This window comes from Streptomyces beigongshangae, assembly GCF_019710745.1.
Classification (GTDB): Bacteria; Actinomycetota; Actinomycetes; order Streptomycetales; family Streptomycetaceae; genus Streptomyces; species Streptomyces beigongshangae.
On record NZ_JAHKJW010000032.1, the window covers coordinates 1 to 56,357 of the forward strand.

At 73.6% G+C, this 56,357-nt stretch carries 53 protein-coding genes, 1 pseudogene and 1 riboswitch (1 of these 55 running past the window's edge); of the genes and pseudogenes, 25 read left to right on the forward strand and 29 right to left on the reverse strand.

The features are described from left to right. Positions 1-93: 93 nt before the first annotated feature. Together ftsL and rsmH are read right to left on the reverse strand one after the other, a co-directional pair. Entirely contained in the window at positions 94-708 is a 615-nt protein-coding gene (gene ftsL, locus KM933_RS23820) for a cell division protein FtsL (RefSeq protein WP_221355468.1), read from the reverse strand. A 105-nt stretch (positions 709-813) separates the two neighbouring features. After that, complete coding sequence (gene rsmH / locus KM933_RS23825) at positions 814-1,776, reverse strand: 16S rRNA (cytosine(1402)-N(4))-methyltransferase RsmH (protein WP_221355469.1); 963 nt, start codon at positions 1,774-1,776, stop codon at positions 814-816. A gap of 447 nt (positions 1,777-2,223) precedes the next feature. Between rsmH and KM933_RS23830 the strand changes: the two genes are divergently transcribed. From KM933_RS23830 to KM933_RS23845, 4 genes are all read left to right on the forward strand, one after another. Then, a complete protein-coding gene (locus KM933_RS23830; RefSeq protein ID WP_221355471.1) occupies positions 2,224-2,772 on the forward strand; it encodes a beta-class carbonic anhydrase in 549 nt (182 codons plus the stop codon). Positions 2,773-2,976: 204 nt separating this feature from the next. Then, positions 2,977-4,014, forward strand: a complete 1,038-nt coding sequence (locus tag KM933_RS23835; protein WP_221355473.1) for an AAA family ATPase — start codon at positions 2,977-2,979, stop codon at positions 4,012-4,014. Next, positions 4,014-5,363 (forward strand): DUF58 domain-containing protein, encoded by a 1,350-nt coding sequence (locus KM933_RS23840; RefSeq protein ID WP_221355475.1) that lies wholly within the window; start codon positions 4,014-4,016, stop codon positions 5,361-5,363. Before KM933_RS23835 ends, KM933_RS23840 begins: the two co-directional genes overlap by 1 nt. Beyond that, positions 5,360-7,867, forward strand: a complete 2,508-nt coding sequence (locus KM933_RS23845; protein WP_221355477.1) for a transglutaminase TgpA family protein — start codon at positions 5,360-5,362, stop codon at positions 7,865-7,867. The genes KM933_RS23840 and KM933_RS23845 overlap by 4 nt, the downstream gene beginning before the upstream one ends. Positions 7,868-8,122: 255 nt before the next feature. On the opposite strand, the gene KM933_RS23850 is transcribed toward KM933_RS23845, so the two are convergent. From KM933_RS23850 to KM933_RS23860, 3 genes are all read right to left on the reverse strand, one after another. After that, complete coding sequence (locus tag KM933_RS23850; RefSeq protein ID WP_221355479.1) at positions 8,123-8,527, reverse strand: DUF3040 domain-containing protein; 405 nt, start codon at positions 8,525-8,527, stop codon at positions 8,123-8,125. A gap of 278 nt (positions 8,528-8,805) precedes the next feature. After that, positions 8,806-9,633, reverse strand: a complete 828-nt coding sequence (locus KM933_RS23855) for a class I SAM-dependent methyltransferase (protein WP_221355481.1) — start codon at positions 9,631-9,633, stop codon at positions 8,806-8,808. Positions 9,634-9,879: 246 nt separating this feature from the next. Then, positions 9,880-10,506 (reverse strand): SAV_6107 family HEPN domain-containing protein, encoded by a 627-nt coding sequence (locus KM933_RS23860; protein ID WP_221355482.1) that lies wholly within the window; start codon positions 10,504-10,506, stop codon positions 9,880-9,882. Between the two features lie 253 nt (positions 10,507-10,759). On the opposite strand from KM933_RS23860, the gene KM933_RS23865 reads away from it, so the two are divergent. Together KM933_RS23865 and KM933_RS23870 are read left to right on the forward strand one after the other, a co-directional pair. After that, positions 10,760-11,398 (forward strand): TetR/AcrR family transcriptional regulator, encoded by a 639-nt coding sequence (locus KM933_RS23865; RefSeq protein ID WP_221355484.1) that lies wholly within the window; start codon positions 10,760-10,762, stop codon positions 11,396-11,398. Between the two features lie 417 nt (positions 11,399-11,815). After that, positions 11,816-13,333, forward strand: a complete 1,518-nt coding sequence (locus KM933_RS23870) for a phytoene desaturase family protein (RefSeq protein ID WP_221355486.1) — start codon at positions 11,816-11,818, stop codon at positions 13,331-13,333. Between the two features lie 46 nt (positions 13,334-13,379). Here the strand turns inward: KM933_RS23870 and KM933_RS23875 are convergent, their stop codons facing one another. From KM933_RS23875 to KM933_RS23895, 5 genes are all read right to left on the reverse strand, one after another. Next, positions 13,380-14,363 carry an SCO2102 family sporulation regulator gene (locus tag KM933_RS23875; protein ID WP_221355488.1) on the reverse strand — a complete coding sequence of 328 codons (984 nt, stop codon included), beginning with the start codon at positions 14,361-14,363 and terminating at the stop codon, positions 13,380-13,382. Between the two features lie 57 nt (positions 14,364-14,420). Further along, the gene (metF, locus tag KM933_RS23880; RefSeq protein WP_221355490.1) at positions 14,421-15,344 is read right to left on the reverse strand and encodes a methylenetetrahydrofolate reductase [NAD(P)H]; all 924 of its coding nucleotides are present in this window, start codon (positions 15,342-15,344) and stop codon (positions 14,421-14,423) included. Positions 15,345-15,458: 114 nt separating this feature from the next. After that, a complete protein-coding gene (thiE, locus tag KM933_RS23885) occupies positions 15,459-16,109 on the reverse strand; it encodes a thiamine phosphate synthase (RefSeq protein WP_221355492.1) in 651 nt (216 codons plus the stop codon). A gap of 135 nt (positions 16,110-16,244) precedes the next feature. Further along, on the reverse strand, positions 16,245-16,616 hold the full coding sequence (locus KM933_RS23890; RefSeq protein ID WP_221355494.1) for an Rv2175c family DNA-binding protein: 372 nt from the start codon (positions 16,614-16,616) through the stop codon (positions 16,245-16,247). Positions 16,617-16,800: 184 nt separating this feature from the next. Continuing rightward, complete coding sequence (locus KM933_RS23895; protein ID WP_221355496.1) at positions 16,801-18,030, reverse strand: NAD(P)/FAD-dependent oxidoreductase; 1,230 nt, start codon at positions 18,028-18,030, stop codon at positions 16,801-16,803. A 122-nt stretch (positions 18,031-18,152) separates the two neighbouring features. Continuing rightward, positions 18,153-18,265, forward strand: a riboswitch (TPP riboswitch). On the opposite strand from KM933_RS23895, the gene thiO reads away from it, so the two are divergent. From thiO to KM933_RS23920, 5 genes and pseudogenes are all read left to right on the forward strand, one after another. Next, positions 18,263-19,561, forward strand: a complete 1,299-nt coding sequence (gene thiO / locus KM933_RS23900) for a glycine oxidase ThiO (RefSeq protein WP_221355498.1) — start codon at positions 18,263-18,265, stop codon at positions 19,559-19,561. It overlaps the preceding riboswitch by 3 nt. A 2-nt stretch (positions 19,562-19,563) precedes the next feature. Next, the gene (gene thiS, locus KM933_RS23905; RefSeq protein ID WP_221355615.1) at positions 19,564-19,764 is read left to right on the forward strand and encodes a sulfur carrier protein ThiS; all 201 of its coding nucleotides are present in this window, start codon (positions 19,564-19,566) and stop codon (positions 19,762-19,764) included. A gap of 3 nt (positions 19,765-19,767) precedes the next feature. After that, complete coding sequence (locus KM933_RS23910) at positions 19,768-20,562, forward strand: thiazole synthase (protein WP_221355500.1); 795 nt, start codon at positions 19,768-19,770, stop codon at positions 20,560-20,562. Between the two features lie 110 nt (positions 20,563-20,672). Then, positions 20,673-22,643 (forward strand): Stk1 family PASTA domain-containing Ser/Thr kinase, encoded by a 1,971-nt coding sequence (gene pknB / locus KM933_RS23915; RefSeq protein WP_308013525.1) that lies wholly within the window; start codon positions 20,673-20,675, stop codon positions 22,641-22,643. A gap of 105 nt (positions 22,644-22,748) precedes the next feature. Then, positions 22,749-23,615, forward strand: a pseudogene (locus KM933_RS23920) (deoxyribonuclease IV); the annotation flags it as partial. 65 nt (positions 23,616-23,680) lie between these two features. Here KM933_RS23920 and KM933_RS23925 read toward each other — a convergent pair. Continuing rightward, positions 23,681-24,313, reverse strand: coding sequence for a sulfite oxidase-like oxidoreductase (locus KM933_RS23925; RefSeq protein WP_221355504.1), 633 nt, complete (start codon positions 24,311-24,313; stop codon positions 23,681-23,683). Between the two features lie 183 nt (positions 24,314-24,496). On the opposite strand from KM933_RS23925, the gene bfr reads away from it, so the two are divergent. After that, positions 24,497-24,976, forward strand: coding sequence for a bacterioferritin (gene bfr / locus KM933_RS23930; protein WP_221355506.1), 480 nt, complete (start codon positions 24,497-24,499; stop codon positions 24,974-24,976). 47 nt (positions 24,977-25,023) lie between these two features. On the opposite strand, the gene KM933_RS23935 is transcribed toward bfr, so the two are convergent. Further along, positions 25,024-25,281 carry a (2Fe-2S)-binding protein gene (locus KM933_RS23935; RefSeq protein ID WP_221355508.1) on the reverse strand — a complete coding sequence of 86 codons (258 nt, stop codon included), beginning with the start codon at positions 25,279-25,281 and terminating at the stop codon, positions 25,024-25,026. 161 nt (positions 25,282-25,442) lie between these two features. Further along, positions 25,443-26,795, reverse strand: a complete 1,353-nt coding sequence (locus KM933_RS23940; protein WP_221355510.1) for a class II 3-deoxy-7-phosphoheptulonate synthase — start codon at positions 26,793-26,795, stop codon at positions 25,443-25,445. Positions 26,796-26,930: 135 nt separating this feature from the next. On the opposite strand from KM933_RS23940, the gene KM933_RS40670 reads away from it, so the two are divergent. Both KM933_RS40670 and KM933_RS23950 read left to right on the forward strand, forming a co-directional pair. Continuing rightward, entirely contained in the window at positions 26,931-26,987 is a 57-nt protein-coding gene (locus KM933_RS40670; protein WP_221355617.1) for a trp operon leader peptide, read from the forward strand. Between the two features lie 154 nt (positions 26,988-27,141). Beyond that, on the forward strand, positions 27,142-29,082 hold the full coding sequence (locus KM933_RS23950; protein ID WP_221355512.1) for an anthranilate synthase family protein: 1,941 nt from the start codon (positions 27,142-27,144) through the stop codon (positions 29,080-29,082). A 112-nt stretch (positions 29,083-29,194) separates the two neighbouring features. On the opposite strand, the gene KM933_RS23955 is transcribed toward KM933_RS23950, so the two are convergent. The 4 genes from KM933_RS23955 to KM933_RS23970 all read right to left on the reverse strand — a co-directional run bounded on the left by KM933_RS23955 (position 29,195) and on the right by KM933_RS23970 (position 33,257). Then, positions 29,195-30,223 carry a 6-phosphofructokinase gene (locus tag KM933_RS23955; RefSeq protein WP_221355515.1) on the reverse strand — a complete coding sequence of 343 codons (1,029 nt, stop codon included), beginning with the start codon at positions 30,221-30,223 and terminating at the stop codon, positions 29,195-29,197. 143 nt (positions 30,224-30,366) lie between these two features. Continuing rightward, positions 30,367-31,044, reverse strand: a complete 678-nt coding sequence (locus KM933_RS23960) for a response regulator (RefSeq protein WP_221355517.1) — start codon at positions 31,042-31,044, stop codon at positions 30,367-30,369. Next, positions 31,041-32,336, reverse strand: coding sequence for a MacS family sensor histidine kinase (macS, locus tag KM933_RS23965; protein ID WP_221355518.1), 1,296 nt, complete (start codon positions 32,334-32,336; stop codon positions 31,041-31,043). Before macS ends, KM933_RS23960 begins: the two co-directional genes overlap by 4 nt. A gap of 33 nt (positions 32,337-32,369) precedes the next feature. Continuing rightward, on the reverse strand, positions 32,370-33,257 hold the full coding sequence (locus KM933_RS23970) for a lysophospholipid acyltransferase family protein (protein ID WP_260334079.1): 888 nt from the start codon (positions 33,255-33,257) through the stop codon (positions 32,370-32,372). A gap of 160 nt (positions 33,258-33,417) precedes the next feature. Here KM933_RS23970 and KM933_RS23975 point away from each other — a divergent pair, with 160 nt between their 5' ends. Beyond that, entirely contained in the window at positions 33,418-34,227 is an 810-nt protein-coding gene (locus KM933_RS23975; RefSeq protein ID WP_221355520.1) for an alpha/beta hydrolase, read from the forward strand. Continuing rightward, positions 34,220-34,978, forward strand: coding sequence for a hypothetical protein (locus tag KM933_RS23980; RefSeq protein WP_221355522.1), 759 nt, complete (start codon positions 34,220-34,222; stop codon positions 34,976-34,978). Before KM933_RS23975 ends, KM933_RS23980 begins: the two co-directional genes overlap by 8 nt. Positions 34,979-35,023: 45 nt before the next feature. Here the strand turns inward: KM933_RS23980 and KM933_RS23985 are convergent, their stop codons facing one another. The 6 genes from KM933_RS23985 to KM933_RS24010 form a co-directional block, all read right to left on the reverse strand. After that, on the reverse strand, positions 35,024-35,788 hold the full coding sequence (locus KM933_RS23985) for an endonuclease/exonuclease/phosphatase family protein (RefSeq protein WP_221355524.1): 765 nt from the start codon (positions 35,786-35,788) through the stop codon (positions 35,024-35,026). Between the two features lie 162 nt (positions 35,789-35,950). After that, on the reverse strand, positions 35,951-36,904 hold the full coding sequence (locus KM933_RS23990) for an ROK family glucokinase (RefSeq protein WP_221355526.1): 954 nt from the start codon (positions 36,902-36,904) through the stop codon (positions 35,951-35,953). Between the two features lie 53 nt (positions 36,905-36,957). After that, positions 36,958-37,452, reverse strand: a complete 495-nt coding sequence (locus KM933_RS23995; protein WP_221355528.1) for a DUF5304 domain-containing protein — start codon at positions 37,450-37,452, stop codon at positions 36,958-36,960. Positions 37,453-37,511: 59 nt separating this feature from the next. Then, positions 37,512-38,711 carry an ArsA family ATPase gene (locus KM933_RS24000; protein WP_221355530.1) on the reverse strand — a complete coding sequence of 400 codons (1,200 nt, stop codon included), beginning with the start codon at positions 38,709-38,711 and terminating at the stop codon, positions 37,512-37,514. A 139-nt stretch (positions 38,712-38,850) separates the two neighbouring features. Then, positions 38,851-39,294 (reverse strand): SRPBCC family protein, encoded by a 444-nt coding sequence (locus KM933_RS24005; protein ID WP_221355532.1) that lies wholly within the window; start codon positions 39,292-39,294, stop codon positions 38,851-38,853. Positions 39,295-39,452: 158 nt separating this feature from the next. Next, positions 39,453-40,265, reverse strand: a complete 813-nt coding sequence (locus KM933_RS24010; protein WP_221355534.1) for a metallophosphoesterase family protein — start codon at positions 40,263-40,265, stop codon at positions 39,453-39,455. Positions 40,266-40,559: 294 nt separating this feature from the next. Between KM933_RS24010 and KM933_RS24015 the strand changes: the two genes are divergently transcribed. Next, complete coding sequence (locus tag KM933_RS24015) at positions 40,560-42,356, forward strand: AMP-dependent synthetase/ligase (RefSeq protein ID WP_221355536.1); 1,797 nt, start codon at positions 40,560-40,562, stop codon at positions 42,354-42,356. Between the two features lie 156 nt (positions 42,357-42,512). On the opposite strand, the gene KM933_RS24020 is transcribed toward KM933_RS24015, so the two are convergent. Next, positions 42,513-43,655, reverse strand: a complete 1,143-nt coding sequence (locus KM933_RS24020) for a glycosyltransferase family 4 protein (protein ID WP_221355619.1) — start codon at positions 43,653-43,655, stop codon at positions 42,513-42,515. 85 nt (positions 43,656-43,740) lie between these two features. Between KM933_RS24020 and KM933_RS24025 the strand changes: the two genes are divergently transcribed. Then, complete coding sequence (locus KM933_RS24025; RefSeq protein ID WP_221355538.1) at positions 43,741-44,976, forward strand: glycosyltransferase 87 family protein; 1,236 nt, start codon at positions 43,741-43,743, stop codon at positions 44,974-44,976. A gap of 59 nt (positions 44,977-45,035) precedes the next feature. Here the strand turns inward: KM933_RS24025 and KM933_RS24030 are convergent, their stop codons facing one another. The 5 genes from KM933_RS24030 to KM933_RS24050 all read right to left on the reverse strand — a co-directional run bounded on the left by KM933_RS24030 (position 45,036) and on the right by KM933_RS24050 (position 50,601). After that, positions 45,036-46,256, reverse strand: coding sequence for a hypothetical protein (locus KM933_RS24030; protein ID WP_308013526.1), 1,221 nt, complete (start codon positions 46,254-46,256; stop codon positions 45,036-45,038). A gap of 65 nt (positions 46,257-46,321) precedes the next feature. After that, positions 46,322-47,332: a C40 family peptidase gene (locus tag KM933_RS24035; RefSeq protein ID WP_308013527.1), complete on the reverse strand. Its 1,011-nt coding sequence runs from the start codon at positions 47,330-47,332 to the stop codon at positions 46,322-46,324. Positions 47,333-47,594: 262 nt separating this feature from the next. Further along, positions 47,595-48,626 carry a C40 family peptidase gene (locus KM933_RS24040; protein ID WP_308013528.1) on the reverse strand — a complete coding sequence of 344 codons (1,032 nt, stop codon included), beginning with the start codon at positions 48,624-48,626 and terminating at the stop codon, positions 47,595-47,597. A 352-nt stretch (positions 48,627-48,978) separates the two neighbouring features. Continuing rightward, entirely contained in the window at positions 48,979-50,328 is a 1,350-nt protein-coding gene (locus tag KM933_RS24045) for an NYN domain-containing protein (RefSeq protein ID WP_221355541.1), read from the reverse strand. 33 nt (positions 50,329-50,361) lie between these two features. Further along, positions 50,362-50,601: a hypothetical protein gene (locus KM933_RS24050; protein ID WP_221355543.1), complete on the reverse strand. Its 240-nt coding sequence runs from the start codon at positions 50,599-50,601 to the stop codon at positions 50,362-50,364. A gap of 156 nt (positions 50,602-50,757) precedes the next feature. On the opposite strand from KM933_RS24050, the gene KM933_RS24055 reads away from it, so the two are divergent. From KM933_RS24055 to KM933_RS24085, 7 genes are all read left to right on the forward strand, one after another. After that, positions 50,758-51,489, forward strand: a complete 732-nt coding sequence (locus tag KM933_RS24055) for a rhomboid family intramembrane serine protease (protein WP_221355545.1) — start codon at positions 50,758-50,760, stop codon at positions 51,487-51,489. Next, positions 51,486-51,767: an Lrp/AsnC family transcriptional regulator gene (locus KM933_RS24060; RefSeq protein ID WP_221355547.1), complete on the forward strand. Its 282-nt coding sequence runs from the start codon at positions 51,486-51,488 to the stop codon at positions 51,765-51,767. The genes KM933_RS24055 and KM933_RS24060 overlap by 4 nt, the downstream gene beginning before the upstream one ends. Before the next feature lie 171 nt (positions 51,768-51,938). After that, positions 51,939-52,259, forward strand: coding sequence for a small secreted hydrophilic protein (locus tag KM933_RS24065; RefSeq protein ID WP_221355549.1), 321 nt, complete (start codon positions 51,939-51,941; stop codon positions 52,257-52,259). A gap of 88 nt (positions 52,260-52,347) precedes the next feature. Then, a complete protein-coding gene (locus KM933_RS24070; RefSeq protein WP_260334088.1) occupies positions 52,348-53,871 on the forward strand; it encodes a sensor histidine kinase in 1,524 nt (507 codons plus the stop codon). Between the two features lie 13 nt (positions 53,872-53,884). Beyond that, entirely contained in the window at positions 53,885-54,547 is a 663-nt protein-coding gene (locus KM933_RS24075; protein WP_221355552.1) for a response regulator transcription factor, read from the forward strand. A gap of 72 nt (positions 54,548-54,619) precedes the next feature. Continuing rightward, entirely contained in the window at positions 54,620-56,038 is a 1,419-nt protein-coding gene (locus tag KM933_RS24080) for an SLC13 family permease (protein WP_221355554.1), read from the forward strand. Positions 56,039-56,112: 74 nt separating this feature from the next. After that, positions 56,113-56,357, forward strand: partial view of a glycerate kinase family protein gene (locus KM933_RS24085; RefSeq protein WP_221355556.1) — the 5' end (the start) only. It continues 1,000 nt past the right edge of the window; 245 of the gene's 1,245 nt are visible here — the first part of the coding sequence; its start codon is at positions 56,113-56,115; its stop codon lies off the right edge, out of view.

A 56,357-nucleotide genomic window follows, 5' to 3' on the forward strand; every position in this document is an offset into this window, starting at 1 on the left:
CGGCTCCGCCCGGTCCGGCGGAGCCGCCGGATTTCACGGACCGGGCGGGCGCGGGCACCCTGCGGCGCGGGGGTTCCCTGTCGGACACTTCCGTCACCTGCCGGGGGTCGTGGAGGTCGGCGTGGACTGCGGGGCGGGCCCGGTGGTGGGCACGGCGGCGGGATCCGTGACCGGATCCGGGGCGCCGTCCGGTGCCGGGGGCCCGCCGAGCGCGGAGGGCTCGACGGGCGCGGCGGGTGCGGCGGGTGCGGTGGGCGCGGTGGGCACGGAAAGTGCGGTGGGCGCCGGGCCGGGGACGGGCGTCCCGGGCGGGCGGACCCCGGGGGCGGACAGGGACGACTGCTCGGCGGCCGCGCCGGGGACGCCGAGGACCGTGCCGTCGGGGTTGAGGAAGGCCGGGTCGCCGCCGGGCACCATGCCCAGCTCGTGGGCGCGGCGCTGGAGGGCGTCCGGGGCGGAGTAGGCGTCCACGTCCCGCTGGAGCGCCTGCTCCTCGTCGGTGAGGCTCCTGGTGTCCTTCTGGAGGTCGTCGAGCTGGAACGACCCGGCGCTGAGCGCGGAGTTCAGCATCAGGAGCCCGATGAGACCGCCCCCGAGCAGCACCACGACCAGCAGGACGAAGGGCGTACGGGCGGCCTGTCCCGAGCCGGTCGGGAAGAGCCGTGCGAGCCGGGCCGCCCGCCCGCGCAGCTCGGGTTTCCTAGTCACTCGTCGTCACTCGTCCTCCCGCGGACTCGGGTGTCCGGCCGACGGGCCCTCGTTCCGGGCCCGTGCGTCCGGCGGGTCCGGTGGTCCGCTGCACGCGTCCCCGCGTCACTCGGCGTCCTCCCGGATGCGCTGTGCCCCGCGCAGCCGGGCCGGGGCGGCCCGCCGGTTCTGCGCGATCTCCTCCTCGGTGGGAAGTTCGGCACCACGGGTGAGCAGCTTGAGCCGGGGCTGGTAGCGCTCGGGGACGACCGGCAGTCCGGGCGGCGCGGTGGTGGCGGCGCCTGCCGCGAACACCTGCTTCACCAGCCGGTCCTCCAGGGAGTGGTACGACAGCACGGCGATCCGGCCCCCGACCGCGAGAGCCTTCACGGCGGCGGGGACCGCCCGCTCCAGGACGGCGAGTTCGCCGTTGACCTCGATGCGCAGCGCCTGGAACGTCCGCTTGGCGGGGTTGCCGCCGGTGCGCTTGGCCGCCTGCGGCAGGGAGTCGCGGATCAGCTCGACGAGCCGCGCGCTGTGGGTGAAGGGCTCCTTGGCGCGTTCGCGCACGACCGCGGACACGATCCGCTTGGCCTGCTTCTCCTCGCCGTAGGCCCGCAGGATCCGGACGAGTTCGCCGGGCGGGTAGGTGTTGAGCACCTCGGCCGCGCTGATGCCGGCGGTCTGGTCCATGCGCATGTCGAGGGGCGCGTCCTGGGCGTAGGCGAAGCCGCGGTCCGCCTCGTCGAGCTGCATGGAGGAGACGCCGAGGTCGAAGAGGACGCCCTGGACGTGCGGCAGGTCCAGGCGGTCGAGCACGTCGGGGAGCTCGTCGTAGACCGCGTGCACCGGCGTGGCCCGGTCGCCGAAGGGCGCGAGCCGCTCCCCGGAGAGGCGCAGGGCCTCCTTGTCGCGGTCCAGGGCGACCAGCCGCGCCCCGGGGAAACGGGTGAGCAGGGCCTCGCTGTGGCCGCCGAGGCCGAGCGTGCAGTCGACGACCACGGCTCCCGGCCGCTCCAGCGCGGGAGCCAGCAGGTCCAGGCACCGCTGGAGCATCACCGGGACATGTCGGCTGTGGCTCGAGCTCAAGGGGCCCTCTCAGGTCCGGCGCGGCCGGTACGCACCGCCGGGTCCCCGCCCTCCCGCGGCCGACACGGGGAGTCCCCGGGTGGAGGGAGGGCCCGCCGGCGCCGGAGAGCGTCAGCCGACCGGGAGCGGGAGGAGGCCGAGCCGTACGTACGCGCCGCGCACGCGGGGAGGTCCCGGCACGGGCGCCGGTCCTCCGGGATAGCAGTCCAGCGGGGAGGACGTCTCGCCTCCCGCTTCGCGTCACCTTAGTCCACGGTGTCACACGGTCAATGAACCGGCCTGCGCGTCGCGACTCCGAGGGGGATCACGCCGCAAACCAGGTGTTTCCACCCGTACGGATGGACTCGCTCCACCCCTGTGGGTTACCTCACACACCAATGTTCCCTGATGTTCTTTGTCCCCTCCCACAGCAGGCCCGAACGTGCCGCGCCCCTTACCGTCATGGGTATGACGACTTCCGCATCCGTTCCCGCCGAACCCGAAGACGCCATATCCCGCCCCGGCACCGTCACGGACCGCCTGGTCGAGGCCAACGGGCGGTACGCCGCCGCGTTCGCCGATCCCGGCATGGACGCGCGGCCCGTACTGGGCGTCGCGGTCGTGGCCTGCATGGACGCCCGCCTCGACCTGCACGACGCACTGGGCCTGGAGCTCGGCGACTGCCACACGATCCGCAACGCGGGCGGCGTCGTCACCGACGACGTGATCCGCTCCCTCACCATCAGCCAGCGCGCGCTCGGCACCCGCAGCGTCGTGCTCATCCACCACACCGGCTGCGGCCTGGAGTCCCTCACCGAGGAGTTCCGCCACGACCTGGAGATGGAGGTGGGCCAGCGCCCCGCCTGGGCGGTGGAGGCGTTCCGGGACGTCGACCAGGACGTACGGCAGTCCATGCAGCGGGTGCGGACCTCCCCCTTCCTCCTGCACACCGGGGACGTACGTGGTTTCGTGTTCGACGTGAAGACGGGCCTGCTGCGTGAGATAGACCCCACCTGACGCCGGTTTCACCCGGTCAAAAACCGCAAGACCTGACATATCGCGGCCAGTTGTCCACAGGCGAGTGACACGAACCGGTAACGGCAACAAGAATGCGTCTGTGGCGTCGCGCGGAACTTTTCCCGCGTGGTGTCCGTGTTCGGGGTGGGCCGGTCCGCATCGCAGAGCGTCGGCCCGGAGAATGAACGGGCCGAGGAGGGCCGGGTGACGACCTATGACGATCGAGCGAGCCTCACAGATCTGACCGCCACTGTGGAGAGAGTCCGCAGTTCGGTGGAGGAAGTGATCGAGGGCAAGCCTGAGGTCGTACGGCTTTCGCTGACCGTGCTGCTCGCCGAGGGGCATCTTCTGATCGAGGATGTCCCCGGCGTCGGCAAGACCATGCTCGCCAAGGCGCTGGCGCGGTCCATCGACTGCTCGGTGCGGCGTATCCAGTTCACGCCCGACCTGCTGCCCTCGGACATCACGGGGGTGTCCATCTGGGACCAGCAGAGCAGGGACTTCGAGTTCAAGCCCGGCGCGATCTTCGCGCAGATCGTGATCGGCGACGAGATCAACCGCGCGTCGCCCAAGACGCAGTCGGCGCTCCTGGAGTCCATGGAGGAGCGCCAGGTCACCATCGACGGGCAGACCTACGAACTGCCCGGTCCGTTCATGGTGGTGGCCACGCAGAACCCGGTCGAGATGGAGGGCACCTACCCGCTGCCGGAAGCGCAGCGCGACCGTTTCATGGCCCGGGTCTCCATCGGCTACCCCAGCGCGGAGGCCGAGCTGCGGATGCTCGACGTCCACGGCGGCGTCTCCCCGCTGGACGACCTCCAGCCGGTGGCGCACGCGCACGAGATCGTCAAGCTCATCGACGCGGTGCGCACGGTCCACGTCGCCGAACCGGTGCGCAGGTACGCGGTCGACCTGGTGGGCGCCACCCGCAGCCACCCGGACCTGAGACTGGGCGCCTCGCCGCGCGCCACCCTGCACCTGCTGCGCGCCGCGAAGGCGTCCGCCGCCCTGAGCGGCCGGGACTACGCCCTGCCGGACGACATCCAGGCGCTCGCCGTGGCGGTCCTGGCCCACCGGCTGCTGCCCACCGCCCAGGCCCAGCTGAACCGCCGCACGGCCGAGCAGGTCGTCCTGGAGATCCTCCAGCGCACGCCCGTGCCCGCGGCGCCCCGGGCGCCGGGCGGCCCGGGGACGGTCCGGGGCGCGTCCGACTTCGGCCAGCAGCCGCCCCGGAGGCTGTGATGACCGCCGGGGGGATGCCGGCAGCGACGGCCGAGGAGGACAAGGGCGGGCTGCGGACGGCTCTCGCCGGACTCACCACGCGCGGGCGGTCCTTCCTGGCCGCCGGCATCGCGGCCGCGGTCTGCGCGTACGTCCTGGGGCAGAGCGATCTGCTCCGGGTCGGGCTGCTGCTCGCCGTGCTGCCGCTGGTCTGCGCGGCCGTGCTCTACCGCACGCGCTACCGCGTCGCCGGCAGCCGCCGCCTCTCCCCCGGCCGGGTGCCGGCGGGCTCCGAGGCACGGGTCCACCTGCGGATGGACAACGTCTCGCGGCTGCCCACGGGCCTGCTGATGCTCCAGGACCGGGTGCCCTACGTGCTGGGGCCGCGGCCCCGCTTCGTACTGGACCGGGTCGAGGCGGGCGGCCGGCGCGAGGTGTCGTACCGCGTGCGCTCGGACCTGCGCGGCCGCTATCCGCTGGGCCCGCTGCAACTGCGGCTCAGCGACCCCTTCGGGATGTGCGAACTGACCCGCTCCTTCTCCACCCACGACACCCTCACCGTCGTCCCCCGTGTGGAGCCCCTGCCGCCGGTGCGGCTGACCGGCGAGGCGAAGGGGTACGGCGACGGGCGGCAGCGCTCGCTCGCCCTGGCCGGCGAGGACGACGTGATCCCGCGCGGCTACCGCTACGGCGACGACCTGCGCCGGGTCCACTGGCGCCTGACCGCCCGGTACGGCGAGCTGATGGTGCGCCGCGAGGAGCAGCCCCAGCGGTCCCGCTGCACGGTGCTCCTCGACACCCGGGGCGTCGCCTTCGACGGCGCGGGCCCGGACTCGGCCTTCGAGTGGGCCGTCTCGGGCACGGCCTCGACGCTGGTGCACATGCTGGAACGGGGCTTCTCGGTACGGCTGCTGACCGACACCGGGGCCTCGGTGCCGGGTGAGGGCGCCGACGGCTTCGCGGGGGCGAGCCAGGAGTCGGCGGACGCGGCGGGGCTGATGATGGACGCCCTCGCGGTGATCGACCACTCCGACGGCACGGGCCTGTCGCGGGCGTACGACGTGCTGCGCGGCGGCAACGAAGGACTGCTGGTCGCCTTCCTCGGCGACCTGGACGAGGAACAGGCGGCGGTGCTCGGCAGGATGCGCCAGCGCAGCGGTGGGGCGGTCGCCTTCCTGCTGGACGGCGGGGCATGGACGCGGGGCGCCGCCGACGGACGATGCGAGGAGCGGCTGCGGATGCTGCGTGAGGCGGGCTGGACCGCCCTGGCCGTCCCGCCGGGGGCCGGTCTGGAGGGCCTGTGGCGGGAGGCGGACCGACAGCGCAACGGGATCGCCTCCACGGGCGGCGCGGCGGGGGGCGGCTCATGAGCGGGCGCGCGCGACTGGCCCTGTGCGCCGCGGCGGCGACGCTGACGGCGTCCTGCGCGCTGCTGCCGCTGGTCGAGCCGGCGACCTGGTTCCTCCAGGCCGCGTTCCTGCTCGCGATACAGACCGGGGTGGGCGCGGCGGCCCGGCGGGTGCCCCTCGCCCGGCCGCTGACGGTCGCGGTGCAGGCGCTGGTCACCCTGCTGCTGCTGACCCTGTCCTTCGCCCGGGAGCAGGCCGTCGCCGGACTGCTGCCGGGCCCCGAGGTGTTCCGCCACCTCGGCGAGCTGCTGCAGGCCGGCACGGACGACGTCGGGCGGTACTCGATACCGGCGCCGCTCTCCGACGGCATCCGGCTGATGATGGTCGGCGGCGTCGTGGTCATCGGGCTGGCGGTGGACGCGCTCGCGGTGACGTTCCGCAGCGCGGCCCCCGCCGGGCTGCCCCTGCTCGCGCTGTACTCCGTCGCCGCGGGTCTCGCGGACGGCGCCGCGGGCTGGATCTGGTTCCTGCTGGCGGCCGCCGGCTACCTGGTGCTGCTGCTGGCCGAGGGACGTGACCGGCTGTCGCAGTGGGGCCGGGTCTTCGGCGGCGGCCCCCGCGCACCGGGGGCGCCGCCCTCCGGGAGCGCGCTGGCACCGGTGCGCACGGGACGGCGGATCGGCGCCGTCGCCCTCGGCATCTCCCTGGCCGTACCGCTCGCCCTGCCCTCGCTCGACGGCGGACTGCTGGACACGGCGGGGGGCGGTGTCGGCGCGGGCTCCGGGGGCGGCGGCACGATCTCCGCGGTGAACCCCCTGGTCTCGCTCCGCGACAGCCTGAACGTGGACGAGGACCGCGAGGTCATGTCCTACCGCACCGACTCCGAGGAGACCCGGGACCTCTATCTGCGGATCGTCGCGCTCGACGAGTTCGACGGCACGGCGTGGAAGCCCGCCAAGCGGCATGTCGAGGACGTACCGGGGACGCTCCCGACGCCGCCCGGCCTCGGTGACGGCGTCCGGCGCACCGAGATCCGGACGAGGATCTCGGCGGCCGACTGGTACGCGCAGGACTGGCTGCCCATGCCGTACCCGGCCAGCCAGGTGGGGATCGACGGCAGGTGGCGGTACGAGCCCGTGGGCCGCACGCTCGTGGGCGACCACGGCCAGACCACCCGCGGCAAGGACTACACGGTCGAGAGCCTGGTCGTGCGGCCGACCGCCGAGCAGCTCTCGGGCGCGCCCGAGGCGCCGGAGGTGCTGAAGCGCGAGTTCACCCGGGTACCCGGCTCGCTGCCGCCGGTGGTCGCCCAGCGGGCACGCGAGGTCACGGCGGACGCGGACAACGACTACGAGCGCGCGGTGAAGCTGCAGGACTGGTTCGCCCTGGAGGGCGGCTTCACCTACGACACGGACGTGCAGGTCGGCAGCGGGTCCCAGGCGATAGCGCGCTTCCTCAGGGACAAGGAGGGCTTCTGCGTCCACTTCTCCTTCGCGATGGCCTCCATGGCCCGCACGCTGGGCATACCGGCCCGGGTCGCGGTGGGCTTCACCCCCGGTTCGCCCCAGGCGGACGGCACGTCCTCGGTGGGGCTGCGGGACGCGCACGCCTGGCCCGAGCTGTACTTCGAGGGCGTGGGCTGGACCCGCTTCGAGCCGACGCCGAACCGCGGCAACGTCCCGGAGTACACGCGGCCGGACACGCCCGGCACGACGCTCCCCGAAGCGGACGTGCCGTCGAGGTCCTCGTCCACGGCGCCCTCCGCGGCACCGTCGAGCAGCGAGGGCTGCACGGCGGCCGAGAAGCGGCTGGAGCAGCCCTGCGGCAGCGAGTCCCCGCAGGCGGCGTTCGGCGCGACGAACGACGATCCGCCGTGGTGGCTGTCCCTGCTCCTCTGGCTCGCGGGCGGGCTCGCCGTGGGCACCCTGCCGCTGCTGCCGATGCTGTGGCGGCTGCGGGCCCGATCGGTCCGGCTCGGTTCGCCCGGCCGGGCCGGGGCGCACGGCCCGGCGGCCGGCCGGAAGGCCGGCGGCGAAGCATGGGACATCCGGCTCGACGCGCACGGCCGGACCGAGGCGGCCGCCGTCGCCGCGGCGGCCGCTGCCGCGGCCGAGGCCGCCGCGCTGGAGGCGTGGCAGGAGGTCAGCGACACGGCGTGGGACTTCGGCATCACGCCCGACGAGTCGCAGACGCCGCGCAAGGCGGCGGCGCGGATCGTCCGCGTCGGGCACCTCGAACCGGAGGCGGCCGCCTCCGTCCACCGGGTCGCCGACGCGGTGGAGCAGGCCCTGTACGCGCCGAGCCCCCGGCCGGCCCCGGGGCTGGGCGACGACGTCCGCCGGATGACCCTGGGCCTGCGGGCCGCGGCCGACCGCGGTACGCGCCTGCGCGCGCTGCTCGCGCCGCGCTCCGCCGTCCGGGTGGTGTGGGCGGCCTCCGAGCGGTGGATCACGCTGAGGTCCCGTGCCGCGGCGCGCTGGACGGCCCTGGTACGGCGGCCGTCGGGACAAGGCGGCGGAGGCTGATCCGGCCGCCGGGCCGGAGACGGTGAGGGTGAAAGGGGGGTGCTTGCCCGCTCGGGCGAGCACCCCCCTTCTGCCTGCTCTTCCTGCTCTTCCTGCTCTTCCTGCTCTTCCTGCCGGATCCTCCTCGCGGCGGCCCGCACGGCTCCCGTGTGGACGAGGACACGGGGCCGGGCGCGGGCCGGGCACGCCGAAGGGGCGGCCACCTCGGTGGTGGCCGCCCCTTCGGCGTGTGTCCGTCGGACGGGACCCGGTGGGCTAGTGGCCGCCCTGCTCGTCCCGGCGCCGCTGCCAGCGCTGTTCGATGCGGTCCATCATGGAGCGCCGCTGCCGACCCTGAACGCGAGTCTGAGCAGCGCCCGGCGCGCCCGTCGCGGGCTGTTCACCCGGCTTGGGAGCCTTGCGCCAACCGGTCACGGCGAGCACGGCGCAGCCCAGCATGACGAGAAAACCCACCACACTGACCCAGATCTGCTGTGCGACCATTCCGGCCATGAGGAGCGCGATACCTACGAGGAAGCCCGCGACCGCCTGGTAGACCCGTCGCCGGGTGTACGTACGCAGCCCGCTTCCCTCAAGCGCTGTCGCGAACTTGGGATCTTCGGCGTACAGCGCTCGCTCCATCTGCTCGAGCATTCGCTGCTCGTGCTCCGAGAGCGGCACGGCGTCCTCCTCATCGTGCAGTCGTCGGGGCGACGACCGGGGGTCCCCTTCAGGATAGGCAGGGAATCGCCCCCGTGAAACCCGCCCCTCTGCGCCAATTGGCCAACCGGGAACCGCCAAGGCGCTCCGATCCGCTGAGGCGTAGATTCCCCAACGACCGGCGCGTCATGCCGGACGGTCTCCCCCGATCATACGGCGCCGAGCGTCCGATCGGGGGGCCTGTGGCGTACTCCATCTGCCGCCGCGCCCCTGATCAGCGGTGTATCACGGGAGGCACCTCACCCCCCGGCGGACTCCGTCGTCTCACCCAGCACATGGAGCTGCGTGGCGACGGAGTGGAAGGCGGCGAGCTCGGCGGCCGCGGCCTCCAGTTCGAGCAGGGCGTCCAGGGCGCCCGGTTCGGTGTCCACGAGGACCCCGGGGACCAGGTCCGCGAAGATCCGCACCCCGTGCACGGCACCGACGCGCAGACCCGCGCCCTCGACCAGCGCGGTGAGCTGGTCGGCCGTGAAGCGGTGGGGAACGGGGTCGCCCTCGCCCCAGCGGCCGTCCGGGTCGACCAGCGCGTGACGGGCCTCCGTGAAGTGCCCGGCGAGGGCGCGGGCCAGCACGGCGCCGCCCAGTCCGGCGGCGAGCAGGCTGAGGACGCCCTCCGGGCGCAGCGCGGCGACCGCGTTGCGCAGCCCCTCGGCGGGGTCGTCCACGTACTCGAGCACGCCGTGGCACAGGACCGCGTCGTAGCCGCCGCGCTCGACCACGTCGAAGAGGCCGTGCGCGTCGCCCTGGACGCCCCGGACGCGGTCGGCGACATCGGCCTCGGCGGCCCGGCGCTCCAGCGCGAACAGCGCGTTCGGACTGGGATCCACGACGGTGACGCGGTGGCCGAGGCGTGCCACGGGCACCGCGAAGTTACCGCTGCCGCCTCCGGTGTCGAGCACGTCCAGCGACTCCCGGCCCGTGGCCTTGGCCCGGCGGTCGAGGGCCTCCCGCAGAACGTCCCAGACCACGGCGGTACGGAGAGAGGCACGGGGGCGGGAGGGGTCGGAGCGCAGCGACGCCGGTCGAGGGCGACGGGGGGAGGCGGGCGGGCGCATCGGGTCCGACACGGCAGTTGACTCCTCGGCGCGGCACCGCCTGGCGTACGGCGGAGCGATGGGGACACCTCCCCGCCGTGTGCGGCGCCGGGGAGATGCAGGCGTCCCCAACCCTATTGCCTCGCGCCCGCCACCCGGCTCCCCGTCTCGCGCGCCGGACGGGTCGTCCCGGAACGGCCCGTACACCGGCTCACGTGGGTGGACCCCGGCCGTCCCCGCGCCGCCGTCGCGTTCGCCGGAGCGGGGGCCCGGCCGCCGTCATCCCGCGTCCGGTACGTCCGGCGCGTCCGGCATGTCCGCGGCGCCGCGGGGGTGCCGTGGCCCGTGGTCGTGCTCGGGCTCATGCTCGTAGTTGTGGTTGTGGTTGTGGTTGTGGTCCTGCCGCGGCTGGGGCAGGACCGGCTGGAGCACCAGCATGCGCTCGACCAGGCGGAGGAACATCGCCACGTCGCGCAGCAGGTCGTCGGCGTCGCGGACGGTGGCCGCGCCCCGGATGCCGGCCTCCGCACGGGCCCGGCGGGCGGCCCCGGAGGCGAACAGCGCGCTCCACTCGGCCAGTTCGGGCGCTATCTCGGGCAGTACCTCCCAGGCGCTGCGGATCCTGGCCCGGCGCCTGGCGGTGGTCTCCGGGCGTCCCCGGGCGGCGAGCACGGCCGCGGCGGTGCGCAGGGCGGCCAGGTGGGCCGTCGCGTAGCGCTCGTTGGGAGTTTCCAGCACGGACGCCTCGTCGAGTCCGGCGTGGGCCTGGGCGAGCAGGTCGAGGGCGGCGGGCGGGGCCGTGGCACGGCGGAGCACGGGGTGCACGTCGCTCGCCGGACCGGTCAGTGAGGGGGCAGGGCCGGTGGCGCGGCGCCGACGGGCGGCGGCTGCGGAAGAACTGGCCATGACGAACCTCCTGTCGTCTGTGTGCCGGCACGCCCCGACGGGGAGTGCCGTATGTGCCTATCGTGCGGTATGCCACTGACAATCCGTTCCGACCTGCGCTTTTGCTTCGATCACAGGTTCGGTCGCAGGGTCGGGCGCAAGGTCGGGCGCAAGGTCGGGTACAGGTTCCGGAAGGCTCTTGCGCCGACCGGTCGGTACGAGGGATCCGCCGTGCGCGTCCGGGGCCGGGGCCGGGCCTGTGACAATCGGGGCCATGGAAAGCAGCAGGACGGTGGAGCGCGGCGACGGCCGCAGGCGGGCGACCCGGCACAAGCTCTACGAGGCGGCGGTGACCCTCATCGCCGAGCAGGGTTTCTCCGCCACCACCGTGGACGAGATCGCCGAGCGTGCCGGAGTGGCGAAGGGCACGGTCTACTACAACTTCGCGAGCAAGTCCGTCCTCTTCGAGGAGTTGCTCCGGCACGGCGTGGGACTGCTCACCGGCTCGTTGCGGGAGGCGGTCGGGAGGACCGACGCGGAGGGCGGCAGCAGGGTCGACGCGCTGGACGCGATGGTCCGGGCCGGTCTCGTCTTCATCGACCGCTACCCGGCCTTCACCCGGTTGTACGTGGCGGAGCTGTGGCGCACCAACCGGGCCTGGCAGTCCACGCTGACGGTCGTCCGGCAGGAGGCCGTCGCGGTCGTCGAGGGCGTCCTGCGCGAGGGGATCGCGAACGGTGAGCTGAGCGACGAGATCGACGCCCCGCTGACGGCGGCGGCGCTGGTCGGCATGGTGCTGGTCGCGGCCCTGGACTGGCTGGCGTTCCAGCCGCAGCGGTCCCTGGACGACGTCCACGCGGCGCTGTCCCTGCTGCTCCAGGGGAGGATCGGCGGGCGCCCCGGACACGGGTGAGCGCCGGTCCGCAGTGGCCGCGTCCCCCGCGGGCCACGCCGGACCGGCGCTCTTCCTCGTACCCCCCGTGCGTCCCCCGGTTCCCCGGTTCCCCGCTCCCCGGCGGTTCCCCGGTCCGGTCCGCCCGGGCCCCCTGTCTCACTCCCGCCGGGTGACCGGCGGAAGGAGCGGTAGAGGGCGCCGCACCGTTCCGCCGCCCCGTGCCGGCGGTACCGGAGCCGCGCCCCTTTCCGTGCCTCCACTCTTCCGTTCACGCAGGTCGGTGCCCATCCGCGTACGTACTCAACTCACGTTCTGGGTACGCGTACTCAGATCTGCGCACCCAGGCCCAGGACGCGCCGCCGCCGGACGGCGTTCCCCCGCCGGGTGCCCGGGGTCGCGGCCCGGCTGTCGGTGGTGGCCGATACAGTCCCTGGCATGGCACGGATTGCGGTGATCGGCGCCGGGATGGGCGCGATGGCGGCCGCCGCCCGGCTGGCCGTCGCGGGCCACCGGGTGGCGGTGTACGAGCGCACGGCGACGTACGGCGGCGCGGTGGGCCGCTTCGAGCGCGACGGCTTCGCCTTCGACACCGGCCCCGGGCTGCTCCGGGTCCCGGCGGTCTACCGCGATCTGTTCGTCAAGACCGGCAAGGAGCCCCTGGAAGCCTGCGTCGACCTGGTCCAGGTCGACCCGGCGGCCCGGCACGTCTTCGCCGACGGCACGGCGGTCCCCCTGCCCGACGCCTCGCGCGCGGGGGTCGTCTCGGCCCTGGACGAGGCCCTGGGAGCGGGCGCGGGCGAGCGCTGGGGCGACTTCCTGGTGCGGGCGCGCGAAGCCTGGGACCGGACCCGGCGGCCCCTCCTGGAGGAGCCCCTGTGGAGCGACTGGCGGGTGCTGGGCGAGCGCGAGCCCTACCCGGCCCTGCGGCGGCGGCGCCTGCTGCGCACGCGCACGGCGCGCCGGTTCGCGGAGGTCGGCGCCCTGGAGCTGGACGACCCCCGCCTGGCCGCCCTCCTGGAGAGCCACGCGCTGGCGTACGGCCTGGACCCGCGCGCGGTCCCGGCGAGCGCGGCCGTCCTGCCGTACATGGAGCACGCCTTCGGTACGTGGTACGTGCGCGGCGGCATCCGGGAGCTGGCCCGCGCCGTGTACGAGCGGTGCGTGGCCCGCCGGGTGGAGTTCGCCTTCGGGGCGGCCGTCGAGCGGATCGTCGAGAAGGACGGACGTGCCGCGGGCCTGGAGCTGGCCGGCGGGACCGTCGTGGAGGCGGACTTCGTGCTCGCGGGCGTGGCGCCCGGCGTGCTGGACCGGATCGGCCCCGTGACGGCGCCGCGCGACGGCGGGGACGTGCCCCCGCGGCGCGGGTTCCCGAGCCGGCTGACCGTCCACCTGGCGCTGCGCGGTCCGCGGCCGGAGGGGACGGCGCACCGGACCGTGGTGCACACGGACGACCGTGCCGAGGAGCTGAAGTACCTGTTCGACGGCGGTTCCGACGTGCCGGCGTGCCCCACGGTCACCGTGCTCCGGCCCGACGACCCCGCGTCCGTGCCGGACCACGCGCACGAGGCGGTCACGCTGACGGCCACGGTGCCCGCGTACCACGGCGCGTCGGACCGGGTCTCGCGCGAGGTCTTCGCGCGGCTCGCCGAGGCCATGGTCACCCGTGCCGGGCGGGCCGTCGACGACCTGCGCGACAGAGTCCTGTGGCAGGAGGTCCGCACGCCGTGGGACATCGCGGACGCGACCGGCGCGGACGGCGGCGCGGTCCCGGCCCCGGCCCTCGCGGCGGGCGACGGACGGCTGCTGCACCCGGGCAACACCACCCGCCTGCCCGGCCTGTTCGCGGTCGGCGGCTGGGCGCACCCCGGCGGCGGCCTGCCGCACGCCGGGATGTCGGGGGCGCTGGTCGCCGGACTGATCGTGGAGGGGCCGCAGTTCCGCGGCTCGCGGTGACGTTCCCGCGGCGAGGGCGCCGACCGCGTCCGGCACCGGACCGCGTTCAGTACCGGTACTGCTGCCCGTCGTACCCGCCCTGCTGTCCGTCGCCCTCGTAGGGGTACGACTGCTCCGGCGGGAGTTCGCCTCCGTACGGGTCCCCGGTGGTGCGCTGCTGCGGTACCCAGACCCCGCCGGACGCGGTCTCGCCGCCCTGGGCGCCCGTGCCGTACCCGTCCGGCGGGAAGCCCTGCTGTCCCTGCTGCCCGTACTGCTGCTGCGGGGATCCGTAGGACCGGCCGTACGGGGCGGCGTCGTAGGACTGCGTTCCGGTGTACGGGTCCGCGTAGGCGTCGTACTGCTGCTGTTGCCCGGTGTCGTAGCCGTACTGCTGCTGGTCGTAGCCCGCGGGTCCCTCGTAGCCGTAGTTCTGCGCGAACTGGTCCTGCGCCTGGCCCTGTCCCTGGGCCTGCGCGGAGGCCGCGTACGCCGGGTCGGTGGCCGCGGCGTAGGCGGCGTCGCTGTAGACGCCGTACTGGCCGGTCTCGTCGGGCAGCGGCTGCGGCTCGTAGACGGCGGCGGCCCCGGTGGCGGCGCCCGGCCGGTGCCCGAAGACCGACTCCTCCTGCCCGAAGACGTCGTCCCGGTCGAAGCTCTCGCCGCGGCCGAAGCTCTCGTTCCGGCCGAAGTCCGGCTGAGGATACGTTCCGCTCTCCGTGGCCTGGAGGTCCGTGACCTCCAGCGTGGGTTCCCGGCGGTCGGGTTCGCCCCGGCGGCGCCTGCTGAGGCTCGGGCGTCCGGTGACGGCCCAGCCGGCCGCGAAGCCGCTGCGGAACGACAGCGTCACGTACGTCTGCCCGACGGCGAACGCGGCCGCGCCCAGACCGATGACCACCACGGACGGGATCAGCACACCGACGACCACGCCGAGGAAGCCGCCGAAGGCCAGCAGCCGCCAGCGCAGCCGCGCCTTGTACTGCAACAGCACCTCGCCGAGCAGCCACAGCGCGACGACGCCGAATGCGATGTAGAGGACCGTCCAGCCCATGTACGCCCCTCTCCCAGATGACCGCTACGCAGTGTGTCGTACGACAATGCGACCGGTCTAGGCCTGCTGTGGGTGGTGCAGGCCCAGGTTCTCGTAGATTTCCAACGTCGCGGTGGAGTTGTTCAGCGTGATGAAGTGCAGGCCGGGAACTCCCTCGGCCAGCAGCCTCGCGCAGAACTCCGTGGCGAACTCGATGCCAATGGAGCGTACAGCCGCCGGATCGTCCTTGACCGTGAGGATCCGCTCCTTCAGGGCCTGCGGGAACGAGGCGTTGCTGAGTTGTGGCAATCGCTCCAGCATCTTCACACTGGTCACCGGCATGACCTCGGGGATCACGGGGGTGTCGCAGCCCGCCGCGTCGACCCGGTCGCGCAGCCGCAGGTACGCCTCCGGCCGGAAGAACATCTGCGTGATCGCGTAGTCGGCGCCGGCCCGGCACTTGTCGACGAAGTTCGCCACGTCCGTGTCCCAGTCCGCGGACCGCGGATGCATCTCCGGGAAGGCCGCGACGCCCACGCAGAAGTCGCCCGACTCCTTGATGAGCCGGACCAGTTCGGCCGCGTAGGTGAGGCCCTGGGGGTGTGCCACCCAGTCGGCCATGGGGTCGCCGGGCGGGTCGCCGCGCACCGCGAGCATGTTCCGGATCCCCGCGTCCGCGTACTGGCCGATGATGTTGCGCAGTTCCGCGACGGAGTGGTCGACCGCGGTGAGGTGGGCGACCGGGGTGAGCGTCGTGTCGGCGACGATCTGCTCCGTCGCCCTGACCGTGCCGGCCCGGGTGGTGCCGCCCGCGCCGTACGTCACCGAGACGAAGCTGGGGGCGACCGCCTCCACCCTGCGCAGCGCGTTCCAGAGGTTCCGCTCGCCCTTCTCCGTCTTCGGCGCCCAGAACTCGAACGAGTACGTCGTCCTGCCGGTCGCGAGCATGTCCCGCACGGTGCGTGCGCGGTCAGTCCTGGTGGAAGCAGATCCGAGGGCCATACCGGCAGGTTAGCCAGGGCGGGGCGGGCCCCCAACCGCACACGGGTAATTCGCCCCGTTTGTCGACTTGCTGTCCACTCCTCGGACAGCCGGGCGGGGCCGGGGTGTCCCGCCTCACACCGCCCGCAGGCGCCTCGCGAACTCCGCCGCCGCCGCGCCCGGATCGCCGGCCTCGGTGATCGCGCGGACCACGACGACGCGGCGGGCGCCCGCCGCGAGCACCTCGTCGAGGTTGCCGAGGTCGATGCCGCCGATCGCGAACCAGGGCCGGTCCGTGGCGAGCGCGGCCGTGTGGCGGACCAGGTCGAGGCCCGGCGCGGGGCGTCCCGGTTTGGTGGGGGTCGGCCAGCAGGGTCCGGTGCAGAAGTAGTCCACACCGTCCTGGACGGCGGCGGCGGATGCCTCGGGGCCGGTGTGCGTGGAGCGGCCTATCAGGACCTCGCCGCCGAGGAGGGCCCGGGCGGCGGGGACGGGCAGGTCCCCCTGGCCGAGGTGCAGGACGTCGGCCCCGGCGGCGTGGGCGACGTCGGCCCGGTCGTTCACCGCGAGCAGCCTGCCGTGCCTGCGGCAGGCATCCGCGACCACGGCCAGGTGCTCCAGTTCCTCGGCCGCCTCCATGCCCTTGTCCCGCAGCTGCACGATGTCCACCCCGCCCGCCAGGACCGCGTCCAGGAAGGGGGCGAGGTCGCCCTGGCGCCTGCGCGCGTCCGTACAGAGGTAGAGCCGGGCGTCGGCGAGCCGGTCGCGGGCGGTGGATGCGGGCATGCGTGGGTCCCCCGTGTCGTGTCGGTGGCGTACGGGCCGTGGACGGCCCCCGGTCGGTCCAGTCGGCCCGGCCGGGCCGGCCCGTACGCCTGCGCCGTGCGGCGCCGTCGGCTCAGCTCACTCCGGTCGCCCGGGTCAGACGGCGAGCGCCTGGGCGCGGCGCTTCACCTCCGTGCCGCGATTCTCGCTCAGGGCCTGCGCGGGCGTACCGGGCAGGCTCTCGTCGGGAGTGAAGAGCCACTCCAGCATCTCTTCGTCGGTGAAGCCGTCGTCCCGCAGGAGCGTCAGGGTGCCGGACAGGCCCTTGACCACCTTCCGTTCGTCCGCGTCGACGAAGGCGGCGGGGACGTGCAGCGCGCGGTTCTCACCACGGCGTACGGCGATCAGCTGGCCTTCCTTGACCAGTTGCCGGACGCGCGTCACCTCGACGCCGAACTGCTCGGCGATGTCGGGGAGGGTGAGCCAGGCGGGGACGAGAGCATCGATCTTTGCGTCAATCTCGGTCACGGGGACAAGCCTGCCACCTCCCACCGACAGTGGGTACCCGGGTCCGTCGACCGGGTCACCCACCGGGGGGTGTGCCTCCGGCGGGATGCGGTTCGTCGGGTGCGGCCCGGTGCGGGCTGGCCGCGCGGGCGACCGCGGACGGCCCGCACCCCGCGGACCACCCGCCGGGCAGGCTCCGCCGGGCTCAGAGCGAGGCGGTCTTCAGGGGCCGGCCCGGGTCCGCCAGCAGGACCGGGTCCAGCCGGGCGCCCGACTCGATCAGGCGCCGTCCCTGTGCCAGGTCCCGGGGCCTGCCCACCGCCAGTACGGCGGCCAGGCGGCCGTCCCGGAGCCAGCACACCGACCAGGCGGGGCCGTCCGGATCGCCCCGCCGGACCAGGGTGTCGCCGGGCCCGTGGTGCCCCGCGTACTGGACGAAACGGCCGAACTGCTCGGACCAGAAGTAGGGCACCGGGTCGTACGGGGCGGGCGTCTCGCCGACGATGTCCGCCGCGACCGCCCGCGGCCCCTGCAGCGCGTTGTCCCAGTGGTGGATGAGCAGGCGCTCGCCGTAGCGGCCCGAGGGGAAGGAGGCGCAGTCGCCGACCGCGTACACGTCCGGGACGGAGGTGCGCAGCCGGTCGTCCGCGACGACCTCCCGGTGGGCGCCGAGTTCGACGCCCGAGCCGGCCAGCCAGTCCGTCGCGGGCCGCGCCCCGATGCCGACGACGACGGCGCCCGCGGGCAGCCGCGAACCGTCGTCCAGCACCACCGCGCCCGGCTCGACGCGCTCCACGCGCGCGCGGGTGCGCAACGACGCCCCGCTGTCCGCGTACCAGGCGGCCATGGGGGCGGCCACCTCGGCGGGCAGCGCGCCGACGAGCGGCCGGTCGGCGGCCTCGACGACGGTCACCGCGCACCCCGCCTCACGCGCCGCCGTGGCGAACTCCGCGCCGATCCAGCCCGCGCCCACCACCACGACGTCGTCCTGCCGGGCGAGGACGGGGCGCAGCCGCTCGGCGTCGTCCAGGGTGCGCAGCAGATGGACGCCGGGGACGTCCTCGGTGCCCGGCAGCCGCACCGGTTCCGCTCCCGTGGCGACGACCAGGACGTCGTACGGGACGGGGCCCCGGGCCGTGTCGAGTTCCCGCCGGGCCGGGCGCAGGCCGGTCACTTCGAGCCCCAGCCGCAGCCGCACGCCGAGGGCCGCGAAGTCGACGTCGAAGGCGGACCCCTCGGCCTTGCCGAGCAGCACCGCCTTGGAGAGCGGCGGGCGGTCGTAGGGCTGATGGGGTTCCGCGCCGATCAGGGTCACGCTTCCGGTGAAGCCCTGTTCCCGCAGGGCCACCGCCGTCTGCACCCCGGCCATGCCCGCACCGACGACCACGGCCCCCGGCCGCGCCGCCGCACTCCGTCCCGCTGTCCGCTCACTCATCCGATCACCATAGACACGGACGAAATCCTCGGTCAGGGGCGCGGCCGGTGAGCTGTTGCACAGCGCCGGCCGGTGGCGGCTCCCTTACCGCGGTGCGGGACGAAGGACTAGGGTGGCCGGCGGAGAGCACTCGCGGGAGCCCGGACGCACCGGGCTGAGAGGGAGGCTGACCGGCCTCCGACCGTACGAACCTGATCCGGGTCATGCCGGCGAAGGGAGGGGCTGGACGCCCATGTCGCCCACACCAGCGGAGGTACCGCCCGCGCAGCCGGTGCCGCCGGAGGGACCGGTGCAGCCGGAAGGATCACCGGAAGCACGTCCGGCACCGGGGTTCCCGACGGGGACCTCGCCGGGAACCCCGACGGGGAGATCCCCGGGCACGTCCGACGTCCTGGTCGTCGGGGGCGGGATCATCGGCCTGGTCACCGCCTGGCGCGCCGCGCAGCGCGGCTTCACGACCGCGCTGGCCGATCCCGCGCCCGGCGGCGGCGCCGCGCAGGTCGCGGCCGGGATGCTGGCCGCCGTCACCGAACTGCACCACGGCGAGCAGACCCTGCTCGGCCTCAACCTGGCCTCGGCACGCCGCTATCCGGACTTCGTCGCCGAGCTGACCGGGGCGACCGGCCAGGACCTCGGCTACCGGCGGTGCGGCACACTGGCCGTGGCGCTCGACGCCGACGACCGCGCCCAGCTGCGCGAACTGCACGCGCTGCAGCGCCGGTCGGGCCTGGCGTCGGAGTGGCTGAGCGGCCGCGAGTGCCGGCGCCTGGAGCCGATGCTCGCACCCGGTGTGCGCGGCGGGCTGCGGGTGGACGACGACCACCAGATCGACCCCCGGCGGCTCGCCGCCGCCCTGGTCACGGCCTGCGAGCGGGCCGGGGTGACCTTCCACCGGCAGCGGGCCGAGCGACTGACCGTCACGGCGGGCCGGGCCACCGGGGTCGTCACGGCGGACGGCACCGGGCTGTCCGCGGGCCAGGTGGTCCTCGCCGCGGGCAGCCTCAGCGGATGCCTCGCGGGCGTGCCCGAGGACGTGCTGCCGCCGGTGCGCCCCGTGAAGGGCCAGGTGCTGCGGCTGGCCGTGCCGGAGCGTGCGGCGCCCTTCCTGAGCCGGACGGTGCGTGCCGTGGTCCGCGGCAGCCACGTCTACCTGGTGCCGCGCGAGAACGGCGAACTCGTCGTCGGCGCGACCAGCGAGGAGCTGGGCTGGGACACCACGGTGACCGCGGGCGGCGTGTACGAGCTGCTGCGGGACGCCCACGAACTCGTCCCCGGCATCACCGAGCTGCCGCTCACCGAGACGCGGGCCGGACTGCGCCCGGGTTCGCCCGACAACGCGCCCCTGCTCGGCCCGAGCGGACTGCCGGGGCTGCTGCTGGCGACCGGCCACCACCGCAACGGGGTGCTGCTCACCCCCGTCACCGGCGACGTCCTGGCGCACGCCCTGACGACCGGCGGGCTCCCGGACGTGGCCCGCCCGTTCACCCCCGCGCGGTTCAGCGCCCCCGCACCCATGGAGCAGCCCGCATGAGCATGACCGTCCTCGTCAACGGGGAGCGGCGGCAGCTGGCCGCCGGCACCGCCCTCGACACCCTCGTCGCCGCGTTCTGCGCGGCCCCCTCGGGGGTCGCCGCCGCGCTCAACGAGACCGTGGTCCCGCGCGCGCAGTGGTCCGGGACCCTGCTGCGCGAGGGGGACCGCGTCGAAGTGCTCACCGCCGTCCAAGGAGGCTGACCCATGGCCGACGACCCCTTCGTCCTCGGCGGTACGTCCTACGCGTCCCGGCTGATCATGGGCACCGGGGGTGCCCCCAGCCTCGACGTCCTGGAACGCTCGCTGGTCGCGTCCGGCACGGAGCTGACGACGGTCGCGATGCGCCGGGTGAGCCCCGGATCCCACGGTTCGGTGCTCTCCGTGCTCGACCGGCTCGGCATCCGCGTCCTGCCCAACACCGCCGGCTGCTTCACCGCCGGGGAGGCGGTCCTGACGGCCCGTCTCGCGCGCGAGGCGCTCGGCACCGACCTGGTCAAGCTGGAGGTCATCGCCGACGAGCGGACCCTGCTGCCCGACCCGGTCGAGCTGCTCGACGCCGCCGAGACCCTCGTCGACGACGGCTTCACGGTCCTCCCGTACACGAACGACGACCCGGTCCTGGCGCGGAAGCTGGAGGACGTCGGCTGCGCCGCGGTCATGCCGCTGGGCTCGCCCATCGGCTCGGGGCTCGGGATCCGCAACCCGCACAACTTCCAGCTGATCGTGGAGCACGCGCGCGTGCCGGTGATCCTGGACGCGGGAGCCGGTACGGCGTCGGACGCGGCGCTCGCCATGGAGCTGGGCTGCGCCGGTGTGATGCTCGCCTCGGCCGTGACCCGGGCGCGGGAGCCGGTCCTGATGGCCGAGGGCATGCGGCACGCGGTGGAGGCCGGGCGGCTGGCCTACCGGGCGGGGCGCATCCCGCGCCGCCACTTCGCCGAGGCGTCCTCTCCGACGGACGGGATCGCACGCCTGGACCCGGAGCGGCCGGCTTTCTGAGGGATGCCCCGAACGTCCTTCGTCCGGGGCGCGTCACAGCTCGGCTGCAGTACCGCCCCGGATCCGCTCGGTCGGCGGCTCCGTCGGTGACGGCTCGTACACTCACCTGCGTGGACACGACCCTTCAAGGCCCCTCCCCGGCCCCCGGCCGGGAAGACCCCGTCGTCGGGCATGTGCTCGACGGCCGGTATCACGTCGAGGCGCGCATCGCGGTCGGCGGGATGGCCACGGTCTACCGGGCCGTGGACACCCGCCTGGACCGGGTGCTCGCGCTCAAGGTGATGCATCCGGCGCTGGCGGCCGACGCCTCCTTCGTCGACCGCTTCATACGCGAGGCCAAGTCGGTGGCGAGGCTCGCCCACCCGAACGTGGTGCAGGTCTTCGACCAGGGCACCGACGGCGCCTACGTCTACCTGGCGATGGAGTACGTGGCCGGCTGCACCCTGCGGGACGTGCTGCGCGAGCGCGGGGCGCTGCAGCCGCGGGCCGCGCTCGACATCCTGGAGCCGGTGCTGGCCGCGCTCGGGGCCGCGCACCGCGCCGGGTTCGTGCACCGCGACATGAAGCCGGAGAACGTCCTGATAGGGGACGACGGCCGGGTGAAGGTGGCGGACTTCGGTCTCGTCCGGGCCGTGGACACGGTCACCCACACGACGGGGGCCGTGCTGGGCACGGTCTCGTACCTCGCGCCGGAGCAGATCGAGAGCGGCACGGCCGACCCCCGGGTGGACGTGTACGCATGCGGCATCCTCCTCTTCGAGATGCTGACCGGCGACCGTCCGCACTCGGGGGACTCCCCCGCCGCGGTGCTCTACAAGCACCTCCACGAGGACGTGCCGCCGCCCTCGGCGGCCGTGCCGGGCCTGGCCTACGAGCTGGACGAGCTGGTCGCGTCGGCCACCGCGCGCGATCCCCGGATCCGCCCGTACGACGCGGTGGCGCTGCTCGCGCAGGTCCTGGACGCGCAGGCCGCCCTGAGCGACGAACAGCTGGACGCGGTGCCCCCCGGAGCCGTCGCCGCGGACCGCTCGGGCGCCGAGGACCGTACGAGCGTGCTCCCGCGTCCGCTGTCGGCGCCGCGGCCCCTCTCCGTGGACGCGGTGGACGCGGCGGACCCGGAGGACGCGGAGCTGCACCGCACGAGCTTCCTGCCCTCCCCGCCCCCCGAGCCCCCGCGGCGCGGCCGCTTCCCGGCCCCCCGCAGGGGCGTGTACGTGATCGTCGCCGCGGTGCTGCTGGCCCTCGGGCTCGGCGCGGGCGTCTGGTACATCAACTCCGGCCAGTTCACCAAGGTCCCGGCGGTGCTCGACAAGACCGAGGCGCAGGCCAGGCAGCGCATCGAGGACGCCGGGCTGGAGGTGAAGGGCGTCAGGAAGGACCACAGCGACACGGTCGGGCGCGGCAGGGTCATCAGCAGCGATCCCGGGGCGGGCGCCCGCATCCGCGACAACGACTCCGTGACGCTGACGGTCTCCGAGGGCCCGGACATCGTGCGCGTGCCCGACCTCGGGGGCTTCGCCCTCGACAAGGCCAAGGAGCGGCTGGAGGAGGAAGGACTCGCGGCGGGCATGGTCACCAAGGCCTTCAGCGAGGAGGTCACCACGGGCTACGTGATCAGCACGGATCCTGAGGCGGGCACCGAGCGCCGCGGCGGTTCGGCGATCGCCCTGGTGGTCAGCAAGGGCAGCCCGGTGGAGGTGCCCGAGGTGCTCGGCGAGGACCTGGACGACGCCGAGCGGGACCTGGCGGAGGCGGGCCTTGAGGTCGAGATCGCCTCCGGGCGGGTCACCTCCGAGTACGACGCCGGCCAGGTGGCCGAGCAGTCGCCGGGGCCCGGGCGCGAGGTGGCGGAGGGCGACACGATCACGCTGACCGTGTCCAAGGGCCCGAGGATGGTCGAGGTCCCGGACGTCGTGGGCGACAGCGTCGGCGACGCGAAGCGGGAGCTGGAGGCGGCCGGCTTCGAGGTCGAGGAGGACCGCGGTCTGCTCGGCCTGTTCGGCGACACGGTCGAGAGCCAGTCGACGGAGGGCGGCGGGACCGCCCCCGAGGGATCGAAGATCACCATCAGGATCCGCTGAGCGCCACCGGCGGACGACCCCGCACGTGCGGCACGTGCGGCACGTACAGCATGTGCACGGTCGTCCGCCGGCGGAGCGCCCGGAGCCGCGTGACACCCTGGAGGGGTGAGCACCGTTCAGTCCCGCAACCCCGTCGGCAGCCATGTCCCCGTCGCCGGCGGCCTGGCCTCCACAGGCCTCTCGTACGCCCGCGACCTGGCCGCCGAGACCGTCCAGGTCTTCGTCGCCAACCCGCGCGGCTGGGCGACACCGCCCGGCGACCCGGCCCAGGACGAGGCGTTCCGCGCGGCCTGTGCCGCGCAGTCGATCCCCGTGTACGTCCACGCGCCGTATCTGATCAACTTCGGCTCGCACACCGAGGCGACCGCCGAGCGGTCGGTGGAGTCGCTGCGGCACTCGCTGCGCCGGGGCCGCGAGATCGGGGCGCTCGGCGTGGTCGTGCACACGGGTTCGGCGACCGGCGGCCGGGAGCGCCCGGTCGCGCTGCGGCAGGTGCGCGAGCGTCTGCTGCCGCTGCTCGACGAGCTGACCCACGACGACGACCCCTTCCTCCTGCTGGAGTCGACCGCCGGCCAGGGTTCCTCGCTCTGCTCGCGGACCTGGGACTTCGGGCCGTACTTCGAGGCGCTCGACTCCCATCCGAGGCTGGGGGTCTGCCTGGACACGTGCCACGTCTTCGCCGCGGGCCACGACCTCGCCGGGCCCGGCGGGATGCACCGGACCCTCGATCTGCTGGTGGACACGGTCGGCGAGGGCCGTCTGAGGCTGATCCACGCCAACGACTCCAAGGACGTGGCCGGCGCCCGCAAGGACCGCCACGAGAACATCGGCGCCGGCCACATCGGCGAGGACCCGTTCCGCGCGCTGATGACCCACCCCGCCACCGAGGGCGTACCGCTGGTCGTCGAGACGCCCGGCGGCAAGGAGGGCCACGCGGCGGACGTGGAACGGCTGAAGAAGCTCCGGGACGGCTGGGACCGGTCCGCGGCCATGGACCGGGCCGTGGCCGACGCCGTCGCCCCGGACCGCCGCGGACCTCAGAGCTCGGGGCCGTCCCCCGGCTCCTCCTGGTACGAGTAGCGCTGCTCCCGCCAGGGGTCGCCGATGTTGTGGTAGCCGCGCTCCTCCCAGAAGCCGCGGCGGTCGGCGGTCATGTACTCCACGCCGCGGACCCACTTCGGCCCTTTCCAGGCGTACAGCTGCGGCACGACCAGACGTACCGGGAAGCCGTGCTCGGCGGTGAGCAGTTCGCCGTCCTTGTGGGTGGCGAGGATCGAGCGCTCGGAGGCGAAGTCGTCGAGGCGCAGGTTCGAGCTGAAGCCGTACTCCGCCCAGACCATGACATGGGTGACGGCGGGGGCGGGCGGAGCGATCTCCAGGATCACGCGGGCCGGGACGCCGCCCCACTCCGCACCGACCATGCTGAACTTCGTGACGCAGTGCAGGTCGGCCACCACCGTCGCGTACGGCAGGGCCGTGAACTCCTCGTGGGTCCAGGAGTGCTTCCCGCCGTCGGCGGTGGCGCCGAAGACCTGGAACTCCCAGCGCTCGGGGCGGAACTTCGGCACGGGCCCGTAGTGCATGACCGGCCAGCCCCGTTGCAGTCGCTGTCCCGGCGGAAGTTCCGGCTGTGGCACTGCTCCGCTTTCACGATCCACCGGCTGGCCCATGACTCCATCCTGACAGACCCGCACGGGTGGACCCGACCAGGTCCGGACCCACCCGGCCAACCGGGACAAGACGGACTAAGCATGTACGTACTTACTAAGCATGCACTTACTGGACGATCTTCGAGGCCGGTGCAATCATGCGGCGCAACCCGCCAGTTCCCCCGCCTGGAAGGAGCCTCTGCGATGCAGGGCGACCCCGAGGTCCTCGAATTCCTCAACGAGCAGCTGACCGCCGAGCTGACCGCGATCAACCAGTACTTCCTGCACGCGAAGATGCAGGAGAACTTCGGCTGGACGAAGCTCGCGAAGTACACGCGGAGCGAGTCCTTCGACGAGATGCGGCACGCGGAGGTCCTGACCGACCGCATCCTCTTCCTGGACGGCCTGCCGAACTACCAGCGGCTCTTCCACGTCCGGGTCGGGCAGACGGTCACCGAGATGTTCCGGGCCGACCGCCAGGTCGAGGCCGAGGCGATCGACCGGCTCCGGCGCGGTATCGACGTGATGCGGGGGAAGGGCGACGTCACGTCCGCGAACATCTTCGAGGCGATCCTCAAGGACGAGGAGCACCACATCGACTACCTGGACACCCAGCTCGACCTGGTGGAGAAGCTCGGCGAGGCGCTCTACATCGCGCAGGTCATCGAGCAGCCGGAGGGCTAGCAGCCGGAGGGCTGGGCGACGGACGGGGACGGCCGGCCGCGGCGGAGCTAGGCGGCCTCCTCCAGCGGCGCGACCTCCGCGAGTGCGGTCTCCGCGAGCGCGGGGACGGTCCGGCCCGCCGGCTCACGGCTCGGGCAGGCACCGCGGCCCAGCAGTGCCTGGATGCGCCGTACGCAGGACCCGCAGTCGGTGCCCGCCTTGCAGGCGGACGCGATCTGCCGGGGGGTGCAGGCACCGGCCTCCGCGTGCTTCTTCACCTGTGCCTCGGTGACTCCGAAGCAGCTGCAGACGAACACGCGGCGCACCTCCCGACAGGATCCGACTCTTCACGCCGTCCCGAGGATCGGTGAGGCTAACCTAACCTTACCCTCGGCTTTCGGGGTGCAAAAGCGCGACGGGGCGCGGATCGCATGTGATCCGCGCCCCAGAAGACGCTCTCGTAACAGTCGGACCGACTATCGGCCCATTACTGGTCCCGGTACATCTCCGCCACCAAAAACGCCAGGTCAAGCGACTGGCTGCGGTTCAGCCGGGGGTCGCAGGCCGTCTCGTAGCGCTGGTGCAGATCGTCGACGAAGATCTCGTCGCCGCCGCCCACGCACTCGGTGACGTCGTCACCCGTGAGCTCGACGTGGATACCGCCCGGATGGGTACCGAGGCCCTTGTGGACCTCGAAGAAGCCCTTGACCTCGTCGAGCACGTCGTCGAAGCGGCGGGTCTTGTGGCCGGAGGCCGCCTCGTAGGTGTTGCCGTGCATCGGGTCGGTGATCCACGCGACGGTCGCACCCGAGGCGGTGACCTTCTCGATCAGGGCGGGCAGCTTGTCACGGACCTTGTCGGCGCCCATGCGGACGATGAAGGTCAGCCGGCCGGGCTCGCGGTCCGGGTCGAGCCGCTCGATGTACTGCAGCGCGTCCTCGGCCGTCGTCGTCGGGCCCAGCTTGATGCCGATCGGGTTGCGGATCCTGGAGGCGAACTCGATGTGCGCCCCGTCCAGCTGGCGGGTGCGCTCACCGATCCACACCATGTGGCCCGAGACGTCGTACAGCTGCCCGGTGCGGGAGTCGACCCTGGTCAGCGCCGACTCGTAGTCGAGGAGCAGCGCCTCGTGCGAGGCGTAGAACTCGACGGTCCTGAACTCCTCCGGGTCGGCCCCGCAGGCGTGCATGAAGTGCAGCGCCTTGTCGATCTCGCGCGCCAGCTGCTCGTAGCGCTGGCCGGACGGCGAGGTCCGCACGAAGTCCTGGTTCCAGGCGTGCACCTGGCGCAGGTCGGCGTATCCGCCGGTGGTGAAGGCGCGGACCAGGTTGAGCGTGGAGGCGGAGGCGTTGTACATCCGCTTCAGGCGCTCGGGGTCCGGGACGCGGGCCTTCTCGTTGAAGTCGAAGCCGTTGACCGAGTCGCCGCGGTACGTCGGCAGGGTCACGCCGTCCCGGGTCTCGGTGCCCTTGGAGCGGGGCTTGGAGTACTGGCCGGCGATGCGGCCGACCTTCACGACCGGCACGGACGCCGCGTACGTGAGGACGGCGCCCATCTGCAGCAGCGTCTTGAGCTTGTTGCGGATGTGGTCGGCGGACACGGCGTCGAACGCCTCGGCGCAGTCGCCGCCCTGGAGGAGGAACGCTTCGCCCTTGGCGACGGCTCCCAGCCGGGCGCGCAGCTGGTCGCACTCGCCCGCGAAGACGAGAGGAGGATACGACTCGAGGTCCGCGATCACTGCGCGCAGAGCCTCGGCATCGGGGTACTCGGGCTGCTGCGCCGCGGGCAGGTCTCGCCAGGTGTTGCCAGCGCTCGCGCTGGACTTAGCGTTCACGGTCACCCGTCAACCCTAAGGGGTCGTGTCGGGCGTCCGTCCCCCTGCTCATCAAGTGAGACGAACCCCGCTCGATCGAAGGACGCGAACGGCGCGCCGGACGGATCCGGTGCGGGCCCGTCGTGGGGTAGGGTGCGGCGCATGTTCGCGTACTCGAACCAGAACTGGTGGTGGACCGCTCGTCCGGCGGCCCACTGACTGCGCGTACGCACCACTTCGCGAAGGCCGCCCGAGGGGCGGCCTTCGGCGTTTTCGCGACCGGGGCCGTCCCTCCCCACCGCTCTCCGCCTCTCCGAAACACCGATCCGCCGAAACCCGGAGATGCAGAGACGCAGAGAAGGACCAGGGACCCATGGACCTGCACGACCTGCACGACCTGCACGACCTGCACGACCTGCTGGACGATCCCCGCCCGTTCGCCCTGCTGCGCCGCCGCACGCCGGGCCGCCCCGCCGGGCAGGACGACACCGTCGAGGTGCTGCTCGGCCCGGTCACCGAGCACGAGCGGCTGGCCGACATCCCCGAAGGGCTCGCCCTCGTCCCCTACCGCCAGATCCGCGAACGCGGCTTCGACGTCCACGACGACGGCACCCCGCTCTCGGTGCTCGTACCGGAGGAGTCGTACACGCTGCCGCTGGAGCAGGCCCTCGCCGAGCTGCCCGCGCACGACGTGCGGGTGCGGGACGGGGGCTTCGACGTCACGGACGAGGAGTACGCGCGGATCGTCGGGCGGGTGCTGCGCGAGGAGATCGGGCGCGGCGAGGGCGCCAACTTCGTCATCCGGCGGACGTACGAGGGGGAGATCCCGGGGTTCGGACGGGCCGACGCGCTGGCGCTCTTCCGGCGGCTGCTGGTGGGTGAGCGGGGCGCGTACTGGACGTTCGTGGTCCATACCGGGGACCGCACGCTGGTCGGGGCGAGCCCCGAGGTGCACGTGCGGATGTCCGGCGGGACCGTCGTGATGAACCCGATCAGCGGGACGTACCGCTATCCCGCCGCGGGGCCGACGCCCGAGGGCCTGCTGGACTTCCTCACCGACGGCAAGGAGATCGAGGAGCTCTCGATGGTCGTCGACGAGGAGCTCAAGATGATGTGCACGGTCGGCGACATGGGCGGGGTCGTGATCGGGCCGCGGCTCAGGGAGATGGCCCATCTCGCGCACACCGAGTACGAGTTGCGGGGCAGGTCGTCGCTGGACGTGCGCGAGGTGCTGAAGGAGACCATGTTCGCGGCGACCGTCACCGGGTCGCCGGTGCAGAACGCGTGCCGGGTGATCGAGCGGTACGAGCCCCGCGGCCGGGACGGGGCAGGACGCGGGTACTACGCGGGGGCCCTGGCCCTCGTCGGACGCGACGCCGGCGGCGGGCAGACCCTGGACTCCCCCATCCTGATCCGGACCGCCGACATCGACGCGCGCGGACGGCTGCGCGTGCCGGTGGGCGCGACGCTCGTCCGGGGTTCGGACCCGGCGGGCGAGGTCGCGGAGACCCACGCCAAGGCGGCGGGTGTGCTGGCCGCCCTCGGCGTACGCCCCGGCCGGCCGCGCGGGAGCGGGGCGCGGGCGGACCTCGGCGACGACCCGCGGGTGCGGGCCGCGCTCGACGGACGGCGGGCCTCACTGGCGCCGTTCTGGCTGCGGATGCAGGAGCCGCCGGCCGGACGGGCGGGCCACGCCCTCGTCGTGGACGGGGAGGACACCTTCACGGCGATGCTCGCGCACCTGCTGCGCTCGTCCGGCCTGGCGGTGACCGTGCGGCGGTACGACGAGGCGGGGCTGCGCGAGGCGGTCCGCGCGCACGAGGGTCCGCTGGTGCTGGGCCCCGGTCCGGGCGATCCGTCCGACCTGGCGGACCCGCGGATGGCGTTCCTGCGGGGCCTCGCCGCGGAGGCGGTCCGCGGGCACCGGCACGGCGTCCTGGGCGTGTGCCTCGGCCATGAGCTGATCGCGGCGGAGCTGGGTCTGGGGACCGTGCGCAAGGAGGTCCCGTACCAGGGCGCCCAGACGGACATCGACTTCTTCGGGCGGACGGAGACCGTCGGCTTCTACAACAGCTTCGTGGCGCGCTGCGACGACGGGGCCGCGCTCGAACTGGCGGCCCACGGCGTCGAGGTCGCCCGTGACGCGGCGGGCGAGGTGCACGCGCTGCGCGGGCCGGGCTTCGCGGGGGTGCAGTTCCATCCCGAGTCGGTGCTGACCCTGCGCGGCACGGACGTCGTGCGGGAGTTGCTGGAGCGGGTGCGCGCGGGGGCGGGCGCCGCCGGCACGTTCGCGGAGCGGCGGCCCGCCCGGTAGCCGGGGACACGGCCGGCGCACCGGGGCGCCGGGGTGCCGGGGTGCCGGCCGGGCTGGAGGTTTCAGCCCGGCCGGCGTTCGACGAGCACGGCCCTGGGGCGGGGAGGGGAAGTCAGCCGAAGAAGACGCCGACCTCCTCGTACAGGCGGGGGTCCACCGTCTTCAGGCGGGCCGTCGCCTCCGCGATCGGGACGCGGACGATGTCCGTGCCCTGGAGCGCCACCATCTTGCCGAAGTCCCCGTCCCGCACGGCCTCGATGGCGTGCAGGCCGAACCGCGTGGCCAGCCACCGGTCGAACGCGCTGGGGGTGCCGCCCCGCTGCACGTGCCCCAGGACGGTCGTGCGCGCCTCCTTCCCCGTGCGGCGCTCGATCTGCGCGGCCAGCCACTCCCCCACGCCCGACAGCCGTACGTGCCCGAAGGAGTCCAGCGAGCCGTCCTTCAGGACCATGTCCCCGTCCTTGGGCATCGCCCCCTCCGCGACGACCACGATCGGCGCGTACGAGGCCTTGAAGCGTGAGGTCACCCAGGCGCAGACCTGGTCGACGTCGAACCGCTGCTCGGGGATGAGGATGACGTTGGCGCCGCCGGCGAGGCCCGAGTGGAGCGCGATCCAGCCCGCATGACGGCCCATCACCTCGCAGACCAGTACCCGCATGTGCGACTCGGCGGTGGTGTGCAGCCGGTCGATCGCCTCGGTCGCGATACCGACGGCCGTGTCGAAGCCGAAGGTGTAGTCGGTGGCGGACAGGTCGTTGTCGATGGTCTTCGGTACGCCGACGACGGGCACCGCGTACTCGTCGGTGAGGCGCGCCGCGACCCCCAGGGTGTCCTCGCCGCCGATCGCGATCAGGGCGTCGACCTCGCACTTGGCGAGATTCTCCTTGATCCGGCGGATGCCGTTCTCGGCCTTGAGGGGATTGGTGCGCGAGGAGCCGAGGATGGTGCCGCCGCGCGGCAGGATGCCGCGCACGGCGGGGATGTCGAGCCGGACGGTGTCGCCCTCCAGCGGACCCCTCCAGCCGTCCCGGAAGCCGGTGAAGTCATAGCCGTACTCCTGCACGCCCTTGCGGACGATGCCCCGGATGACGGCGTTGAGCCCGGGGCAGTCGCCGCCTCCGGTCAGTACTCCGACCCGCATGGAAAGTCCCTTCGCCACGGTTGGCTGACGGAACTCACGCTAATAGTGATGCAGGTCACTCCAGGAGAGGGCGGAAGGTCAATTCCGGTGCAATCTGCGGGAGTTGATCACGTGCCATCACTCGTTGGTGTGTATCGGTGGGTTTACGCGTCGTCGAGACCCCGCTCTATGGCATAGCGCACCAACTCCACGCGGTTGTGCAACTGGAGCTTGCCCAGGGTGTTCTGGACGTGGTTCTGGACGGTGCGGTGGGAGATGACGAGGCGCTCGGCGATCTGCTTGTAGCTCAGGCCCTTGGCCACCAGCCGGAGCACCTCGGTCTCGCGGTCGGTGAGCTGCGGGGCCCTGGGTTCGTCGGCGCCCGGGGCGGGCCCGGGGTCGGCGGCGAGCCTGCGGTACTCGCCGAGGACCAGACCCGCGAGGCCCGGGGTGAAGACGGGGTCGCCGACGGCCGTGCGGCGCACCGCGTCGATCAGCTCCTCCGTGGAGGCCGACTTCAGCAGGTAACCGGTCGCCCCCGATTTCACGGCCTCCAGGACGTCTGCGTGCTCGCCGCTCGCGGAGAGGACCAGGACGCGCAGGGCGGGGTCGAGGCCGACGAGTTCCTTGCAGACCCGCACCCCGGGCTTCTCGGGCAGGTTCAGGTCCAGCACCAGGACATCGGGCCCGGCGGCCCGGGCCCGGCGCACCGCCTGCTCCCCGTCGCCCGCGGTCGCGACCACGTCGAACCCGGACTCGGCCAGGTCGCGGGCGACCGCGTCCCGCCACATGGGGTGGTCGTCGACCACCATGACCCTGATCGGGTCCTGTCGCTCGCTCATGCCTTCTCCGCCTTCCCCCGCCTGCCCCCGGGCCCTCTGCGGGCCTTCGGGTCCCTTGCGCCCCCGGTCGTGTTCCCCGGCGCGTCCTCCGGTGCGTCCTTCGGTACCTTCAGTTCGACCTCCGTGCCCTGGCCCGGCACCGAGATCAGCTCGGCGGTGCCCCCGATCTCGCGCAGCCTGCCCCGGATCGACAGGGCGACGCCCAGGCGCCCCTCCCCCTCCGCCTGGGCGAGCCGCCCCCCGGGGATGCCGGGGCCGTCGTCGCGCACGGTCACGATCACCTCGTCCGGCTCGTCCTCGACCAGGATCCACGCGCGCGCGTCCGCGCCCGCGTGCCGGTGGACGTTGTCCAGCGCGGCGCCCACGGCGGCGGCCAGTTCCCCCGCCGCCCCGGCCGCGAGCAGCACCGGCGTCCCCGGCCCGGAGTACGTCACCTTCGCGCCGGCGTACGGGGCGAGCAGCGGGCGCAGGTCGCGCGGGGCCGGGTCGTCCCGCGGGTCGGGCTCGTCCACCGCGCGCACGACGGCGCCCTCGGCCCTGTCCTCCGACACCCGTGAGACGGGTACGAGCCCCTCGGAGACCAGGGTGCGCAGCGCGATCTCCTGCTCGCCGGCGAGGCGGCCCAGTTCCGCGGCCTCCCCGCCGATCGCGGAACCGCGCCGCTGCACCATGGCGAGCACCTGGAGGACGCCGTCGTGGATGTCACGGGCCAGCCGCACCCGCTCCCGCGTCGCCGCCTCTATCTCCAGGGCGCGGGCCAGGGTGCGTTCGGAGGCGCGGGCGACCTCGACCACGTACCCGATGGCGATGGAGGCGACCCACACGAGCAGCACGTCGTGGAAGGTGTCCTGGTCGACCGTGCCGCGCTGCACGACGTTCGCGACGCCGACGAGCGCCGAGGCGAAGGCCGCCCAGCGCCAGCCGCCCTTGACGGCGAACGCCAGAACGGAACCCGCCGTCCATATGGAGGGGAGGGTCGGGCCGTCCGCGGCGATGCGGTCGTGGGCGTCCGCGACCGGGGTGAGCAGGATGCCGGTGAGGGCGATGGTCAGGTCGGCTGCGAGGAAGGGCTTGGTGCAGCTCGCCGCGCTCGCCACCCTGGGCAGGGTCGCGAAGGTCCAGGCGAAGAGCACCACGTAGAACCCGGCGGCCACCTCGGGGCGGATGAACTCGTCGCGGTGGGCGGCGAAGAGGCCGATCGCGTACAACAGCGTCAGGACGCGGTACGCGGTGAGCGCGCGCCACAGCGGCTGCTCGACCGACATCCTCATGACTCTCTCGCGCTTGGCCATGTCCCCCACTACCCCATCCCCCGGCGGCCGCGTCTAGGAGCCGGTCCGCTCCCTCTCGGTCCGCTGTCCGCCGAACCGTTCCCCCTCGGCCGGCCGGTGTGCGCGGCCGGTCCCCTCCGGGGCGTCCGTACCGGCCTGCCCGGCGCCCCCGCGGTCCGGTTCTGCTTCACTCCGGTCCTGCCCGGCTTCCTTCTGCGCTTCTTTCTGGGCTTCCTTCTGCGCCTGCTTCTGTGCCTTCGCCGCGTCCGCGATCTGCCGCTTGGCGGTCGTCGCGTAGATGTCGACGTACTCCTGTCCGGAGAGCTTCATGATCTCGTACATGACCTCGTCGGTCACCGCCCGCAGGACGAAACGGTCCTGCTCCATGCCCTCGTAGCGGCTGAAGTCCAGCGGTCTGCCGATGCGGATGCCCGGACGCATGAGCTTGGGCATCACCTTGCCGGGCGGCTGGATCTTCTCGGTGTCGATCATGGCCACCGGGACGACCGGCGCTCCGGTGGCCAGCGCCACGCGCGCGAGACCGCCGGGCCTGCCCCGGTAGAGGCGCCCGTCCGGCGAGCGCGTGCCCTCCGGGTAGATGCCGAACAGCTGTCCGCGCTCCAGGACGTCGACACCGCTCCTGATCGCCGCCTCGCCCGCGCCGCGCGCTCCGGAGCGGTCCACGGGCAGCTGGCCGACGCCCTTGAAGAAGGCGGCCGTCATCCGGCCCTTGATCCCGGGTGTGGTGAAGTACTCGGCCTTGGCGATGAAGGTGACCTTGCGGTCGAGGACCGCCGGCAGGAAGAACGAGTCCGAGAACGACAGGTGGTTGCTCGCCAGGATGGCCGGGCCCTCGGCGGGAACGTTCTCAATGCCTTCCACCCAGGGCCTGAAAGCGAGTTTCAGGGGCCCTCCGACGGAAAACTTCATCGCGCCGTACATCACCCGTGTGCCTCCTGTGTCTGTCGAGCAGACCTTAACCCGGTGCACCGCCGATGGGCCCGACGGCCCTGGTCGGTGTCAGTGCCGTCGCGTACGGTGAAGTACGCCTCGAAGCTTCGGGGCAGCGTCGCGTCGTCCCTGAACGAACAGGAGACCGAAGGTGCCGGTCCTTCCCGGAGCTGAGCCGTTCCACCACGAGGGCGGAGAGGTCGGGGTCCTCCTCTGCCACGGTTTCACCGGTTCCCCGCAGTCGCTGCGCCCCTGGGCCGAGTACCTCGCCGGACGCGGTCTGACCGTCTCGCTGCCGCTGCTGCCCGGGCACGGCACACGCTGGGAGGACATGCAGCTCACCGGCTGGCAGGACTGGTACGCGGAGGTGGACCGCGAGCTGCGCGCCCTGCGCGAGCGCTGCTCCCGGGTCTTCGTGTTCGGCCTCTCCATGGGCGGCGCGCTCACCCTGCGGCTCGCCGCGAAGCACGGGGACGACATCAGCGGCATCGTGGTGGTCAACCCGGCGAACAAGGTGCACGGCCTGGCCGCGTACGCCCTGCCGGTGGTCCGCCACTTCGTCAAAACGGTGAAGGGCATCACCAGCGACATCGCCAAGGAGGGCGGTGTGGAGATCGGCTACGACCGGGTGCCCCTGCACGCCGCGCACTCGATGCGCACCTTCTACCGGCTGCTCGACGGCGAACTGCCGCAGGTGACGCAGCCGGTGCTGCTCCTGCGCAGCCCGCGGGACCATGTGGTGGCGCCCGTGGACTCGGCCCGCATCCTCGGCCGGGTGTCGTCCGTGGACGTCACGGAGATACTTCTGGAACAGAGCTACCACGTCGCGACGTTGGACCACGACGCGGACCGGATCTTCGAGGAGAGCTTCGCCTTCGTCTCCCGGCTCGCACCCGGTGCCGGCAAGGAGGCCGGCGCGGGTCAGGCGAGTCAGCAGGAAGGGACGGCCACTGGTGGCTGAGCACGACGCGGACCGCGAGCCCGACGAGAAGGACGCACCGCCCGGCGGGGAACAGGGCCCCTCGTTCGACGAGACGGCGGCGTGGGAGGCCATCGTGGCGGGGTACGGCGAGGAACCGCCGGACCCGCCCGGCGCCAAGCCGTTCAAGTCGGTGGAGGACCTGGCGCTCCTGGAGCCCGAGACGAACGACTCCGGCGGGCCGGGCGGCTCCGATCCGGGGAGCGCCGCGACGCCCAAGGGCGCCAAGGACCGCAAGGGCGGTACGGACACCGCGGACGCCACGGACACGGCGGACACCACGGACATCTCGGCGTCCGAGACCCCGGAGACACCGGGGGCGCAGGACGGGCCCGGCGCCGGGAGGCCGCTCGGCAGTTCGGTCGCGTTCGCGCCCGGCGTCGCCGGTCCGCGCGACTACTCGCTGTCCGATCCGGCCGGGGAGCACGCCGCGAAGGACTCCGGGGCCGGGAACGCCGGTGACGACGAGGACGACGAGGACGACGAGGGGCACTTCGTGCCGCCCGAGCCGCCCCCGCTGCCCGCCGCGGACGTGACGGCCAAGTTCGCCTGGCTGGCCGTGATCGGCGGCCCCGTGCTGCTGCTCCTCGCGGTCCTGCTCGGCTGGCAGATGACATGGTGGCTCGCCACGCTCGGCATCGGGGGCTTCCTCGGCGGTTTCGCCACGCTGGTGGGGCGGATGCGCGGCGACGACGAGGACGAGGAGGACCCGGGGCGGGGCGCGGTGGTCTGATCCCGCCCCGCCTGTGCCCGCGCGGGCGCGCGGGGTCAGGCGGGATCAGGCGGCCGGGATCCTGAGGGCGGCCAGCACCGGGAGGTGGTCCGTGGCCGCCCTCAGGTCCGCCTCGCTCACCCCGGGGTGGCCGAGGGGCACGCCGCAGCCCAGGACCTCCACGCCCTCCGTGGCGAAGAGCGCGTCGATGCGCTGGTGGGGGCGGTCCGGCGTCGAGGTGTACTCGCCGCCCCAGGGGGCGACCGCCCAGCCGTCCTGGAACTCCGTCGCCAGGCGCTTGAACGTGGGGCCGCCCGGGCGCTCGTTGAGGTCGCCGCCCACGACGGCGTACGGGGCGTCCAGCGCGACGAGATGGTCCACGAGCAGGTCGCCCTGCCGTCCGCGCTCGTCCTTCTGGAGCGAGAGGTGGCAGCTCAGTACGCCGAGGCGGGCGCCCCCGAACCGGACGACCGCGGTCGCGAAACCGCGTCGGTGCAGGCCCGGGGTGAGGGGGAGCAGTACGTCCTCGGTGCGCTCGACCGTGGCCCGCAGGGAGCACAGGAGGGCGGGGCCGGAGGCCGTGGCCCCGCCGGTCAGGAGGACCTGGCCCGAGGCGGCCGCCAGCCTCGCCAGCTTCTTGCGCCAGCGGAAGAAGCGGGGGGCTTCCTGGAGCAGGACGAGATCCGGTGCGCAGGCGGTGATCACGCGGGCCAGTGCGGTGGTGTCGTCCCGCAGGGAGCGGATGTTGTAACTGAGGACGCGGATGACGGCGGACCCGTCCTCCTCGGTCCGGGAGACGGGCAGCGGGCGGATTGTCGGGCTGGCTGACATGCGGATCAAGATAGCGGCCGAGGGGGGACGGGCCGTTCGTTCACCGCGGCCCGGTGGCGGCTTCTCGCGCAGTTCCCCGCACCCCTGAAGAGGCGTCCCTCCAAGGGCGCGGGGAACTGCGCGCTCGGCCCCCGCCGGGCCGCAGGTGGTGGGTGGCCGTCGCTACATGACCGGGTCCGGCTCCCGGGCCAGGTCGGCCGCGCCGACCAGCCCCGCCTCGTTGCCCAGCCGTGCAGCGATCACGTCGGCGACGGGCCGCCAGTTCCCGCCCACCAGCCACCGCTTGTACGACTTGCGGATCGGGTCGAGCACCAGCTCCCCCTCGTCCGAGAGGCCCCCACCCACGATGAACGCGGAGGGGTCGAAGAGGGAGGCCAGGTCGGCGAGGCCGGCCCCCGCCCAGCGGGCCAGCTCACGGTAGGAGTCCACCGCCACCGGGTCGCCCTGCCGCGCGGCCATCGAGATGTGCTTGCCCTCGATGCCGTCGGGGGTCCCGTCGCCCAGCGAGAGCAGGATCTCCGCCCTCTCGGGGGTCGCGTTGGCGCGCTGCGTCGCGTACCTCACCAGGGCGCGGCCGGACGCGTACTGCTCCCAGCAGCCCTGCGAGCCGCAGCCGCACAGCAGCCCGTCCGGCACCATCCGGATGTGCCCGAACTCGGCGGCCACGCCGAAGTGCCCGCGCCGCAGCTTGTTGCCGATGATGATGCCGCCGCCCAGGCCCGTGCCGAGCGTGATGCAGATGACGTTGCGGTGCCCCTTGCCCGCACCGAACTTGTATTCGCCCCAGGCCGCCGCGTTCGCGTCGTTCTCGACCACGACCGGCAGGCCCACGCGGGCCTCCACCTCTTCCTTGAGGGGCTCCTGCCGCCAGTCGATGTTCGGCGCGAAGTAGACCGTGGAGCGCTCCCGGTTGACGTACCCGGCGGCGCCGATGCCCACTCCGACGATCTCGTGCCCGGCCCTGGCACCCTCGACGGCCGCCGCGATCGCGTCCACGATCGCCTGCGGCGTGGTCGGGGTCGGCACCTTGAAGGTCGAGAGGATGTTGCCTTCCTCGTCGACCACTCCGGCCGCGATCTTCGTGCCGCCGATGTCGACGCCGATGGTGAGTCCCATGAATCCCTCAGTTTCGGTCGAGCCCCGCTAGGGGCAACCGTACCCGAGCGGATTCAGTCGAGGTCGATGTGTTCGCCGGTCCCGGTGCCTTCGTCGCGGGGGCGCGCGGCGGTGTCGCGGGCGGTCCAGCGCCGCTCCTGCGCCTCGACGGCGGAGCGGTACGCGGCGAGCAGTTCGGAGCCGGCGCTCGCCAGGTGGTCGAACACGTCGGGGTTGCGCTCGATGACGGGCTCGACGGCCGCCCTGGCCTGCCGCACCACCTGGTCGACCATCTGCTGGGCGGCACCGCCGGCGACCGCGCCGAGCAGCGGCGACTGCAGTCCGGACAGCTTGTCGGCGACGGCGTCGACGAGCTTGCGCAGCTCCTCGGCGGCCGAGCCGGGCGGCTGCCCGTACCGGGTGCGGCGGCGGGCCTGCTCCGCGGCGAGGTCCTCGGCACACGCCTCCGCCCAGGCGTCGTCGTCGCTCACCCGGACCTCCTCGCGCTCCTCGTGCACCTTGCCGAGCGCGTCCTCCCCTGCGTCGGACGTGGGGCGCTCATCGCTCATGGCGGACTCCAAGCATCGGCTCTGTGTCTCCCGACGTTACCCGAACGGGGGTGAACCGTTCATCGTGTCCGCGGCCACAGGTCCGCGTCGGGCGCGAACCTCACGCGCAGTTCGCCCTCGCGCAGGGAGGCGCCGTCCACCGCGCAGCGGCGCAGGGCGGACGGCAGCGCGACGATCCGGCGGAACGGTCCCGCACTGACGACCAGCTCGTCCCCGCGCCGCACGAGGTCGAGTTCCTCACGCAGCGCGCCGGGCAGCGGGATGTGCCAGACGAGCACGCCGTCGTCGGCGAGCCGGTCGGTGACGGGCCACACGACCGGGCCGGGGGCGTCGTCCGCCGCGGGCACGGGCACGGGGAGCGCGGCGAGGTCCCCGGCGCCGCGCGGGTCGCGGCCGAGGTGCGGGACCTCGTGCACGCCGTACGCCGGTCCTCGCCCGGTGAGCCACTCGTCGTGCCACTCGTCGAGGGTCTTGCGCTGCTGGGCGGCCAGCCCGGCCAGCCAGGTGTCGGGGGACACGTCGGGCAGGACGCGGTTGGCGATCAGGGCGTCGGTGCGCAGGCCCCGCAGGGCGAGGCCGGTGCCGGCCGACCGTACGGCGTCGGCGCCGGCCGGTCCCGGTTCGGCGACCAGCCGTACGGTCGTGGCCGGGGTCTCGACGGCCCGCTGGACCGCGGCCAGCTCGGCGTCCCAGCGGGCGGCCGTCTCGTACAGCCGCTCCGTCGGCATCGGGACGCCCGCCAGCCGGCCGAGGACGGGGCGCAGGGCGCGGGCGGCCTGGCGCTCCGCGGGCAGCAGGCGGCGCAGATAGCGGCGCAGCTGTTCGGGCAGGGCCAGCAGGGCGAGTGCCTCGGGGGCGGGGGGCAGGTCGACGACCAGGAGGTCGAAGGCGTCGGCCGCGGACGCGTCGCGCAGGGCGCGCAGCAGGGCGAGTTCCCCGGCGCCGGGGAGGGGGGTGAGCTCCTCGGCGTCCAGCCGGGCGGAGCCCAGCAGGTCGAGCGCGCCTGCGGCCTGTTCCTGGAGCGCCAGGAGGTCCGTCCGGAAGCCCTCGGCGGCGTCCGGCCGCCAGGCGGTGAGAAGGGGGGCGGCCCCGGCCGGCGTGCCGGCGGTGGCGGTGCCGAGCGCGGCGCCGAGAGTGTCGGTGCGGTCCGCGGAGAGCACCAGGGTGCGGGTGCCCCTGCGGGCGGCCTCCAGAGCGGTGGCCGCGGCGACGGTGGTACGGCCGGCGCCGCCGGGGCCGGTGATCAGGATGGTGCGCATGGGGTTCAACGGTACGGGGTGGCCCGACGGCGACGGCGCCCCGCTGCCGACCGCCCGGCCGCCCGGCCGCCCGTCTCCCGACTGCCCCGCTGCCGGCTGCCCGACTCCCGGCCGCCCGTCTGCTGGTCGCCGGACTCCCCTACTGGTCGCCGGACTCCACACGCTTCTTCAGGCCGGCCAGCGCGCGGTCGATGATGACCTTCTCCGCCTTGCGCTTGATCATGCCGAGCATCGGGATCTTGACGTCGACGGTGAGCCGGTAGGTGACCTCGGTCGCGTTCAGGCCCGCGGGCCTGAGGGTGTACGAGCCGTCCAGGGAGCGGAGCATCTGGGACTTCACCAGGGTCCAGGAGACCTCGTGGTCGCCGGTCCAGGTGTAGCCCAGGGTCTGGTCGTCCTTGATGGCTCCGGCGTCCATGACGAGGCGCACCTGCTCGGCGCGGCCCTTCCCGTCCGTCGCGAGCACCTCCGCCTCCTTCACCTCGCCCGTCCAGTCGGGGTAGCGGGCGAAGTCGGCGATGACCGCCATGACATCGGCCGGCGCCGCCTCGATCGTGATGCTCGAGCTGGTGTGTTCCGCCATCGCCGTGGCTCCTCCAGATGCGGTCCGGACAGGGTGGTCCTATCAGGGGGTTCCGCGCGGTACGAACGCTTTCCGCCTGTGTGTGCAGCGTGAAGGCTACCGCGCTGCGGAGGGGCCCCCGTTCCCGGCCCCGCGCGCGTCCGCGCCCCCGGCGGTCCTCACCACTCCAGTACCCACGGCTTCCCCGTACCGGCGAAGTGACCCACGTTCACGCACTCCGTGGCGCCGATGCGCATCCGCGGGGCGAGCGGCTGGTGGACGTGCCCGAAGAGCGAGTAGCGCGGCCGGGTGCGCCGGATCGCGTCCAGCAGCGCCCGGCTCCCCCGCTCGAAGCGCCGTGCCACCGTGTCGTAGACGAGTTCGGGCACCTCCGGGGGGATGTGCGTGCACAGGACGTCGACCTCTCCGACGGCCTCGACCTTCGCCGCGTACTCCTCGTCGCTGATCTCGTACGGCGTCCGCATGGGGGTGCGCAGCCCGCCCCCGACGAAGCCGAAGACCCGGCCGCCGATCTCGACGCGCTCCCCGTCGAGCACGGTGGTGCCGGGTCCGGCGTACTCCGGCCAGAGGGACGGTATGTCGACGTTGCCGTAGGTGGCGTACGTCGGGACGGGGAACGCCGCGAACAGTTCGGCGTACTGCTTGCGTACGGCCTTCTCGATGGCGGGGCCGCGGTCGACGCCGGCCCACAGCCGTGCGCCGAAGGCCCGCGCCTCCTCGAAGCGGCGGGCGGTGCGCAGCTCGACGATGCGGTCCGTGTTCCCGGTGCCGAAGAGGTCCGGGAAGATGCCGCGGGAGTGGTCGGCGTAGTCGATGAAGAGGACGAGGTCGCCCAGGCAGACCAGGGCGTCCGCGCCGTCACCGGCCCCGGCCAGGTCACGGACGTTGCCGTGCACGTCGCTCACCACGTGGACCCTGGTGCGCGGGGTCTCCCGCGCGCCGCTCTCGCCGTCATCTCGTGTACCCGCCATGACGATCAAGGGTAAGCCTGTGGAGCAAACGTGTGTAGACGTGGGCGGACCTGCGGTTACTACCCGGTCCGCGAAGGCTTGGACTACCCTGCGCGGAGGAACGTCCGCACATGTGACGCGGGGAACATCTCGCCGGTTGCCCCTGTCCAGAGGCACTACCGGCGGGTAACGTCCGGGCAGTCCAGTCGTGCTCAGGGTTTCAGCAACGGTCTCCCGAGCACCTGCCCGAGCCTTGGACCGCTCCGTCGCATCACACGAAGTCGTGGCGTCGGCGCCCTATGAGGAGCAGCAGTCTTGCGCGAGTTCAGCCTTCCGGCTTTGTACGAGGTCCCCGCGGACGGCAATCTGACCGACATCGTCCGCAGAAACGCCGCGCAGCACCCCGACGTCGCGGTCATCGCCCGCAAGGTCGGCGGTACCTGGACGGACGTCACGGCCACCGACTTCCTCGCCGAGGTGCAGACCGCCGCCAAGGGCCTGATCGCCTCGGGCGTACGGCCCGGCGACCGGGTGGGGCTGATGTCGCGCACACGGTACGAGTGGACGCTGCTCGACTTCGCGATCTGGAGCGCGGGCGCGGTCACCGTACCGGTGTACGAGACCAGCTCCGCCGAGCAGGTGCAGTGGATCCTCGGCGACTCGGGGGCGACCGCGGTCGTGGTGGAGCTGGACGCCCACGCGGCCGCCGTGGAGTCGGTGCGCGACCGGCTGCCGCACCTGAAGCACGTCTGGCAGATCGAGGGCGGCGGCGTCGAGGAGCTCGGCCGGGCCGGCAAGGACGTCACGGACGCCGCGGTCGAGGAGCGCGGTTCGCTCGCCAGGGCCGACGACCCGGCGACGATCGTCTACACGAGCGGCACGACCGGACGCCCCAAGGGCTGTGTGCTGACCCACCGCAGCTTCTTCGCCGAGTGCGGCAACATCGTGGAGCGGCTGCGGCCGCTGTTCCGCACCGGTGAGTGCTCGGTGCTCCTCTTCCTCCCGCTCGCCCACGTCTTCGGGCGGCTCGTGCAGGTCGCGCCGATGATGGCGCCGATCAAGCTGGGCACCGTACCGGACGTCAGGAACCTGACCGAGGAGCTGGCCTCGTTCCGGCCGACGCTGATCCTCGGTGTGCCGCGCGTCTTCGAGAAGGTCTACAACTCGGCGCGGGCCAAGGCGCAGGAGGACGGCAAGGGCAGGATCTTCGACCGGGCGGCCGACACGGCGATCGCGTACAGCCGCGCGCTGGACACCCCGGCGGGTCCGTCGATCGGCCTGCGGATCAGGCACCGGGTGTTCGACAAGCTGGTCTACGGCAAGCTGCGGGCGGTGCTCGGCGGCAGGGGCGAGTACGCGATCTCGGGCGGCGCCCCGCTGGGCGAGCGTCTGGGCCACTTCTTCCGCGGCATCGGCTTCACGGTCCTGGAGGGCTACGGCCTGACCGAGTCCTGCGCGGCCACCGCCTTCAACCCGTGGGACCGGCAGAAGATCGGCACGGTCGGGCAGCCGCTGCCGGGCTCGGTGGTCCGCATCGCCGACGACGGAGAGGTGCTGCTGCACGGGGAGCACCTGTTCAAGGAGTACTGGAACAACGAGGCCGCGACCGAGGAGGCGCTGGCCGACGGGTGGTTCCACACCGGCGACATCGGCACCCTCGACGAGGACGGCTACCTCCGGATCACCGGCCGCAAGAAGGAGCTCATCGTCACCGCGGGCGGCAAGAACGTGGCGCCCGCGGTGATCGAGGACCGCATCCGCGCGCACGCGCTGATCGCGGAGTGCATGGTGGTCGGCGACGGGCGGCCGTTCGTGGGCGCGCTGGTCACGATCGACGAGGAGTTCCTGGGCCGCTGGGCGGAGGAGCACGGGAAGCCCGCCGGTTCCACCGCGGCGTCGCTCGCGGGGGACCCGGATCTGCTCGCGGCGGTGCAGAGCGCGGTGGACGACGGCAACGCGGCGGTGTCGAAGGCGGAGTCGGTCCGCAGGTTCCGGGTGCTGTCGCACCAGTTCACGGAGGACTCGGGTCACCTGACGCCGTCGCTGAAGCTGAAGCGGAACGTGGTGGCGAAGGACTACGCCGCCGAGATCGAGGCGATCTACCAGGGCTGAGCCCGCCCTTCTGAACGACCTTCGGCTCTCCCGCCGTCGTGGCCGCTCGCGCAGTTCCCCGCGCCCCCGGGTACCCGGGGGCGCGGGGAACTGCGCGACAAGCCCCCACCGGCCGGCAGCCGCCGGAGCGCCACCGCGGCCGCACCCCCACGGGCGTCAGAGCAGCTCCCGCAGCCGCTCCGCCAGGAGGTCCCAGCGCCACCTCTCCTCCACCCACTCCCGCCCCCGCTCCCCCATCCTGCGGCGCAGCCCCGCGTCGCCCAGCAGCGTGACGAGCCGGTCGGCCGTGTCGGCCGGGGAGCCGCCCCGCACGACCCAGCCCGTCTCCCCGTCGAGGACGGCGTCCGGCGCGCCCCCGGAGTCGCCCGCGACGACGGGGAGGCCGGTCGCGGACGCCTCCAGGTAGACGATGCCGAGCCCTTCGACGTCCAGCCCGCCGCGGCGCGTCCGGCACGGCATGGCGAAGACGTCCCCCGCGCCGTAGTGGGCCGGGAGTTCGGACCACGGCACCGCCCCGGTGAAGCGCACCGAGCCGGCCACCCCGGTCTCGTGCGCGAGCCGCCGCAGGTCCTTCCCGTACGGCCCGCCCCCCACGATCAGCAGCACGGCCTCCGGCTCGGCCGCCAGGACCGCCGGCATCGCGCGGATGAGGGTGTCCTGCCCCTTGCGCGGGACGAGACGCGAGACGCAGACCACGACCGGCCGGTCGGTGAGGCCGAGGCGGGCCCGTACGGCGTCCCCGCCGGAGCCGGGGTGGAAGGTCTTCTCGTCGACGCCCGGGGGCAGCTGCACCATCCGCCCGGCCGCCTCGGGGGTCAGCGCGGCGGCGATCCGCGAGCGCGTGTACTCCCCGAGGTAGGTGATCGTGTCCGTCGACCCGCCGATCCTGCGCAGCAGCTGCCGCGCGGCGGGCAGCTGCGCCCACCCCGCCTCGTGCCCGTGCGTCGTGGCCACGAGCCGCTCCGCGCCCGCCCTGCGCAGCGCGGGCGCGAGCAGCCCGAGCGGGGCCGCCGCGCCGAACCACACCGAGGTGCAGCCGTGCTCCCGCAGCAGCCCAGCGGCCCGCCGCGAGACCCGCGGAGTGGGCAGCAGCATGGTTGTTCGGTCGCGTACGATGACGAAGGGCTGTTCGGCGTCGAAGGCGGCTGTGGCCTCGGCTCCCTCCCGGCCCCGCTTCCACGTGGAGGCGTAGACGACGAGCCGTTCGGGGTCCAGCCGCAACGCCATATTGTGCAGGAACGCCTGGATGCCGCCCGGTCTCGGCGGGAAGTCGTTGGTCACGATCAAGGTCTTGTGCATCGTCTTGCGCATCGCCGTCGACAGTACCGAACACCCGCCCGGCGGGACCGTACCGGGGATCCGCACGGGAAGAGGGCAGGTGGGCATGGCGGGAGCCAGGGGGCCGCGGTTCCCGTACGTACTGCTGGCCGTCTGGGGCCTGACGAGGCTGGCGCTGCTGCTCTTCGTCCTCAAGGTGTTCGTCTTCCCCGGCCCGGACGTCACGAGCGACGTCGCGGTGACCTACCGGAACTGGTACGAGGTCCTGCGCACCGGCACCTTCCCGCTGGACGACGTGACCTGGCAGTACCCGCCGGCCGCCGCGCTCGCGATCCTCTCCCCCGCGCTGCTGCCGTTCCTCGCCTACACGGAGGCGTTCTTCGCCCTGGCCCTCGCCGCCGACCTGTGCGCGCTCGCGCTGCTCCTGTACGCGGGCCGGCGCCCGGAGAGGTCGCGGCGCGGCGCCTGGGTGTGGGTGGTGGGGGTGCCCCTGCTCGGCCCGACGGTGTACGCGCGGTACGACGTGATGGTGACCGCCGTCGCCGTGGCCGCCCTCCTCGCGGGCGTCCGGCACCCGAGGGCCATGGGCGCGCTGGCCGCGTTCGGCGCCCTGCTGAAGGTGTGGCCGCTGCTGCTGCTCGTGGGCACGACGGGGCGCCGGGCCTGGGGCGCGGCGGTGGCGACGGCCGCGGGCGTCGCGCTGCTGTTCGCCGCGCTGATGCCGGGCGCGTTCGCGTTCCTGACCTTCCAGCGCGACCGCGGGACCGAGGTCGAGTCCCTGGGCTCGCTGGTCTTCCACATCGCCCGGCACCACGGCTGGGAGGGCCGGGTCCTGCTCAACTACGGCTCGGTGGAGTTCCTCGGCCCGTACGTCGACGTGGTGAGCACGGTGGCGCTGATGCTCACCGGGCTGGCGTTCGGCTGGCTGCTGCTGTGGCGGCTGTGCGCGACCCGGTTCCTGGTGCACACGGCGGCGGACGCCTCGTTCGTGGCCGTCCTCCTGTTCACCACGACGAGCCGGGTCATCAGCCCCCAGTACCTGGTGTGGCTGGTCGGTCTGGCCGCCGTCTGCCTGCTCTTCCGCGGCAGCCGGATGGGCCTGCCGGCGGGGATGGTGCTGGTGGCGTGCTTCGTCACCGTGCTGGAGTTCCCCGTGTACTTCGCGGACGTCGTCGGCAGCACCCCCTTCGGCATCACCCTGCTGGTGATCCGCAACGGCCTGCTGGTCGCCGCGACCGTCACCGCGGGCGTGCTGCTGTGGCGCGACACCGTGCCGTACCCGGGGCCGGCCCCCGTGCCGAGCCGGGCGGCCCGCGCCGACGAGGGGTCCCTGACCGGCTGAGGGGCGGGACGAGGAGTCCCTTGACCGGCTGAGGGGCGGCCGGAGCCGCCCCGGCCGGGTCACCCCAGCCGGTCCCGCAGGTAGGCCCGCCAGCGGACCGTGAACTCCTCCGGTGACGTGTCCAGGACCTCCCGCATCCCGGTCTCCACCGCCCCCGCCCGCTTCCCGTGCTCCCCCACGGCCCGGTAGAACTCGCCGAGCCGCACCTCGCCCCACCGCTCGGCGATCATCCGGCAGGCCAGCCAGCCGCTCTCGTAGGCCCGCGCCAGCTTCCCCGCGTCCCCGTCGAACCCGAAGTCCCCGTCCGCGGGCAGCCCGGCCGGCACGTTCCCGCCGGCCACCGCGCGCCGCAGCTCGGGCGCGGCCTGCGCCGCCGAGCGGCCGGTGCCCCGGTAGCCGACCCAGTCCGCGTACCCTTCCGACAGCCACAGCGGGGTCGCCGCCGAGGTCGCGGTGCGGGTGGCGACATGGGCCGTCTCGTGCGTGAGCACGACCTGCCGGCCGAAGGAGCCCAGCACCCCGTACGCGTCGGGGTTGACGATGATCCGGTCGGCGGGCACCCTCCCGGAGCCTCCCCCGGCCTCCGGCCGGGGGGACCCCCCCTTCGCCTCGGTCACCTCGCCCGTGGTGACCGCTGCGATCCCCCGGTACCCGGCGGCGGGCGCCCCCAGCAGCTGCGCCATCGCCTCCAGCGACTCCGGTACGAGGACGACGACCCGGCCCGGCCAGTCCCCGCCCCACGCCTCCCGCACCGCGGGCACCGCCCGGTCGGCCAGTCCCGCGTAACCGCGCAGCGCGGCACGGGACTGGCCGACCCCCAGGACGAGGCTGCTCCCGCCGCGCACGACCGTCACGGTCCCCTGCTCCCACAGCTGCCGGCCGGCGCCGGCGGCGGGCCGGTCGGCGGTCACGTACCAGCGTCCGCCGGCGCGCAGGAGGCTCAGCGTGCGGGCGGTGACGACGGGCGCCCGGTCGTGGCCGGCTATGCGGTAGCGCAGGTCCGCGTCGGCCGTGGCGCGGTCGCCGGAGCGGCTGAGACCGGTCACGCGGTACGACCAGCCGGCCAGCGGGACCGCCCGCAGGTTCCTGAACCCGGTGCGCGCCTCGGCCCGTTCACCGGGGGCGGCGGAGGCCGGTGCCGCCGTCGCCACGAAGGCCCGCTCGCTGCCGTCGCGCACCGCCGCCGCCCGGCGGTCGAGCACGCGCTGGACGTCGGCGGACGCGCCGTCGGGCGCCGGGGCACCGCCGCAGCCGACCAGACCGGCCAGCAACAGCCCCACGGCACATCTCGGCGCACGCCCACGACCGGCCACGATCCCGATCGTACGGCGTCGGGCCCGGTGGGTCAGGGGCGCGTCACGGCCGAGACGGGCATCATGCCCACCGGGTCGTAGCGCACGGGGGCGCCCGGGTAGGGGGCGTGGATCACCTGGCCGTTGCCCACGTACATCCCGACGTGGCTGGCGTCGTCCCGGTAGGTGACGAGGTCCCCGGGCTGCGCCTGTGCGAGCGGCACCCGCCGCCCGGCGTGCGCCTGGGCCTGCGAGGTGCGCGGCAGACCGACGCCGGCCTGCGCGTACGACCACTGGGTGAGGCCGGAACAGTCGAAGGTGGCGGGTCCGCTGGCGCCCCAGACGTACGGGCGGCCGACGGCCGAGCGGGCCGCGGCGACGGCGGCGGCCGCCCGCCCGGAGGACGGGACGGCGCCGGTGAGGTCGGGCGTCCGGGGGGAGCGGGAGGCCCGGTCGTGGGCGGCGCGGTCCTCGTCGGGCATCGCGTTGAGCAGCTGCCGTGCCCTGGCCAGCTTCCGCTCGACGGTGCGCTTGTGCCGGGCGACGGCCTGACGGCTGCGGTCCAGTTCGGAGAGTTTGCGGGTGGCCTCCACCCGGTCCTGGGCCAGGACGCGCAGGGCGGTCTGCAGCTCTGCGAGCTCCCCGGCCTGGCGGGCGCTGATGCGGTCGATCGCGGCCGCCTTGTCGAGGTACTCGTCGGGGTCGTCCGAGAACATCAGCGCCAGCGACGGGTCGAGGCCTCCGGAGCGGTACTGGGCCACGGCCAGCGAACCGAGCGCGTCCCGCATGGCGTTGATGCGGTCCTGCTGGCGGGCGATGCGGTCCCGTACCCCGTCCACCTCGTCGTGCAGGAGGTCGGCGCGCTCGTCGGCCCTGTTGTACGACTCGGTGGCGTGCTCGGCCTCCGCGTACAGCCGGTTCACCTCGGCGCGTCTGTCGTCCTGCGGTGCGGCGCCGGCCGGCAGGACGCCGAGGGCCGCGGCCGCGGCGGCCAGTACGCAGAGTGCGGCGCCTCGGGCGCCCCGGTCGAAACCGGACGGTACAAGGCGGCGATGGGACCCCACAGGAAGCCGCACTCCCTTCCGCTGACGGTCTGTCGGTCCCCCGGAGTGGGGAAACGCGCCAGACAGTAGCCGTGCGACCACGCGCGGGCCAAAGACGTCGGCGGACACACAGCGTGACGCCCCGCCCGGGACGCAGGTCACCGGCGGGGCGTGGGGTCGGCGGGCGCCACGGGAATTCGCCCGTTCGGGCGGCTTGGTGATCAGCCTTCAGGGGGAACGCGAAGGGCCCCGCCCGAAGGCCGGGCCGGACGCGGACACCGGGTCAGACGCGGACGCCGAACTGGAAGGAGCCGATGGTGCTCATGGACTCCAGGCGGACGACGGTGCCCGGCTTCGGGGCGTGCAGCACCACGCCGTTGCCGGCGTACAGGCCGACGTGCGCCAGGCTGTTGAAGAAGACCAGGTCACCGGGCTTGAGTTCACCACGGCCGATCTTCACGCCGTCGTTGTGCTGCGTGTACGTGGTCCGGGTGATCGACACACCGGCCTGGCTGTACGCCCACTGCGTCAGACCGGAGCAGTCGTAGGAGTTGGGGCCGCTGCCGCCGGAGACGTACGGCTTGCCCATCTGGGTCCGCGCGGCGGCCAGGGCGGCGGCGCCGCGGTCGGAGGCCGGGGCCTCCTTGGTGAGTTCGACGCGCTCGTCGGCGGAGCGGCTGGCGCGCTCCTCGGCGGTGGTGATGGCCGCCTTCTCCGCGGCCGTCAGGCTGTTGAGAAGCTTCTGCGCCTCGGCGAGCTTGCTCTGGACTTCCTTCTTCTTCTTGCTCAGCGTCTCGCGGGTCTCGGAGAGCTCCTTGAGCTTGCCGGCCGCCTCCTGGCGCTGCTGGGCGAGGACGCGCTGCTTGTCCTGGACCTTCTTGAGCGCCTCGACCTGCTGCGCGCTGAGCTGGTCGATGGTGGACGCCTTGTCGAGGTAGTCGTCCGGGTCGGAGGAGAGGAAGAGCTGCACGGAGGGGTCGATGGCACCCGTCCGGTACTGGGAGCTGGCCATCAGGCCGAGGCCCTCGCGCATGGAGTTGAGATCGTCCTGGCCGCGGGCGACCTGGTCCTGGAGGGTGTCGATCTCCTTCTCCAGCTTCTCCTGCTTCTCCTCGGCCCCGTTGGCCCTGTCCGTGGCGAGCGCCGACTGCTCGTAGAGCGCGTCGACCTTGGCCTTGACCTCGTCCTTGCTGGGCTTCTCGCCGGGGGCGGCGTTGGCCGCCTGAGAGCTGAGGGCGACGGCTGCCGCGGCAGCGGTGGTGAGCACGGTCACGCGGGTGCGGCTCGGCTGCTTCGGTCGACGGTGGGACGCCACGGAGGCGAGCTCCTTCATTACCTCAGCCGCCCACCGAAGACGCCGGTTGGCGGTGTCCCTCCACCGTCACTCCCGATAAGTGATCACCCGAGCGGAGGTTCGACGCCTGACCCTAGTGATGACCCTGTGATCAGTTCAAATCCTCCTCGGAAAAATCTCGCTCACCAGCGGCATTATTTGCGCTCGATTGACGTGCGGTGACACTTGGTTGACGTTACGTCACGTGAAGATTCCACTTACCCGGGCACACCGGTCATGCGTCACGGATGGGGCGTACGGCATGTATGTGACTTACGGGGCGGAAGGGCGGCTTCAGCCCGACAGGGGCCGGAGTTCCCGGAACGGGCGGGTCTCAACCCCGCGAGAAACGCTTGAGCAGGACCGCGGAGGCCACCGGCCGGGCGCCCGCGGCGGCCACGCCGTCGGCCACCTCGCGGTCGGTGGAGGCGACGATGACGGGCCGGCCCGGCGGTTCCGCGCGCACCAGCTGGCGGATCAGCTCGTCCGCGGTGACGCCGGGCTTGGAGAACAGCACCCGCACCCCGCGCGGCGGTGCGAGCAGCACCGGGGCGGCCAGTTCGGCCCCGTCGAAGACACAGGTGACCTCGGCGCCCGTCTGCGCGGCGAGCTGGGAGAGCTGGCCCAGGAGCCGCAGCCGCTGCTTCTCCAGCGGCATCTGCGGATAACCGGTCTTGGTGACGTTGTAGCCGTCGACGACCAGGTGCGCCTGCGGCAGCGCGAGCAACTGGTCGAGGATGGCGGGGTCGTGCTCGGACAGCGCCCGGGCCGCGATGTCCTTCGGCGTCATACGTCCCGGTTCGACCGCGTCGACGGTCTCCGCGGGCCGTACCGACACCGGCGGCAGGGCGAGTTCGCGCCGCAGTCCCTGGGCCGCGTCGAGCACGGTGTCCAGGAGCAGCCGTACGCGCATGTCCTCGACGCTGCGCCCCTCCCGGACCGCGCGGCGGGTCGCCTCCAGGGACGCCTCGACCTCGCCGAGCCGCTGCTTGAGCCGCCGGCTCTCGCTCTCCGCGGCCGACACCTGGGCCTGTCCCTCGCCGCGCACGCCCTCCAGCTCGGCCCGCAGCTTGCGCAGGGCCGCCTCGCCGCGCTTGACGTCGCTGAGGGCGCCGCGCAGCTTGCGGTGAAGCGATTCGGCTTCCTTCCGCGCCGCGTCCAGCTCGGTGCGCAGCCGCTCCGTCTCGGCGCGGGTCTGGTCACGGGCCGCGGCGAGTTCCCCGCGCAGCCGCTCCAGCTCGGCGCGGCTCTCCTCGTCGGCGCGCTCGGCGTCCGCGCGCAGGGCCTCCTCGCCCGCGGCGGTCACCAGCTTCACCCAGCCCGTGGGCCGCAGCACATAGGCCGCGGCCGCGACGTCCAGCGGGTCCGCGGCCGGGGGCGGCGAGCCCGAGGCGAGAGCGTCCGCCAGCTCGGACTGCGCCTCCCTGAGCTTCTCGGCGATGCGCTGCCGGAAGAGCGGGTCGGTCTCCATGGCCGCCGCCATCGCCGTACCCGCGAACTTGGCGCGGCGGCTGGGGGTGAACCGGGCGTACTGCCGCAGCTGGACGGGCAGTTCGGACACGGTCAGCCCGCCGAAACCGTCCGAGACGATCTGCACGACCCGGCGGCGCACGCCGTCGGGCAGCGGCCGGTCGAGCACCTCGGCGTCGCCGTCGTCCGGCTCCCCGCCCGTGGTCCCGGCCATCCCTCACCCCATCGTCGTGCGGGCCCGCTCCCGTCAGGAGCCGGCGCCCGGCCTGTCCACCAGTTCCACCTGATCCACCGCGTTGCACCAGCGGCACCGCACGGACTCGATGGTCTCACTGACCACCTCGCGCTCCTCGACCTCGGGTTCCCCGGCCAGATCCAGATGCACGTACTCGACGACCTTCGACGAGCGCGTCACGTCGAAGCGCGTGAGGTTGCCGCAGAGCGTGCAGCGCCACCGGGTCCGGGCGGTCGGGAGGGGAACCGTCATCGTGGCAGTCGCTCTCTTTCCTGAGTCTCGGTGCCGCCCCGGCGTCCCCGGAACGTGTGGCTCGTAACCCTACGGCCTGGCGGGTACTCGACGCCCGTCCACCGACGGCGGCGGGGCGCTCTGCACGGATAGGTCCCGTTACGTCATGCTCTGCACATGACCGGCACCTGGAGTACGGCCCTCGGCAGGGCGCTCCGCGGCCACCCCGCGCCGGTGGCCCACGGACTGATCGCGCTGTGCTGCCTGGTCTTCCTGACCGGCCCGGCCTCGGGGCTCAGCCCTTCGTACGGCATCGGTGACGAGCTCCTCTCCGCGCAGCGGGCCTACTTCGAACAGTGGGGCGTGGTGCCCGTCGAGCTGTTCCGGGGCACGCCGCGGGCCGTCGCCGCCCCGGCCACCGCGCTCTTCGTGCACGGCAGCTGGCTGCATCTCCTGGGCAACATGCTCTTCCTCTACGTCTTCGGCGCGATGGTCGAGGAACGGATGGGCCACTTCCGGTTCGCCCTCTTCTACGTGGGCTGCGGCTATGTCGCCCTGCTCGGCTACGCGGGCGCCCACGCCGACTCGGCACAGACCCTCGTCGGCGCGTCCGGAGCGATCTCCGCGGTCCTGGGAGCGTTCCTCTACCTCTTCCCCACCGCCCGGGTGACCAGTCTCTTCCCGTTCCTCTTCTTCCTGCCGCTGCGGTTCCCCGCCTGGGTGGTGCTGCCGTTCTGGGTGTCCCTGCAGTGGCTGGCCGCGGCGCGCGCGACGCAGGGCCCCGGGGTCGCCTATCTGGCGCACCTGCTGGGCTTCTCCGCCGGGTTCCTCCACGCGTGGGTGCGGTACGGGCGTCCGGCTAGAGTGAAATCCCCAGCGACGGCCACCGAGGGAGAAAACCAGCCGTGATCACCGCGATCGTGCTCATCAAGACCAGCGTGGACCGGATTCCCGAGATCGCCGAGTCGATCGCGGCGCTGGACAGCGTCAGCGAGGTCTTCTCCGTGACGGGGACGTACGACCTGATCGCCATGGTCCGGGTGACGGCCCACGACGACCTGGCCGACGTCATCCCCGGGAGGATCAGCAAGATCCCGGGTGTGGAGGGCACGGACACGCACGTGGCGTTCCGTACGTACTCGCAGCACGACCTGGAGGCGGCTTTCGCGATCGGTCTCGACAACTAGCCCGCCGGGGGCCGGGGGAATCCGGGTGCACTGCCGGGTGCGGGTGCGTCGTGGCTTGTCGCGCAGTTCCCCGCGTCCCTTCGGGGCGCTGCCCGCCCGGGCGCCTTCGGATGAAGAGTTCTTCATCGTGCGCTCATCCCGGGGGCCCGGTGGCGGGCGCAGGATCGGGCCATGGTCTTCTCCCATCGGATCGCGGCCCTCGCCGCCGTCGTGGTGATCCCCCTGGGGATCGCCGCCACCAGTTACGCCCTCACCGACAGTCCGGAGTCCCCGAAGGTGCCGCCCAAGGTGGAGCTGGGCAGCGGGTCGCCCCCGGTGACGCCCACCGCCACGAAACCGGCCGCGACCCCCACCCCGACCCCGACAACGACCCCCAGTGACCAGGTCGTGTCACGACCCCCGGTGAGCGACGACGACGATGACGACGGACCGGGGGACGACGCACGGGACGACGACGGACCCGGGGACGACGGGCCGGAGGACGACGGCTGAGCCCGCACCGGCCCCCGTGTCCGGCCCCGACCGGGTACGGCGGCGGGTCTCGGCCCGGGTCCGCATCCTGCTCTGGCTGCTGCTCGTGATGACCGTGGCCTTCTCCGCCGTGGCCACGACCACCCGCTCCATCCTCCTGCGGGACGTCGACTCCCGGATCGACGGCCTGCTCGCCCAGGAGACCGGTGAGTTCGCGCACTTCGAGGAGCGGGGGGTGGACCCCGCGACCGGACAGCCGTTCGGCGACGCCGGACGGCTGCTGCGCGTCTTCCTGGAGCGGCAGTACGCCGACCCCGACGAGGAGCTCCTCGGCCTGCTCGCGGGTCCCGCGGGGTCGGCCCCCGCGAAGATCGTCCAGGACCGCGAGATCCCCGTGGAGCTGCCGCTGCACCGGGATCCGGCGGGCCGGCGCCAGATCTTCGGGTCCACCGCCTCCACCGGTACGCTGCACCGCCCCGCCGGGGACGTCCGGTGGGCCAAGGTCTCCGTCGTCGGCCCCGGCGGGGAGCCGGAGGCCGCCTTCGTCGTCGCGTTCCATCCGGAGCGCGAGCAGGACCGCGCCGACGAGGTGTTCCGCATCCTGCTCGCCATCTGCGGTGTGGCGCTGCTGATGACGACGGGGATCGGCTGGGTGGTGGCCGGCCGCATCCTGAAGCCCGTACGGCTGGTGCGCACCGCCGCCGCGCAGCTCACCGGGCAGGACCTCACCCGGCGCATCCCGGTCCGCGGCCACGACGACATAGCGGCGCTGGCCGACACGTTCAACGCGATGCTGGACCGGCTGGAGCGCGCCTTCGCCGCCCAGCGGGAGTTCGTCGACGACGCGGGCCACGAGCTGCGCACCCCCATCACCATCGTGCGCGGCCACCTCGAACTCATGGGCGACGATCCGGCGGAGCGCGAGGAGACGGTCCGCCTGGTCACCGACGAGCTCGACCGGATGAGCCGCATCGTGGAGGACCTGCTGCTCCTCGCCAAGGCCGAGCGGCCCGATTTCGTCACCCCGGAGCCGGTCCAGCTCGCGGAGCTCACCGCCGACGTCTTCGTCAAGGCCCGTACGCTCGGCGACCGCCGGTGGGAGCTGGCCGAGGTCGCCGAGGGCGGGGCCCGGCTGGACCCGCAGCGCATCACCCAGGCGATGGTGCAGCTCGCGCAGAACGCCGTGCAGCACACCGTCCCCGGCCAGACGATCCGCATCGGCTCGCGCGTCCTCGGCCCGTCCGGCGCCGGTCCGTCGGGCAGCGGCCCGTCCGGCAGCGGTCCGTCGGTCTCCGGTCCGTCCGTCTCCGGGGCGCGCGTCGAGCTGTACGTGTCCGACTCGGGTCCCGGGGTGCAGCCGCAGGACACCGAGGTCATCTTCGAGCGCTTCCGCCGCGGCACCGCCCGGCGCGGCACCCGGGGCAGCGGCGCGGGCCTCGGCCTGTCGATCGTGCGGGCCATCGCGGAGGGGCACCGCGGCGGCCGGGTCCTGCTGCGGGAGACCGAGGGCGGCGGGGCCACCTTCGCCCTCCTGTTCACACTGGAACTCGCGCTGGAGACCGACCTGGAGGCCGGCCCGGAAGCCGACCTGGAAGGCGGTCCGGGAACCGGTCCGGAAGAGGAACGCACATGACGGGACGGCACACGTGAAACGGATCCTGATCGTCGAGGACGAGGAGCGCATCGCCTCCTTCGTGGAGAAGGGGCTGCGCGCGGGCGGTTTCACCACGACCGTCGTGGGCGACGGCGACGCGGCCCACCAGTACGCGCTGACGGGCGGCTTCGACCTGGTGGTCCTCGACATCGGGCTGCCCGGGCGGGACGGCTTCACCGTGCTGCGCGAACTGCGCGAGGCCCGGGTCACCGTCCCGGTGATCGTGCTGACCGCCCGGGACTCCGTACGCGACACGGTGGCCGGCCTGGAGGGCGGCGCCGACGACTGGATGACCAAGCCGTTCCGCTTCGAGGAGCTCCTCGCGCGGGTGCGGCTGCGGCTGCGCACGGCGGCGCGGGCACCCGAGGTCACCGTGTTGCGCGGCGGCGACCTCACCCTCGACCTGCGGACGCGGCGGGCGCGGGCGGGTGAGCGGTCGGTCGACCTCACGGCCCGTGAGTTCGTGCTGCTGGAGCTGTTCCTGCGGCATCCCGGGCAGGTGCTGTCGCGGGAGCAGATCCTGTCGCACGTGTGGGGGTACGACTTCGACCCCGGCTCCAACATCGTCGACGTGTACGTACGGGCGCTGCGGAAGAAGCTGGGGGCGGAGCGGGTGGAGACCGTGCGGGGGATGGGGTACCGGCTCCCGGCCTGAGGGGCGCGGGGGTGAAGTTTCCTTCATGCGGGGCTCATCCAGGGCTCACCGCCCGGCTGGACCGTGGGTGTCGTGAGCCTGAACCTCCGCCGAGCCGCCGCCCTCTGTGTGGCCCTGAGCCTGTGCGCCCTGCTGGCCGTGCCCGGGAACTTCCCCGGACTCGGCGGTGACGCACGGCTGACCCTCGCCGTCTTCGCGCTGGCGACCTGCGCGTGGATCGGTACGCCGATCGACGACACGTACATCGCCCTGGGCGCGGGACTCGCGCTCACGGTGACCGGCGTGATCAGCAGCGACACGCTCTTCGGCACGCTCGGCGACCCGACGGTGTGGCTGCTGATCTGCGCCTTCGTGCTCGCCGCCGCCGTGACCCGGACCGGGCTCGCGGGACGGGCGGCGGCGTTCCTGGTGAGCGGGGCGCGCAGTGTGCGCCAATTGGTGCACCTGACCACCGCGGCGCTCGTCGTCACGGCGTTCGCGGTACCCGCCACCTCCGGCCGGGCCGCGCTGGCCCTGCCGGTGTTCCTCGCGCTCGCCAAGGTGCTCGCCGACCGGAGACGGCTGGTCGTGATGCTGGCGCTGCTCTTCCCGACCGTGATCCTCCTGTCGGCGGTGGCGACCCTGATCGGCGCGGGCGCGCATCTGATCACGGTGTCGGTGCTGTGGGAGACGACCGGGGAGCGTGTCGACTTCACGCAGTGGCTGCTGCTCGGACTGCCGCTGGCCGTGGCGTCCTCCCACCTGGCGGCCGAGGCCGTGCTGCTGACGACCACCCGGCGGGTGGACCGCCGCGCCCCCGTACGGATCACGGCCGCCGACATCCAGCGGCACAGCGAGCAGCCGGTCACCGGCCCCTGGTCGCCGGCCGAGTCCCGCTGCGCGCTGCTGCTCGCCACGGTGGTCGCGCTGTGGTGCAGCGAGCCGCTGCACCAGGTGCCGCCCGCGGTCGTCGCCCTGATCGGCGCGGTCGTCGCGGCCTCGCCCGCCCTCGGGACGGTCCGGCTCAAGGACGCCCTGCGGACCGTGCCCTGGTCGCTGCTCCTCTTCATGGCCGCGACGATGGCGATGGGGGTCGCGCTCGCGGACTCGGGGGCGGCGAAGTGGCTGGTGTCCGGTCTGCCGGCGGACATCGGCCCGTGGCTCTTCCTCACCGTGGTCGTGGTGGTGAGCACGGCGGCCCACCTCGTGCTCCAGTCCCGCTCGGCCCGCTCGTCCGTCCTGGTGCCGCTGGTCGTCGCGGCCGCCGTGGGCGCGGGCGTCAACCCGGTCGCGGCCGCGCTGGCGTCCACCGCGGCGGCCGGCTTCTGCCACACGCTGCCGGCCTCGGCCAAGCCGGTCACGCTCTTCGCCGACCTGCCGGGCACGCCGACGTACACCCCGCGCGACCTGCTGCGCGTGTCCGCGGTCCTGGCCCCCCTGACGGCCGCCCTCGTCCTGCTCTTCGCCCTCGCCGTGTGGCCGCTGCTCGGCGTCCCCGTCCTGGAGCCCTGAGGCCCCGCGGCCCTCCCCCGCACCGCCCACGACGCCACAACCCCGCACCACCGAAGCTCTGAAGGAGCCCGCCCATGCTGACCCGTTTCACCGTCGCCCCCAGCGGCTTCAAGGAGTCCCTGTCCGCCCGGGCCGCGGCCGACGCCATCGCGGCGGGCGTGCTCCGTGTCGTCCCGGACGCCGAGATCGACCTCGTCCCGCTGGTGGACGGCGGCGAGGGCACCGCCCGCACCCTGGCCGCGGCCACCGGCGGCCGGCTGGTCGCCCTGCCCGCCACCGGCCCGCTGGGCGAGCCCGTGGGGACCCACTTCGCGCTGCT

What these genes read in the sequence shown, in the direction of transcription:
- KM933_RS23830 (WP_221355471.1), top strand. Translation starts at nt 2,224, where the DNA reads ATGACGACTTCCGCATCCGTTCCCGCCGAACCCGAAGACGCCATATCC.
- KM933_RS23840 (WP_221355475.1), top strand. Translation starts at nt 4,014, where the DNA reads ATGACCGCCGGGGGGATGCCGGCAGCGACGGCCGAGGAGGACAAGGGC.
- KM933_RS23845 (WP_221355477.1), top strand. Translation starts at nt 5,360, where the DNA reads ATGAGCGGGCGCGCGCGACTGGCCCTGTGCGCCGCGGCGGCGACGCTG.
- KM933_RS23860 (WP_221355482.1), bottom strand. Translation starts at nt 10,506, where the DNA reads ATGGCCAGTTCTTCCGCAGCCGCCGCCCGTCGGCGCCGCGCCACCGGC.
- KM933_RS23865 (WP_221355484.1), top strand. Translation starts at nt 10,760, where the DNA reads ATGGAAAGCAGCAGGACGGTGGAGCGCGGCGACGGCCGCAGGCGGGCG.
- KM933_RS23870 (WP_221355486.1), top strand. Translation starts at nt 11,816, where the DNA reads ATGGCACGGATTGCGGTGATCGGCGCCGGGATGGGCGCGATGGCGGCC.
- KM933_RS23875 (WP_221355488.1), bottom strand. Translation starts at nt 14,363, where the DNA reads ATGGGCTGGACGGTCCTCTACATCGCATTCGGCGTCGTCGCGCTGTGG.
- metF (WP_221355490.1), bottom strand. Translation starts at nt 15,344, where the DNA reads ATGGCCCTCGGATCTGCTTCCACCAGGACTGACCGCGCACGCACCGTG.
- thiE (WP_221355492.1), bottom strand. Translation starts at nt 16,109, where the DNA reads ATGCCCGCATCCACCGCCCGCGACCGGCTCGCCGACGCCCGGCTCTAC.
- KM933_RS23895 (WP_221355496.1), bottom strand. Translation starts at nt 18,030, where the DNA reads ATGAGTGAGCGGACAGCGGGACGGAGTGCGGCGGCGCGGCCGGGGGCC.
- thiO (WP_221355498.1), top strand. Translation starts at nt 18,263, where the DNA reads ATGTCGCCCACACCAGCGGAGGTACCGCCCGCGCAGCCGGTGCCGCCG.
- thiS (WP_221355615.1), top strand. Translation starts at nt 19,564, where the DNA reads ATGACCGTCCTCGTCAACGGGGAGCGGCGGCAGCTGGCCGCCGGCACC.
- KM933_RS23910 (WP_221355500.1), top strand. Translation starts at nt 19,768, where the DNA reads ATGGCCGACGACCCCTTCGTCCTCGGCGGTACGTCCTACGCGTCCCGG.
- KM933_RS23925 (WP_221355504.1), bottom strand. Translation starts at nt 24,313, where the DNA reads ATGGGCCAGCCGGTGGATCGTGAAAGCGGAGCAGTGCCACAGCCGGAA.
- bfr (WP_221355506.1), top strand. Translation starts at nt 24,497, where the DNA reads ATGCAGGGCGACCCCGAGGTCCTCGAATTCCTCAACGAGCAGCTGACC.
- KM933_RS23950 (WP_221355512.1), top strand. Translation starts at nt 27,142, where the DNA reads ATGGACCTGCACGACCTGCACGACCTGCACGACCTGCACGACCTGCTG.
- KM933_RS23955 (WP_221355515.1), bottom strand. Translation starts at nt 30,223, where the DNA reads ATGCGGGTCGGAGTACTGACCGGAGGCGGCGACTGCCCCGGGCTCAAC.
- KM933_RS23960 (WP_221355517.1), bottom strand. Translation starts at nt 31,044, where the DNA reads ATGAGCGAGCGACAGGACCCGATCAGGGTCATGGTGGTCGACGACCAC.
- macS (WP_221355518.1), bottom strand. Translation starts at nt 32,336, where the DNA reads ATGGCCAAGCGCGAGAGAGTCATGAGGATGTCGGTCGAGCAGCCGCTG.
- KM933_RS23970 (WP_260334079.1), bottom strand. Translation starts at nt 33,257, where the DNA reads ATGTACGGCGCGATGAAGTTTTCCGTCGGAGGGCCCCTGAAACTCGCT.
- KM933_RS23985 (WP_221355524.1), bottom strand. Translation starts at nt 35,788, where the DNA reads ATGTCAGCCAGCCCGACAATCCGCCCGCTGCCCGTCTCCCGGACCGAG.
- KM933_RS23990 (WP_221355526.1), bottom strand. Translation starts at nt 36,904, where the DNA reads ATGGGACTCACCATCGGCGTCGACATCGGCGGCACGAAGATCGCGGCC.
- KM933_RS23995 (WP_221355528.1), bottom strand. Translation starts at nt 37,452, where the DNA reads ATGAGCGATGAGCGCCCCACGTCCGACGCAGGGGAGGACGCGCTCGGC.
- KM933_RS24000 (WP_221355530.1), bottom strand. Translation starts at nt 38,711, where the DNA reads ATGCGCACCATCCTGATCACCGGCCCCGGCGGCGCCGGCCGTACCACC.
- KM933_RS24005 (WP_221355532.1), bottom strand. Translation starts at nt 39,294, where the DNA reads ATGGCGGAACACACCAGCTCGAGCATCACGATCGAGGCGGCGCCGGCC.
- KM933_RS24010 (WP_221355534.1), bottom strand. Translation starts at nt 40,265, where the DNA reads ATGGCGGGTACACGAGATGACGGCGAGAGCGGCGCGCGGGAGACCCCG.
- KM933_RS24020 (WP_221355619.1), bottom strand. Translation starts at nt 43,655, where the DNA reads ATGCACAAGACCTTGATCGTGACCAACGACTTCCCGCCGAGACCGGGC.
- KM933_RS24025 (WP_221355538.1), top strand. Translation starts at nt 43,741, where the DNA reads ATGGCGGGAGCCAGGGGGCCGCGGTTCCCGTACGTACTGCTGGCCGTC.
- KM933_RS24045 (WP_221355541.1), bottom strand. Translation starts at nt 50,328, where the DNA reads ATGGCCGGGACCACGGGCGGGGAGCCGGACGACGGCGACGCCGAGGTG.
- KM933_RS24050 (WP_221355543.1), bottom strand. Translation starts at nt 50,601, where the DNA reads ATGACGGTTCCCCTCCCGACCGCCCGGACCCGGTGGCGCTGCACGCTC.
- KM933_RS24055 (WP_221355545.1), top strand. Translation starts at nt 50,758, where the DNA reads ATGACCGGCACCTGGAGTACGGCCCTCGGCAGGGCGCTCCGCGGCCAC.
- KM933_RS24065 (WP_221355549.1), top strand. Translation starts at nt 51,939, where the DNA reads ATGGTCTTCTCCCATCGGATCGCGGCCCTCGCCGCCGTCGTGGTGATC.
- KM933_RS24070 (WP_260334088.1), top strand. Translation starts at nt 52,348, where the DNA reads ATGACCGTGGCCTTCTCCGCCGTGGCCACGACCACCCGCTCCATCCTC.